The following is a 56,442-nucleotide window of genomic DNA, read 5'->3' on the forward strand; positions in this document are numbered from 1 at the left end:
CGGCGTCACGGCGCCCGAAGAAGACCCAGGGCACGCCCTCGGTGGTGACCACGGCGGTGGGCCGGAAGACGTCGGCGCCCGTGCCGTCCGGGTCGGCGGGGGTATTCGTGCCGCTGCCGGACCCGTCGATGGCCAGCGTGCTCGCTCCGGGCACGCGGGTCGACCTCGTGGCCACGGCCGACGGCAGCCGGCTGGCCGCCGGCGCCCGCGTACTGGCCGTGCTGCGTGACCCCGACCTGGGCGGCGTGCCGGGTGTGCTGGTGGGCGCCTCCCCCGCGGAGGCTGCCGCGGTCGCGGCCAGCGGGACCGACCCGGTCGGCGGTGCCGGGACGACGCTGGTGCTCATCGGCCCCGACGACGGCTGACGACGGCACGCCGGCTCCCGCCGCCGCTACGATCGCGCTGCCCGGTTCCCCGCTCGGAAGGACAGCGCTCATGCTCCAGGGGTTCAAGGACTTCATCATGCGCGGCAACGTGATCGACCTCGCCGTCGCGGTGGTCATCGGCTCGGCGTTCGCTGCGGTGGTCGACGTGGTGGTCACCAGCCTCCTCACCCCGATCCTCAACGCCGCCGGCGGTGCCCAGATCGGCCGTCTCGGGGTCGAGATCATCGCGGGGCAGGAGAACACCTTCGTCGACCTGGCGGCGATCATCAACGCGGTCACCGTCTTCGTCATCACCGCCGCGGTGGTCTACTTCCTCATCGTGCTGCCGATGAACAAGCTCAACGAGCGCCGCGCCCGCGGGCAGGAGGCGGAGCCGGAGCCGGTCGGTGAGGACATTGCCCTGCTCACCGAGATCCGCGACCTGCTGGCTCGCCGGGAGGGCACGGGCGCCTCCTGACCCTGACGGGCCGGTCGAGCCGGCCGCTACTCCCAGTGCGGCGGCCGCTGTCGTCGCAGCCAGTCCTCGTGCCCGTCCCGGGCCGGCTCGCTCGCCTCGCCCCAGCCGTGGTCGGTGTCGTCCCGCGTCTGCTCGGGGACGTCGGGGCCCGCCCGGCCGGCGGCCGCGTCCTCGACGTGGGGACCTCGGCGACCGGAGCCCTGCGCGCCCGGCGGCCCGGCAGCACGGCTCGAGCGCCGCGGTCGGCGCCGGGTGTGCCCGGGCCCCCGGCTCTCGGCCGGGCTCACCTCCGGCCCCGGGCCTGCGCCGCCTCGCGCACGTGCTGCACCACCCGGGCCACCTCGCGGGCCGGGTCGGAGAACAGGTCGGTGCACCAGAGTCGGACCGGGGTCCAGCCGCGGGACCGCAGCTGCTCGGGGTGCAGCCGGATTCCGTCCCGGCTGAGATCGGCCGGAGCGGCGTCGGAGAGCACCGCGACGACCGGCCGCCCGGGGGTGTCCGGGTCCTCGACGGCCAGCTCCACGCGTCGCGGGCCCTCACCCCACCCCTCGTGGACGGTTAGTCCCTCCAGCCGCAACCGGGTCGCCAGGTCCGACAGCAGCGGGCAGGAGGAGCCGGTGACGACCGGCTCCTGTTGCCCGAGCGCGCGGGCCAGCAGGTCGAGACCGGCGTCGGCGGGCCACTGCTCGACCTCCCGGTCGCTGACGATGCTCAGCTGCCGGCGGGCGGTCTCCACCGCGGCCGCGATCTCCCGAGGGTCCACCGGCTCGACCGGGGCGAGCGCGAGCAGCACCCGGTCGCGGGCCTCCCCGGCCAGGTGGGCAGTGCTGGACACCAGCAGTGCCTCGGCGGCGTCCTCGCGGAAGGAGCGTCCCAGACTTAGCATCTCGATCCGCGCGCGCAGCGCCCGGCTGAGGTCCTCGACCATCGCGGGGTCCGGCGAGAGCACCGCCAGCGACTGCCACGGCATGCCCCGGGCGTGCTCGATGACGGCGTCGACGGTGCCGCTGACCACCTCTTCCACCCCGGCCGCTACCCGGTGGACCACCCGCGGCGTGCGGAGCACGCTGGGCACGGAGCTGACCGGGTAGCGGCGCACCGCCTCCTCCCAGGGCCGCACCAGGCGCTGGTCGAGCACCCGGTAGCGGGTCCCGAGCCGGTGCACCGGCAGCTGCCGGCCCAGCGCCTCGAGGGGCGTCGCGCCCGGGGCGGTGCCTTCCCCGTGCTCGGCGCGCTCGTCGACGACGGTGCTGAAGGTGTGGGCCGGCACGGCCTGGGAGTCGCCGACCACCAGCAGCTGCCGGGCGCGGGCCAGCACCGGCGCGACGTGAGCGGCGGGCGTGCTGCCTGCCGCCTCGAGCACCACCAGGTCGACGAGCTCCCCCTCGGGCAGCACGCTCGGCACGGCGAGGGGACTGCTGAGCCAGACCGGCCGAATGCCACGGGCCAGTCCGGCGCCGGCGTGGACGATCTCCCGGGTGGTGGGCGGGGCCACGGCGCGGTCGAGCTCGTGCCAGCGGCGACGCTGGGCGGCAGCGGTGGGGCCGGCGAGTGCCTCGGCGCGGGTGCGGGCCACCCGGGCGCGCAGCTCCTCCCCCGCCAGCTCCCGCAGCTGCCGGTCCCGGGCCCGGTAGGTCACCTCGGCCCCGCGCAGCGCCGCCCCGTCGTGCTCCCGGCCGTCCTCGGCGCGGAACCGGTCCAGCAGTGAGGCCCAGTAGACGAAGTCCACCTCGGCCGGCACCTGCTCGGCCGGGATGCCGCGACGGGCGAGGTCGTCCACGAGCGCCCCGAGGCCGGTGTCGCGCAGCGGGTGCAACAGTGCTCCCGCGCCGGCGGCCGCGGGCAGCCGGTCGACGCGAGCGTCCAGCCGCAGCAGCCGCTCCAGCAGCAGGTCCAGGTGCGTGGTCTGCAGCTCCCGCCCGCTGGGAGTGCCGGCCAGCACGTCGGCCAGCCAGGCCAGGTCCCGGGCCACGGGCTGGTGCAGCTCCTCGGCCCGCTCCCACTCCTCGGGGACGGCCGGGCGGGCGGCGCGGCCGGCCAACCCTTCCCAGTCCTCCCGTTCGGCCCGGGCCGCCCGGACCCGCTCGACGAGGTCGGTGGGTGGGGAGCCGGGCCGGAGCAGCTGCCGCAGCTGCCGGCGAGCGCGCGCCCGAGCCATCGCCGAGGGCCGCTCCAGCTGCTGGGCCCTGGCCTCCTCCCTGGACAGCGCCGCCACGAGCTCGTCGAGCGGAGCCTCGTAGATCTCCGGCCGGAAGGTGTCCACGGTCTCGGCGACCCGGCCGAGCAGCTCCAGGCGTTGCTGCCACTGGGCCAGGCTGACCGGCGCTGGCAGGCCCACGGCCCGGCAGGCAGCGTCAACCGCCTCCCGCGCCTCGGTGAGCTCCCCGGCCACCATCCGCCCGACCACCTGGCCGGCCCGCTCGGCCTCCTCGGGGGTGGTCAACCTCGCCCCGTACCAGGGGTCCTCGCTGCGGCCACGCTCCCAGGCTCCGGTGGCGGCCGCCTCGACGAGGGCCTCGGTCACCTGCCCGCGACCGCTGCCGGCCAGTTGCTCCAGCGCGGCACCGGTCAGCCGGACGTGGGAGACCGGGGGCGGCCGGCGCCGCGCCAGCCGGGTGAGCTCGGCCTCCGCGGTCGCCAGGCTCGCTGCGAACGGGGCCCGGTTCCGGTGCATCGCCGCGTCGTGCTCGGCGAGCCGGGCCAGGCAGTCGGTCCGCTCGGCCTCGGCCTCGGCGCGTGCAATCCGGTCCGGTCGGGGGGGCTCGGCCACATCCTCCTGCTCGGCCGCTGCCAGCAGCTCGCGCAGCACCGACCGGCTCGCCGCGGGCGTCTCGCCCAGCGCCAGGACGGCGTCGGCCAGCCCCAGCGTGTCCAGCCTGGCCCGCAGGTCGCTCAGCGCGGGCCGGTGCTCAGCGGCCACGAGCACGCTGCGGCCGTCGGCGAGGGCATCGGCGACGGCCGCGGCGACGGTCTGGGTGCGGCCTGTCCCCGGCGGCGCGTCGAGCACCACCGAGCGGCCGTGACGCAGGGCGGTGACGACCTGCTGCTGGTGGCGGTCCAGGTCCAGCGGCAGGTCCAGCTCACGGGCGGGAGCCGCGCCGGCCGCGGGCTCCTCGGTGTCGGCGGCAGCCTGGTGCGGGGCGGAGTCGCCGTCCAGCTGACTCTGCTCCCCCTCGGCCAGGGCGACCAGCAGCGGGTTGTCACCCCAGCCGGCGACCTCCCCCGCCAGCTCACCGACGAACGGCAGCTTGAACCAGGGGAAGGTGCTCACCATCATCTGCGGCCCGATGCGGAACTCCGGCAGCCGGTCCCCGCACAGCTCCTCGACGGCGCGGTAGGTGGGCCGCGGGTCGAAGCCCTCTCCGGCACGGCTGAGCGCGGCGAGCGCGGCATCGTCGACCTCCAGCTCGGCCTCGCCGCGCAGGTAGTGCGCGAGCACGGGGTTGAGCACGACGTCGTCGTGCAGCTGCAGCGTGAGGTCCCGGTGCGAGCCGTCGGTGGGCCGCACGGTGCACTCGCGCAAGAGGACCGGCGCGCGCGGCGGCACCGGGGCCCGTCGGAGCTGCCAGGAGGCGATCCCGACGGCGATGAAGCAGGTGGTGACGCCGTGCTCGCGCTCGAGCTCGACGGTCTTGGTGCGGATGGCAGCGACGCGGCGCTTGGCCTCCGCGAGGGCCACCCGTTCGCGCACCAGCTCCGAGAGCAGCGTGACCCGCCCGGCGAGCAGCTTGGCGACGCCACCGGGGTGGGCGGTGGTCAGGTCGAAGGTGCCGCTCGGCAGCTCCCGGAACCAGAGGAGGGAGTTGCGGCCGCCCACGTCGGCGGCCTGCTCCCGCCAGCGGGGCACGGCGTTGGCGACGGTCTGCCGACGGCGGGCGTCCGGTGCTGGCGGTGTCACCTGCTCAGGCTAACCAGCGCGGGACGGCCGAGCGCGTAGGCACCGAGCGCGAGTGCGGCGACCGCGGACAGCAGGCACAGCAGGGCGTACCCGAGGGTGGCGAGGACCACGCCGGCGAGCGCTCCCGCCGCCGCTGCGCTCAGCCCCATGACCAGATCAGCAGCTCCCTGGCCCGCGGCCCGCGACGACAGCGGGAGGGCCGCCGAGACCAGGCTGGACCCGGCGACCATGGTCGCCGACCACCCGAGGCCCAGCAGCATGAGCCCGGCCGCGAGCCCGACCGACCACCCCGCGGGGGAGAGCCCGGCGAGCAGGCACGCGAGCAGCTGCAGCCCGACACCGAGCAGCACCACGGCGCGGGCGCCCCACCGGTCGGTGAGGTACCCGGAGACCGGGGCGAGCCCGAACATCCCGAGGATGTGCAGCGAGATGACGAAGCCGATCACCTCGACCTCCGCGTGGCCGTGGCGCATGTGCACCGGGGTCATCACCATCACGGCCACCATCACGACGTGGCCGCCGGTCATGGCGACCGCGCCGAGCAGCGCGGCCGGCGAGGAGCGGAGCGCCCGCAGCCCGGACCGCACCGACCCCCGCGACGGCGCCGGGGTAGCGGCTGGCCCGGCGAGGGGGTCGGCCGCCCCGGCCAGGTCGCCCGCGGGCCGGGCCGCCAGCTCTCTGGCGGTCAGCAGCGGGTCGGGCCGCATCCGCAACGACAGCCACGCCAGCGCCAGCAGGAACCCCGCTCCCGCGAACACCCAGGAACCGGCGAGCGGGGGCAGCCCGAGCCACCCCGCGACGACCTTCCCTGGGCCGATGAGGTTGGGGCCGACGACGGAGCCGACTGTGGTCGCCCACACCACCAGGCTGAGGTCACGACCCTTGCGGTGGCTGGCCGCCAGGTCGGCGGCGGCGTAGCGGGCCTGGTTGTTGGCGGTGGTCGCGGCGCCGAACAGGGCCGTCCCCAGCAGCAGCAGCGCGAACGAGCTGACGCCCATGGCCAGGATCGCGAGGACCGCGCCGAGGGCGCCCAGCGCATAGGCCAGCACCAGCCCGGCCCGACGGCCCCGCGCGGCCATGAGGGCGGCGACCGGGATGGTGATCAGCGCGGCGCCGAGGACCTGGGTGGTGTTGGCCAGACCCGAGAGGCCGTCGCGGCCGCTCACCTCGGCGGCGACGATGGCCGCTACCGCGATGCCGGAGGCGACCCCGATGCCGCCGAGCACCTGGCTGGCCATGAGGGTGCGCACGGTGCGGGCCTGCAGCCGGTCGACAGCGACCGGCGCCGACGGTGCTGCGGCGGCCGCTGTCACCGGTTCGTGCGGATCCACCTGCTCACTATGGCACCCCCGGACCGGGCTGAACCGGCCGGCGCCGAGAGGGCGAGCAGCGGCGCGGCACGGCCGGTGAGGCCCTCGCTGAGCGTGCGCGTCCGGCGCCCTCTGGTTCGCAGCCGCCGCCGGACCGCTGGCCATGGTGGCTCTCAAGGCCGACTGGGTCGCCACGGAGGTCGGCCGGCAGCCGTGGGTCGTCGCCCCCGGGACGACGAAGCCGACCACCATCAAGGTGGCGGCACACACATGTCGAGGAACTGCAGCCAGATGAGGTCGTTGCATATCGCGGCCCACGGGCCGCATCACGTTCGCGACCTACGCCGGGGCCTGCGCCGCGCACATCCTCATCACTGCCTCAGCCGGCGGTCCCGGCACGCCCGACGACCATCCGCCAACAGTTGCCGTCGGCGGTCGGCTCGTGAACCAGCTCGTCGGCCAGGGCCTCGGCCAGCGGCAGGCCGCGTCCGCTCTCGGCCCACACCTCGGGCATCTCCCCGGCTGCTGAGGGGGCCGCCATCCGGGAGTCGTCGGTCAGCACCGCCTCGACGGCTGAGTCGGTCACCGTTACCGCTAGTGCGTACCGCACCTCCAACGGTGGCTGGCCGTGCTCGACCACGTTGCCGAGCAGCTCGGTCAGCGCGGTCTCGACCCGCGTAAGCGTCTGGCTGCCCACGGATGGGTGCTCGCGCCTGAGGCCGACGACGAAGTGGTGCAGGTCCTCCAACGCCTCGGGCCGGGCCAGCCCGGACAGGGTCCGCTCACCAGTCACGGGTGGCGTCCTCGACCGTGGGGTAGGGCCTCAACACGCGGTCCAGGTTGGTCAGGCTGAGCACGGTGCGCACCTGCTCGACCGGCGCGGCGATCCGCAGGTCTCCCCCGCACTGCCGGGCACGTTTGAGCCCGGACACCAGGGCACCAAGGCCCGAGGAGTCCACGAACTCGGTCTCTGCCAGGTCTGCCACCAGCCGGTGCCGGCCGTCCTGGACCGCCTGGTCGACCGCCTCCCGCAACCGCGAGGCCGAGGTCATCGTCAACCGGCCCTGGCAGCGCAGCACTGTGGCGCTGCCGTGGGCGGTGCGTTCGATCTCCATCAGGTCCGCATCTCCTCGGTCACGTCCTTGTCGGCGGGCCGGTAGGCGGCCGCCTGGTAGATGACACTCAACACCACGAGGTCGTAGCACACCCAGGCCAGGTTGACCCAGGTCCCGACCACGCTGTCCGCGGTTCCCAGCCACAGCCGTACCGCCGCTACGACCGCCGCGACCACCAGCAGCACCGTGGCCACCAGTTGCGGCAGGACCAGCCGCCACGGGAATGAGCCTCCCGGCTGGCGGGTCTTGGGCGTCACCACGAACCCCAGCGGCCGACCGAAGGCCACGTTGGCGAACGCGGTGGCACACGCCCGGATCCACAGCGGGAACAGGGCCAAGCTGTACTGGTGGCCCCGCCACGTCTTCACCCCGTAGCCGACGGCTAGGAACAGCAGCTGGTTGAGGACGACGTAGGGCAGGAACCGTGCGACGAACTCGGCGCCATAGGCGTTGACCGGCAGCACGCCGAACAGCAGGTACACCACCGGTGCGGCGATGAAGACCACCGCGGCGAACCCGGACAGGTAGCTCCACATCGTGGCGAAGTACATGAGCCGTTGCCCCATCGACAGTCCGGCCTGCACCAGCGGGTTCTCCCGCAGGAAGACCTGCATCGTCCCCTGGGCCCACCGCAACCGCTGCTGCAGCATGGTTCGCAGGTCTTCTGGCGCCAGCCCGGTGGCCAAGGTCTCGTGGTGGTACACCGAGGACCAACCCAGGGCGTGCAGCCGCATGCACGTGGCCATGTCCTCGGTCACCGAGATCGTGGCCAGCGGCAGCACCGGCTGGGCCTCCTCGGCGCGGTCCACGTCCACCGCCCGCACCAGGGCGCTCACCGACTGCAACGCACCCAGCGGGGACCAGTCCTGGTCGGACAACCGCTCCAGGGCGGCCTCGTCGACCACCGGCAGCCCCAGCTCCTCATCGACCGCCAACGGCTGGGCCCCCTCGTGCGCCACAGCGCCGATCTCCACCAGGTCGGCCCGGATCCGCTCCAGGTCCTCACCCACCACCCGTCGTCCCGCCTCCGTGACTGCACGCTGGAAGCGGTAGGTGACCGTAGCGACTTCCTCCCCGGCCGCCAGTGACCGCTGCGCCTGTCGGACCACCTCGGCGACCTCGGCCAACGCGGTGACGGCCGAGGGCCCGTGGCGGTCGGCGTCCCGCCGGGCCCGGGCCACCACCTTCTCAGCCGCCCGCAGCGCTTCCCGCACGGCCGTGCGCACCTGCCTGACGTAGCCGACCACGCCCAGCTGCATCAGCGCCTCCCGGCGCAGCACGGCGTTGGAGCCGCAGAAGAACGCGGCGTTCCACCCGTCCTTGCCCTCCTGGATCGGGCCGTAGAACAGCGGCGCCTGACTGCCCAACGGGTCGCTGTCGGTGACGTTGCTGAACCACTGCGGGGTTTGCACCAGCGCGACCGCTGAGTCGGTGAAGTAGCCCAGCGTGCGATCCAGGATGGCGGGGTCGGGAATCTGGTCGGCGTCCAACACCAGCAGGAACTCCCCGTCGGTGGCGAACAGGGCGTTGTTGAGGTTGCCGGCCTTGGCGTGCCGCGGCCGGCCGGTCCACTCCTCACCACGGGTGAGGTAGCCCGCGCCGAGCTGGTCGGCGAGCTGGCGCAGCTGCGGGCGGTCCCCGTCGTCCAGGATCCAGGTCGTGTGCGGGTGCCGGATGGCCAACGCCGCCCGTGCCGTCGCCGCGACGATCTCGACCGGCTCGTTGTAGGTCGTGATGAGCACGTCGACACTCTGGTCGGCCTCGGCCGGGGGCGGGTCCGGTCTGCGTCGGGACCGCCACATGGTGGTGCCGAACAGGAAGGCGTCGACCAAGGCGTAGGTCTCGGCCAGCACCAGCGGGACCGCGATCCACCAGTTCGGCCAGTTCACCGAGTACAGCCAGCGCCACCCCAGATACCACAGTCCGCTGCCCAGCGTGAGGAGGACCAGCAGCCGCACCAGCAGCAGCCGGCGCTGACTCACCGGTCGCGCCTGAGGGCCAGCACGCTGACGTCGTCCAGCGGGCTGCGCTGTGCCGCGAAGTCGGCGATCGTGGCCACGAGCTCCGCCACGGTCTCGGACTGAGCGGCCGCTTCCGCGGCCGCAGCGACGGCCTCCCGGGGGTTGTCGAAGAAGTCCAGCAGCCCGTCACTGACCGCCAACATCGTCTCCCCCGGCTCCAGGACCGTGCTTGCCACCTCCCAGCGGTGGTCACGGACCACGCCCAGTGGCGGGTCCCACCCCGAGAGTCGCCGATAGGAACCGTCACCTTGCAGCACCACCGCTAGTCCGTGTCCGGCGTCGACGTATTGAGCCTCCCCGGTCTCGCAGTCCACCCGCAGCCCGAAGACAGTGACGAACGTCCCGGTCCCCTCCAGGTCCTCCCCGAGTGCGCGGGCGGCGCGGGTGACCGCCTCCCCCAGCTCGTTATACCGGGACGCGCCGCGCAGCATGGCCCGCACGCCCGCCGCGATGATCGCCGCTCCAAGCCCCTTGCCCATCACGTCGGCCAGCACCACCTGCAGCCGGCCCTGTGCCAGATACCAGTCATAGAAGTCGCCACCGACACCACGCGACTGCACGCAGTGCCCCGCCAGGGAGAAACCCGACACCTCCGGCGGCCGCGACGGCAACAGCCGACGCTGCACCTCTCCGGCCCGGGCCAGCTCCGTCCCTCTCGTCAACTCCTCCTCGACCCATCCCGCAAGCTCGACCAGCGCCTGCCGCTGCCGCTCGTCCAGGTCACCGGGCTCCTGGCCCACCACGCACAACGTGCCCACCCGCTGGCCGTCCACCGTCAACGGCGCCCCCGCGTAGAACCGCAAGTGCGGATCACCAACCACCGAGGCCAAGCCGCAGAACCTGTCATCGGCACGAGCATCAGGAACCACCAGCAGGCCAGGGCTACGCAGCACGTACGGGCAGAAGGTCTGCCCGCGGGGCATCTGGCGTCCCTCCATCGGACCCGCCACACTCACCGTGCGATCTGCATCCAAGATGTTCACCGACACCAGCGGCAAGCCCAACAACTGCTGGGCCAGCCGCGCCACCCGCTCGACGCGCGGGCTCGGCGGCCCATCCAGCAACTCCAGGTTGCTCACGACGGCGAGCCGTTCTGCCTCCTCCACGGTCATCGTGTCCGAGTGCGCCGTTGCCGTTCCGCTGGCTCCCATAGTCCCCTGCAATCTCAAGTCTGGCGTGAACTACGGGCAGGCTACCGGGAACCGACAAGAAGTGACCTCGGGCGACAAGGCTGGCGACCTGGGCAGCTGTCTCATCCCGCTGGGGTCATGAAGCCCGAGGCCAAACACCCCCTACCCGGGCGCATCCCCCGCCCTCGACAAGACCGCCACGACCATCCCGTCGAGATGTCCGAAGCACCCGTTCGAGCCCTACGGGGCCGCTCGGTGTCCACGCCACGGCCCACAGGAGCGAGGCAGAGCCGCGGCTCCGGTGAGGGACGGGCACCTCGGATGAGCGCTCCGCGCGAGTGTCCTGCCGAACATGTACTGGTGAGTTAGGCTCCCCACGACGCATCACGATCAGCGCTTGCTGGCCCCCAGGTTCCATCGAGGGTCTCGGCAAGGGCTGCCTCCATGTGCCGCCCCCGTAGCTCAGGGGATAGAGCACCGCTCTCCTAAAGCGGGTGTCGCTGGTTCGAATCCAGCCGGGGGCACGTTTTCGCAGCTCACAGGCCTGCAATGGCCAGGCTGTCGGGGTCGGAGACCCGCTTTGGCTGGAAGGGCAAGCGCAACCGATACTGCCTTGAAGATGCCTTTTGCAGGTCACATGCCCTACGAGACCGGAACCATTACACCCGCTTTTCAAACGGGCCGGATAGCGGGTGTCACGAGTTGGAGCACCTCGGCACGTGGATCGCCAACCTGCTGGTCATCGGGCATCTGAGGCATCCATGCGGCAACCGCAGGCATGATCCAGTGGCCTCGCTGGTGTCTGTGAGGTGCCCGGCTCGGGCACCCAGCCCATCCCGCGACCACCGCGCACAGCCTCGGCGCCACCCTCCGGCGTACTCCGACTGGCCTGCGTGCCGCCTCCCCCGCCGCATACAGCAGGTGAGGCGACCACACAGCCGAAGCAACGGTGCAACCTGAGAGACTGCGACGAGAGTTGGCCTCGTCGTCCTTTTAGCTGCGCTGTGCCTGTGGAGGCCGCCAGCGCGAACCCACGCGGCGTTACTCACTCCCTGATTTGCCAAACCGAGGAGACCACTGTGGCCGAGTACGACCTGATCGCCGCCTGCTGGACCACAGCCGGCGCGTGCGACCCGATGGGCAGCGACGACCGCAGCCCGCTGCCGATCGAGGACCGGGTCCGCGCCGCCGCCCGGGCCGGCTTCACCGGGTTCGGCATCCGCCACGGCGACATACTCCACGTCGAGGATTCTCTGGGCTTCCCCGGGTTCCGGAGCCTGCTCGATGACCACGGGATCCGCCACCTGGAGTTGGAGTTCCTGGAGGGCTGGTACGCCGACGGCGCCGAGCGGGCGGCGAGCGATGCCCAACGGGCCGACCTGCTCCGTGCGGCTGAGGCCCTGGGTGCGCGACACATCAAGATCGGAGGCCACTTCGCTGGCGGCCCGTTGCACGTCGAGCGCGTAGCGGCCGAGCTGCACCGGCTCGCCGCCGAAGCCAGCGACGCCGGGACCAGGGTCGGCATCGAGCCGATGCCGTTCGCCGACGTCAGGACGCCAGAGCTCGGCCTGGAGATCGTGCGCAAGGCCGACCACCCGGCGGCCGGCCTGTTCGTCGACATCTGGCACGTCGCGCGGGCGGGTGTGGACTTCGAGTCCCTCGCCTCGCTGCCCGGCCAGTACCTGTTCGGTGTCGAGCTCGACGACGCCCGAGCACAGGTGTCCGGCACGTTGATCGAGGACACCTTCAATGGCCGGGAGTTCCCCGGCGAAGGAGTCCTGGACGTGCCCGCGTTCGTCGAGGCCGTTCAGCGCACCGGCTACCAGGGCCCCTACGGCGTGGAAATGCTCTCCACCGAGTTCCGCCGCCTGCCCATGGAGGAGGCCGTCCAGCGCGCCTACGACACGACCATCCGGTTCCTGACCAAGCACCGCCCTCTGCACTCATCCTGATGGACACGGGACCACAACCGCAGAAGGACAACTTGAGAGCCCACGGTCCGCGCCCTACAGACATCCGCAAGAGCGCACCGGCCTCAAGCACGATCACATGCACGTTCACATCAGCCGCCTGTTTGGGCGTGGCCTTCTAAAGCGGGTGTCGCTGGTTCGAATCCAGCCGGGGGCACACTTCGTTTCCGCTGGTCAGTGCGCTTTCCCGGCCGGGCCTTGGCCGGGTCACGTGAGTCCTTGCGGCCTCGGACGCGACCGTCAACGCATGATCGTCGCTGAACGCCCCGGTGGTCCGGCATGGGCAGGGCGACACCGAGGGGTTACATGGGGCAGAAGCCACGCCACGGCGACGGCCAGGAAGATCCAAGCCGACGTCGACAAGGGCACCCTTCCGGCCGAGACCGACGCCCGCCAGCTTGCTATGTACGTCGTGGCAGTCTGGCAAGGACTGTCACTGTTCGCCCGAGACGGCGCCAGAACCTTCATGCGGCAGCGGCGATGGTCATAGCAGTCTGGCCACCAGCCAGCCAGGCCCGGGCCCAGCTCAGCGTCGGAGCCGACACGCGCTCGGTCTCACCGGAGACGACACTGGGCCATCCACATCGGACGCCGCGGCAGCAACCTCAAGTCCAGCAGAAGCGAGGTGCAGCGACGAGTTTGCCTGATGTCCATCGCTCCGATGGTGCGTCGCGGTGCGAGAGTCGAGGCCGTCGCCTGCGACGTCGGCCGCGGTGACCTGGGCCAGTGCGGTCTGGTCCTGTCCGGCGCGCTCATCCGGTGAAGGGCTCGAGCGCGAAACGCCCCCAGGCGACGAAGCCGGCGAGAGCGAGGTAGACCAGGTCCGCCACCATGACCTTGAACTCCTGACGTCGCAGCCGCGTGGTCACGGCACCGACCATGATCATCGCCAGGCCCAGAGCTGCCAGCGGTACCAGGACTGGGGCGATGTCGAGCACGGCAGGCACAATGAGGCCCATAGCACCCAGAACTTCCAGGACACCGATGGCCTTGACAGTGCCGGCACTGAAGTCGTCGACCCACTTGGCACTGCTCGAGATGGCGGACAGCTTCTCCTTCGTCAGGGTCAGCTTGCTGAGACCGGCGAACAGGTACGCGGCGGCAAGCACACCGGCGATAATCCAGAGGGCCAGGTTCATGATGCTCGTCTCCTTGCAGAATGGGCGATCCCGCTTCTCGGACCGGGCTGCCGATCGGGTCCGTGCGGGACGGGCGCGTCGACTATCAGACGTCAGCGGCCCGGGCCCTGTGACACCGCATGGACGTGGCGTAGGTCACAGGCTCGACGGTGCGGCGCAGCGGACGGGACGGGCGGCGGCTCCGACGCTAAAGACGTGAGGGTCCTTCATCTTCGAGCTCGCGCGTCAGTCTTGCTGGTGGTGATCTCGACGAACGGCAGGGGACAGCAGTCGCTGCTCGCGCACCGGTGTAGGTCGTCGCAGCCGGCGTCGAGCGCGGCGCGAAGGTTGTCTCGGATGACCGCCAGATCCGCTATGCGGGCTTCGACCTCGAGGAGCTTCTCCTGAGCGCGCGCCTGGAGCCCGGAGTCCCGGCCTCGCCGGCGGCCGACCTCGATCAGCTCGGCCACCTCCTCGAGCGTGAACCCGAGCCGTTGTGCGGCCTTGATGATCTTCAGGGTTCGCACGGCTCGCTCGTCGTAAAGTCGGTGGCCACCGGGACTGCGGTCCGGCTTCTCGATCAGCCCGCGGCGCTCGTAGTACCGCAGGGTCTCCCGGTTGACGCCAGCAGCCTGTGCGACGTCATTGATCCGCAGGCTCACGCCGACAGCTCCTGCGCTCGCTCGGCCAACGCGTCCAAAACCTCCTGACGGGCGGGCGGGACCGAAATGTCAAGAGTGACGTCGTGGTCTGTGCCGTCGACGGTGAAGGCGAAGAACGAGCAACACGAGGTCTCCCGGGCGGTCAGGTCGCGGACCCGCGCGAGGAGGCCCCCCGTGCCGAAGAGGTGCATCCGTACGTCGGCGCCGCGGCGCTCAACACTGCCGACGGCCGTGGTGAACAAGGCATCGAACTCCGCCAGTCGCAACGGGCGCTCAGCGGTCGGCATGGTGCAGGCGTCTGTATTTAGCAACGTCTCCATGCCGAGCACGGTAAATCCGGACCTAGGTACAGGTTGCAAGCCAACACTCACCAGCGCGGTTCGGCATGAGGGGAAGCGGGCCGCACATCCGCCAGGCTTAGGCCCCCGGTCCGGCCGGCCACGCCCGTCCACCGCTCCTCGCTCGTGGCGTGCACGTTCGCTCCAGCCGCACAGGTGGGCACGGCCTCCTCAAGCGGGTGCCGCCGGTTCGCATCCAGCCGGGGCACGCATCACCACCAGGCGTCAGCCGCCGGGGACCGTCACCGAGCTCGGCTCCCGAACCGTCTGGGCGCGGGCCGTCGCGTTGGGTCTCATTCGCGCTCGTTGCCAGGAAGCTGGTAGAACCGCCGCGCCGTGCCGGCCCAGATGGCGGCGGACTCCTGCGTCGACAGGCCTGCTAGCAGCTCCTTACTGATTCCCGTCCACGTCGCGTAGTCGACGCCTGCAAGCAGGCTGACTGGCCAGTCAGAGCCCCACATGGTGCGGGCGGGCCCGAACAACTCGAGCAGGGTATTCACAGCTGGCCGCAGATCATCGACCGACCATTGATCCCAGTCGGCCTCGGTCACCAGGCCGGAGAGCTTGACTGCCACGTTGTCGCGGCGGGCGAGCTCGGCGAGGTCGGCACGCCAGTCCTCCAGCTGTCCTCCCCGGAGGTCGGGCTTGCCGGCGTGGTCGAGTATGAAGGTTGTGTCAGGGGTCGCGTCGACCGCCGTCACCACGCGGGACAGTTGCGCAGGCGAGACGACCACGTCGTAGGCCAATCTGCGGTCGCCGAGGACGGCGAGGGCCTGGCGTACCGTCGGTCGGGCGAGCCAGCGCGGGTCTGCCTCGACCTGTAACTGGTGGCGCACCCCCACCAGCCGGTCGCCACCCGGGCGGTCCCGGGCCGCGTCCAGGTCATCGGCGACTCCGGTGGACGTCAGGTCGAACCACCCCACCACGCCAAGCACCCGGGGCTGCACGGCGGCGAGCGCGAGGAGCTCGCAGGTCTCTTCTCGATCAGCGACGGTCTGCACGACCACGGTCCCAGCGACCCCGGCGTGGTCGAGCTGTGGCTCCAGCTCGGCAAACGAGAAGGACCGTTGCAACGGGGCGAGCCCGTCCGTCCAGGGCAGGGGTCGCCGCGTCAGGTCCCAGACGTGGTGGTGGGCGTCCACGCGCCAGGCTGCCGTCACCGCTCGTCGCGGCCGTCACCGGCGGAGGCGGCCGTGTCCTGGGTTGGCGTGCCGTTGCCTGACCCGCCGTCCCGGCGGGCGAAGTTGTGCCGCTCCGGGGCGATCAGCCTGCGCCCGGCCCGCGAGGGTCGGACGTGCGGCCCACGCTCGAGGCCCCAGTCGCCCTTCGCCCCGAGGGTGGCGATGGAGTCCTCGTCGACGGTGATGCCGAGACCCGGGGCCTCACCAAGGATCACCTGGCCGTCCTCGAACTGTTGGTCAGCTGTGATGCCCACCGGGGAGCCAAGGTCCTGGACCTCGATAGCGAGGTGGTTGGGCACGACGGCGGCGGCGTGGGCTAGCGGGTTGGCGTTGTAGGCGACGGGGCTGACCGGGAGATCGAAGGCGTGGGCGAGGGCGGCGACCCGTAGGAAATGGGTGATGCCCCAGACGCTGCCGGACTGGACGACGTCGACGGCGCCGTGCTGCAGGAGTGGACGGAACTGCTCCAGTCCGGTGAGGTTCTCTCCGGTGGCGACGGCGGCGTCGACAGAGCGGACGATGTGGGCGTGCCCCTCGACGTCCCAGCGGCGCACCGGCTCCTCGATCCATGCCAGGGGAACGCGTTCCTCCACGCGCCGAATGTGGCGGATCGCCTCCTTGCGCGACCAGGACTCGTTGGCGTCCAGCATGAGCGCTGGTGCGCGGCCTCCGGCGGCGTCTGCGTACAGGTCCCGCACCGCTGCTAGCCGACGGATGTCGCCGAGGACGTCCAGACCACCCTTGAGCTTCACGGCGCGGAACCCGCGGTCGGAGAACTGTTGCTGCACCTCAAGCAGCCGCTCGTCGTCCAGCGGGCCGTCGAGACCTGAGGCGTAGCCGGGGACCACCCGGTCGCGCGCGCCGAGCAGCCGCCACAGCGGCAGGTCGGCCGCCTTGGCCTTGATGTCCCACAGGGCCATGTCCAGGGCGCCGATGGCCCCGAAGGTCGCACCGGAGTGGCCGGTCTTGAACACCGCGGACAGCATGCGGTCGTACAGCGCGGTGGCGGCGCGGGGGTCCTCGCCCTCGAGGGCGGGGAAGATCGCGTCGAAGCCGCGGTCGGTGCCCAATCCCACTCCGGTGAGCCCCGCGTCGGTCTCGACCAGCACCACCGGCACGACCGTAACTCCGGACTCGACGAAGCCGTTGACGTCCCCGATCGGCCGGTTCCACCGGTGGACGGTGGACAGCGTGCGGTATCCCGTGATGCGCATGTGCTCAACCCTTCGTCGCCCCGGCGGTCACGCCGTCGGTGATCTGCTTCTGGAAGAACAGGTAGAGCAGCAGTACCGGCAGGGCGGCGATCACGACGCCGCTGGCGAACAGCGGGATGTTGTCTGAGTACTGTCCCCGCAGCGCCGTGACCCCCACCATGAGCGTTCGGTTGTCCTGCGACTGCATCGTCAGCAGCGCGATGAGCACGTCGTTCCAGCAGAAGAGTGCGTTGAGGATGCCAACCGACAGCAGCGCCGGTCGGCCGAGTGGCAGCATCAGCCGCAGGTAGATGCCCAGGGTGCTGGAACCGTCCACCCGCGCTGCCTCCACGATCTCCCCCGGGATGCGGCTGTAGTAGCTGGTCATCAGGAAGATCGTGAACGGCAAGAACTGCGATGTGTAGGCGAGGATCAGCCCCAGATGGGTGTCCAGCAGCCCAATCCCTCCGAGAATGCGGAAGAAGGGCACCATGATCACTTGGAAGGGGATCAGGAGGGCGCTCAGGATCAAAAGCAGGAGCACCCGGCTGCCGCGGAATCGAAGCTGGCTGAACGCGAAGCCGGCCATGGATCCGAGCACGAGCAGCGCCACCACCGCGCCGACGGTGACGATCGTCGAGTTGAGCACGTAGGTGTTCAAGCCGGAGGTCTGCCAGGCGGCGACAAAGTTGTCGAGGCTCAGCCTGTCGGTCAGGCCGAGACGGTCCAGCACGTACTCACGGCGGGTCTTCTGCGAGACGTTGAGCGTGAAGAGCAGCGGGTAGAGCGTCGCGAGGGCGAGCAGCGCCATCGGGATCGCGATGGCCCAGCGGCCTGGTCCGCGAGAGAGCATCGGTCAGACCTCCTTCGTGGCGCGCTTGATGATGCGCAGCTGGGCGAAGCCCACGACGAGCATGAACACGAAGAGCACCATCGAGGCGGCCGAGGCGAGCGCGGGACGGTTCATCTGCCCTTGCTGGACCCAGATGTAGAGCTCTGGCAGGTACGTCGCGCCACCCGGTCCGCCGGCGGTCATGATGTAGAGCAGACCGAACATACCGGTGAGCATGCCGATCATCGTGGTGACGAAGACGAACTGGATGGTCTGGCTCAGTTCGGGGATGATCACGTGCCAGACCGTCTGCGGCAGGTTGGCCCCGTCCACCCGGGCGGCGTCCAGCAGTGACTGGTCAACGGTGGCGAAGCCGGCCATGAAGATGACCAGCGCCATGCCGAACGTGGCCCAGATGTGGACAGCGATCACGGTAAGCATGGCGATCGAGCCGTCGCCGAGCCAGTCCACTGGTTGCATCCCGAGCCGCACCAGCAGCTGGTTGGCGGGACCGTCGAAGGAGAGCACGACGTTGAAGATCGCGCCAATGATGACCGGCGACAGCACGACCGGGAAGAAATAGACGCTGCGGTAGAGCCGGTGGCCCGGGACCCGCAGGAAGAGGAACGTTGCCAAGATCCCGGGCACTGACACCGCGACGGGGAGTGCCACCAGCAGCAGACCCACGTTCCTGAGGGCGGTACGGAATACCGGGTCGTCGAGCAGTGTCCGGTAGTTGGCGAGACCGACGAACGCACCATTGTCGGCGCCGTCGCCGGTGAGGGAGTAGTTGGCTCCCATCACCAGGGGGACGATGCGCAAGGCCACGACCACGAGCACGGCCGGGGCGACCAGCAGGACGGGCATGAACTTGTCCTCGGTCCACCGGGACCGCCGGCGGCCACCGGATGCACGGGCGTCGGTTGGCCTCTGCCGCGCCCGGCGGGGGTCCCCGCCCGACTCACCGGTCGCGGGGGTGAGGCCCCGCCCTCTCGGGGAGTCGAGCGGAGACGTCCTCGATGTGGTCACTGGTCGGTCGCCGCCAGCTGCTGTAGCGCGTCGTCGACGGTGACGCCGCCGTCGATGAGCTGCTGGGACAGGCGGTGCATCAGCTCCAGCGTCTCGGCGGAAAGGGCACTGTGCAGCAGGGGCTTGGACTCCGGCAGCCACGAGACGATGTCACCGACGGTAGCGATGCCCGCACCCGAGGTGTCGATCGTGGTGTCGGAGGCGATCGCACCTGCCTCCACGTAGAAGTCGGTGAGGGCCGCGGTGCTCGACAAGCTCTCGACCGCGTCGTAGGCGAGTTCGGGGTCGGCCGTCCACTCGGTCACGGCATAACCGATGCCGCCTTCGGCGGGCAGGAACGAGGAACCCTGGTCCGTCACCACCGGGGGCTTGAAGACGCCGAGGTCCTCACCAAGGAACTCATCAAAGCTCTTCCAGTGCGCCACGTCAGAGATGAGACCGATCACATGAGCCGAGTCACCGCCCTGGAACTTGGTGTACTCGTCCATGAACTTGGCGGTCGAGTTGACGCCGTCGTTGTACCAGCCCGCCTCGTGCTGGTCGACCCAGAGCTGGAAGAGCTGCTTTACCTCCGGCGAGGTCCAGTCCCGATCACCGGCGAGCCAGGCGTCGTACTGCTCTGCGCTGAAGACTCCAGCACCGTAGGTCGAGAGGTGAAACTCAATGCCGATGCCCTCCTTGTTGCCGAGGCTGAAGCAGTCCTGGCCGGTCTCGGCGATCGCTGTGCACACCGCCTCTAGCTCCTCGTAGGTGGCAGGTGGCGCTTCCGGGTCGAGTCCGGCCTGCTCATAGACAGCCTTGTTGTAGTAGAACGGCAGCCCTTGCAGGGTGATCGGGACGGCATAGGTCGTGCCCTCGGCCTGGAAGGCCTCCCAGCCGGTGAGCCGCTCCTTGGTGTCTCCGAGCATGTCGTCCAGCGGGGCCAACGCTGAGATGCGCTCACGCATCTGGGCCCCGCCGTTGAAGAGCACCACGTCGGGGCCGGAGCCGGACTCGATGGCAGTGCCGAGCAGCTGGTAGTAGTTGTCGAACGGCTGGGCGACGAACTCAAGCTCCACGCCCGGGTGCTTCTCCGCGAAGTCGGCGCGGGCGGTCTCGAAGTAGGCCTGGGCCGCGGCGTCGCCGGACTTCCAGTCCCAGACGACCAGCTTGCCGTTCTCGCCGCCCTCGGCGGCCGAACCCGCATCGCCGTTGTCCGAGGCAGCCCCGCATGCGGCTACGGTCATCAACAGGGGGAAGCTGGCCAGAGCCACCAGCCGGGGGGACAGCGGGCGACGAGCCTTCCCGCTCGGGTGTGCTGCGGACATGAGCCCTCCTGGGGTGTCGGTGGATCCGGAGGGCGCCTGCACCTGGTCTGCGGCGACCTCGTCCCGGTATCATCGGACGTATGATGTCGTATGTCAACGTTTTTCGCCGCGGCCACAGCAGGGCCGCCCGCAACCGGCTTACACTGCCGCAATGTCGAGCGATGGACATCGGGTGACGGTGTCGCCGTTCGCCCAGAAGCGTGACCCCGCCCCCATGCTGGGCGTTGCTGTCGTGGAAGCGCTGGTCGACGCGATCGTCTCCGGGGAGCTGCAGCCCGGTGAGCACCTGCCGCCCGAGGGCTTGCTCAGCGCGCAGTTCGGGGTCAGCCGAACCGTCATCCGGGAGTCGGTGAAGAGGATCCAGGAGAAGGGCTTGGTCACCATCGTGCGCGGCCGGGGCACCTCGGTGGCGCCGGTTCGGTCCTGGAACGTCCTCGACCAGGTGGTGCTGACGTCCCTCATCAAGCATGACGACACCTTCGGCGTGCTGGATGAGCTGAGCGTGGTGCGCGCGCAGCTGGAGTCGGTGATGGCCGCCGGCACCGCCGAACGCCGTTCCGAGGCTCAGCTACGGCAGCTGCGAGGCCATCTGCAGCGGATGCGGGACTCGCTGGAGGATGAGGCGACCTTCCGTGCCGCCGACGTCGACTTCCACGAGGTGGTGATGTCCGCCTCGGGCAACCGGTTGGCCGAAAGCATCGCCCGGACCCTGTTCGACCGGGCGCTGGAGAGCAGCCGCTACCGCGGTATCGACCCGGCGGACAACTTCCGGGTGACCTTGGCAGAGCACGAAGCTGTCTTCACCGCGATCGCAACCCAGGACGCCGCAATGGCCCAGCAGACGATGCAGCGACACATCATCGACGCCTGGCAGCGTCGTCGGCTCCCCACGCACCTGCCACAGCAGTACTGAGCCGGGGCCGCGGAGGGTCGCTGACGACCCTGCCTCGTTCGGGTTCAGGCTGCGGTCCACCCGGCGTCGACGGCAAGGACGGCGCCAGTCACGAACGAGGCGTCGCTGCTGGCCAGGAAGGCGATCGCGGACGCGACCTCCTCGGGCTGGCCGATACGCGGGATCGCGTGGTGCGCCTCGACCATGCGCTGCATCGCGCCCGGATCGGCGTCCCCGCCGACCTTCCCGCCGCGGATCAGCGGCGTATCGATGAGCCCAGGGGCCACGCAGTTGGCCCGGACGCCGGCCGCGCCGTGGTCCAGCGCCATCGCACGGGTGAGGTTCTCCACCCCGGACTTGGCCGCGCAGTAGGCCGAGCGGTTCCGCTCGCCGACCGTGCCGATCGCCGAGGAGATCGTCACGATGGCCCCTGCGCCCTGGCGCTCGAAGAACGGGATCGCCGCCCGGCAGATGTAGAAGACGCCGTCCAGGTCGACCTCCATGATCGTGCGCCACTCCTGCAGAGAGGTATTCGGGACGGTGTCGCAGCGATCGACGCCGGCCGCGGTGACCACCACATCGATCCGACCGTGCGCCTGGACGACCTCGTGGACAGCTGCCTCGATGCCTGCCGCGTCCGCGACGTCGACGGCCCGCCCCTGGACGCTGCGGCCGAGCTCATCCACGGCCGACTCCAGGGCCGCCTCGTCCCGGTCAAGCAGCACCACCCGGGCGCCCTCCTGGCTCAGCCGCGCCGCGGTCGCCCTGCCGATCCCGGACCCGCCTCCCGTGATCACTGCTACCTGCCCTGCGAACCGATCCATCTCCTGCTCCTCCTCTGTGACGAGTGGTGCGACGCGCTGAGGCTATGCGCGGGGGCGCACGTCAGCAAGACTTTCATCAGACTATTTCCGCTTTTTGTCTGATGAATCTTGTCAGGGGGCTTGGCTGATGTCTAGGCTGCTCGTGACCGACCGAGGAGGAAGCGCATGGAACCCCGCGACCGCGCGGCGCCGTACCACAGCGAGGGCCTCCACGGCCGGCTGGTGCACCAACTCGGTCGCGAGATCGTGACGGGACGGCTTCCTGCTGGGGGGTCCCTTCCCACCGAGGAGCAGCTGGTCCGCAGTTTCGGTTCCAGCCGCTCGGCCGTTCGAGAGGCAACGAAGGTGCTGGTGGCCAAGGGGCTGGTGCTCTCTCGGCGCAAGGTGGGCACAATCGTCCAGCCCGAGTCTGCATGGAACCTGCTCGACCCGGACGTGCTGGCCTGGCGCTACGAGGACGAGCCGAGCAGCCTGCACCTGGATCACCTGGCCCAGATGAGAGTGGTCATCGAACCAGAGGCAGCGCGCATGGCGGCTCGGGCCAGGAAGCGTTCCGCCGCGCGCGCCATCCGCGAGAGCTACCACCGGATGGAAGAGACCGTGCACGACTCGGACGAGTTCATCCTGCACGACCTGGCCTTCCACCGGGCGGTGATCGAAGCCGGCGGCAATCAGCTGCTCGTGCATCTCCATGCGGTGCTCGAGGTGGCCCTGGCTGCCGCGCGCCAAGTGCACACCCGCAACGTGCGCCGCAACCGCCGATCGCTGCCCGCCCACAAGGCTGTGCTGGAGGCGATCCTCGCCCGGGACGGTGACGCGGCTGCTGACCTGATGCGCCAAGTCGTGACCAACGCCCACCACGACATCCGCCGCGAGCGCCGCGCGGCCACCAAGTGACACCGCACCGACCGACCAGGAGCCGCCATGACCGTCCTCGCCGACTACCGCGTCCTCGACCTCTCGATCGCCATGGCCGGACCGCTGGCCACGATGCGACTCGGCGACCTCGGGGCGGACGTCATCAAGATCGAACCCGTCAGTGGCGAGTGGCAGCGCCACGTCAGCGCCGGTGGCGCGACCGGTAACGAGGTCAACGCCTCCTTTCTCTCCCTTAACCGCAACAAGCGCAGCCTCGCGGTGAACCTCAAGAGCGAGGAAGGAAAGAAGCTGCTCGCACAGCTCGTCGCCACCTCGGACGTGGTGGTGCAGAACTACCGCCCCGGCGTGGCCGAGCGCCTCGGCGTCGACTATGCCAGCGTCAGGGCGATTCGGCCCGACATCGTCTATGTCTCGATGTCCGGATACGGCGAGTCCGGCCCCTACGTCTCCCGACCCGGCCAAGACCTCCTCCTGCAGGCAATGGGTGGGGCGCTCTACAGCACCGGGTCGCCAGATGCACCGCCGCAGGCCGCGCCCTACTTCCTGGCGGACGCCATAGCCGCCTACTCCGCCTTCGAGGGCGCGCTAGCCGCGCTGTTGCATCGCGAGCGCACCGGGGAGGGACAGCTGGTCGAAGTCAACATGCTTGACGCCCTTATCGCCATGCAGATGCAGGAGCTCGCCGTGCGCACGGTCGGCGGAGTCCCCCAGAGTCGCAGCACCCAGGTGCACGCCCACAGCTACATTCGCGCGCCTTACGGGATCTACAACACCGCGGACGACTATCTCGCCCTGGCGTTCGCCGACCTCGACGTGCTCGCCGAAGCCCTGGACGAGCCCGAGCTGAAGGCTTGGGACGCCGAGCGGGACGGGTTCACCCACCGCGACGAGATCTCGGCATGCGTCGCGCGCGGTCTGCGCAGGCGCACCACCGCCGAGTGGTTGCAGGATCTTGGCTCACGCGGCGTCTGGGTGGGGCCCGTGTACTCCTATGACCAGCTGGTCGAGGATCCGCAGGTTCGGCACAACGGGTCCTTCATCACCTACGAGCACCCCACTGAGGGCACTGTCACTACCCCTGGCTTCGCCTTCCGGATGCACGGCACACCCGCGTCGGTCAGCCGTCCGGCACCGCTCGCTGGCGAGCACACCACCGAGGTGCTCGCCGGTCTCGGCCTCTCGACCGCTGAGGTGGAGGCTCTCTGCGGCGGCGGGGTTGTCCGGACATGAACCCGCCGCTACGCGGTCTGACCTGGGACCACCCGCGTGCATACCTGCCGCTGGAGACCTTCGAGCGGCTCAGCACCGCCCCGGCGGTGACGTGGGACCGACAACCTCTCGCCGACTTCGAGGCTCGACCGCTCGAGACCCTCGCTCCCGACTACGACCTCCTGGTCGTGGACCACCCAGGGCTTGGACACGCAGTGGCCACCGGATCGCTGCTGCCGTGGAACGTCGTCATGACAGCAGCCGAGCTGGATGCCTGGGCCGACGCCAGCGTGGGACGGACTTGGGACAGCTACCACCTGCAGGGTGCCCAGTGGGCGCTGCCGATCGACGCGGCGACCCAGGTCTCGGTCGCTGCAGCGGACATCCGGATCTCGGTGCCCGGCACATGGCGCGACGTCCCGGCCCTGACCAGCGTGGTCCCCACCGCCTTGTGTCTCGGCGGCCCGCACGCGCTACTCACCCTCCTCGCGATGGCCGCCGACCGGCGACCCGGTTCCCAGTGTCTACTGGACCCGCTGCGGGCCGAGGCCGCCCTGGATCTCCTCCGACGGCTTTGGAAGCGATGCGACCGAGAGGTTTCCGTTGGAGACCCGATCTCGGTGCACGAGGCAATCTCGGCCGGCCGCGTGGACTACTGCCCCCTGACCTACGGCTACGCCTCCTACGCCCGCCCAGCCCCGGACAGCCGGCCGTTGGTTTGGGCCGACGCGCCCGCATTCACAGGCCGCCATCCCGGCAGCGTTCTCGGCGGCACCGGCCTGGCTCTCTCAGCCCAGCGGGACACCGACCTGGCGGCGGTGCGGGAGTGGGCCAGGACGTTCCTGACTGCGGACGTCCAGTCAGGCCTCGTGCCGGACGCATCCGGTCAACCTGCCCACCGCGCGGCCTGGGACAGCCAACGCGTCGATCAGCAGTGGGGCGGCTACTACTCCGCGACCCGCCAGTCGGTCGAGACCGCCTGGATCCGCCCTCGGCAGGACGGCTGGGTCCGGCTGCAAGACGTGGGCTCGTCGTGGGTCCGGGAGTTCCTGGACGGTGATCGGCGAGCAACCGCCGTCGCAGAGCAGTTCAACAAGCGCTATGCCGCGCTCGTGAGCGAGCAGCCGGTGAGCGCCCCGACGACCGTAGGAGAAACGTGAGCGAACACATCGGGTTGGACGTCACCGACGGAGTCGGGGTCATCACCCTGCAGCGGCCGGAGAAGCTCAACGCCGTCACGACGGCGATGAGCACCCAACTGTTGCAACTGGTGGCCGCGTTGGACGATCGCGACGACGTGCGCGTCCTGGTCCTTACCGGGCAAGGGGAACGGTCCTTCTGCGTCGGTAGCGACATCGGAGAGGTGGACGGCTATGCGGATCCGTGGCACTTCCGCAACCGGCGCGACTACTGTGATGCCATCCGCGCGCTTCGGCTGCCGGTCATCGCGGCGGTGAACGGCTACGCCTACGGCGGCGGCCTCGAACTGGCCCTCTCGTGCGACATCCGCCTGGCCAGCACCACGGCCTCTTTCGCCGCGGCCGAGATCAAGCTGGGCTGGATCGGCGGAGGCGGAGTCTCAGCGTTGCTGTCAGCCAATGTGTCGGCGACCAACGCCGCGCTCCTGCTACTCACCGGCGAGCCAGTTGGCGCGACCGATGCCCTGCAGATGGGACTGGTCAGCCGGCTGCACGAGCCGAGCGAGCTCTCCGAGGCTGCGCTGACCCTGGCCCACTCGATTGCCGCCCGTCCCCCGATCGCGGCACAGTCCGCCAAGGCCAACCTCACTGCTGCGCGCAGCATGGGGCTCGAGGCCGCGATCCAGTACGAGCGCGAGATGCAGGCAATCTGCATGGGGACGCAGGACGCCGCCGAAGGGCGTCGGGCGTTCGCGGAAAAGCGCACCCCTACCTTCATCGGCCGCTGACCAGACAGGAGGACGCCGTGCTGACCACGTCCACCATCGGCCGCAGTTCGGAGAGCCGATCATGACAGCCGGTGACGAACGGCTCCTCGGCGACTGGATCCGCATAGAGACGGAGTACCTTGAGTCGTGCGGACTCCCACTGTGGCTGCATGCCCTCCCCCATGACGGTGGGCTCGTGCTCCTGGACAGCGGCACCAGCATCACGCCCGAGACCTCGGTGCGCGGCCGGCTGGCCGAGGCCCGCCGTCGCCTCGAGGACATCGACCTCGTCGTGAATAGTCACGCCCACCCAGACCACATGGGAGGCAACGCCGCACTGGCTGCGGTCACCAACGCTGCCTTCGCCGCTCCCGCCGCCGAGGCCGAGTGGCTGGAGGACAACGAGACCGTGATCTCAGAGCTGTGGGAGGCCAACCCCGACGCCTACCGGCTCACGCCAGGGGAACGATCAGAGCTGGTCGGCCTCTTCGGAGACAGGGTGCGCATCGATCGGCTGCTCCGGGACGGCGACCACCTCGAGCTCTCGAGCGGCATGCTGCGCGTGATCACGACCAGCGGTCACTCTCCCGGTCACATCGCAGTACACGACCAGGACCGCAAGCTGCTGTTCACCTTCGACGACGTCCAGGCCGCCGGCGTCCCCATCGCCGGCACTCCACACAAACTCGCCCCCCTCTACCATGACGTCCGGCGATACCGGAGCGGCCTCCGCCGACTGCACGACGTCGAGTTCGAGCTCCTCGTCCCCTCCCACGGGGACCCCCTTGACGCCGAGGGCGGTCAGGAACGGATCCGAGAGAGTCTGGCCTTCGTTGACCTGGCCGAGGAGTTTGTCCACGACTACATGCAGCGTCACCGCGAGATCACCCTCCGCGACCTGGCAGAAGCGCTGGGCACCCAGCTCGGTCCCTACGACGGTGTGAACCTGCAAACGGTGTCGATCGCCCGGGCGCACCTTGACGACCTCACTCGCCGCGGAGTCGTCACGACCCGCTGGCGCCTCGCCGATTCTTGATGTTGAGCAGCCGGGGCTGTGGTTGTAGGCAACCGCTTCGCGACGGGGCTCCGGAGTTTGCCCAAGCGATGGCAGCAACGGCGTAGCGATCATGACGTGTCGGATCAGCCCCACCCTGCCGCCGGTTCACTCGACGCGGTGGCCCTGGTCGGCGGCATAGGCCTCCAGTACTGCGCGGGTGTCCTGTCCGCTGCGCAGGTACTGGTCGTCGATGAGGCGCGCGAAGTCATCGAGCGCGTGGGCGAGCACCTCGGCGACCACCGGGAGGTCTGTCCCGGACGACCGCCGTGCGTTCTCCATCAGTTCGTAGGCGAAGCTGAGATTCGCGGCCAGGGCGGTGTCCTGGTCTGTCTCCTGGAAGTAGTAGGTCTCGGCGTACTGGGTCAGGTCCACCCGCACGGCTGCCAGAGCACTGGCGACGTCCTCCACGGTCCGCGCTGCCGTAGGGTCGCTGATCTCGTGCAGGACCTTGCCGATACCGGCACGCCGCAGGGCAGCCAGCCGGACAGCGGCCACGCGACGGTCCGTCACCGCGGAGTACACCTGCAGGATCCAGGACACCGAGGCTGTCAACATGGTCAGGCCCATCAGCGCCTGCACCGGGGCCAGCATGCGCAGCCACATTGCGGTGGGCACGATGTCGCCATAGCCCAGCGTGGCGACGGTGACCAGGGACAGGTACAGCGAGTCGGCGAGGTTGTTGCGCACCGCGGGCTCCAGGCCCGGGTCGTAGGAGAAGTCGGCGGGCATGTGCGGCCAGTACACGAGGGTCCACCCGGCGACAGCCAGCGTCGTCCAGACGGCGATGGCGCCCACCATGGTCACCGGTCCGGCCAGCTGCCGCGCGCGGCGGCCGAGGCGAGGAGTCACTCGGCGGACGATGGCCAGCACCAGGCGGTTGGTCCGTCCCCGCGCACTGGGATGCCAGAGGTTCTGGAAGATGTCCCAGAGCACCCCCAGGACGATGAGGAATCCCAGCACGGATACCAGTGGACTCATGCTTTGCCCCTTTCTGCTCTGACCACGAGCGCGGCCATTCCCTGTCGCAGAGTTGACGCGTTGGGAACACGGGTCTCTCCGCGTTCTACCGCGGTCGTTCCGCCGCCAGTCTGGGCCTCCTTTCGTCCGTCAGCCGGGACGGGCCTGGCCCGCTCATCGAGCGAGCTCACACCTGCGGGTACGGCGCGGAGCGCAGTACCCGGGCCAGGTGCGCGGCATTGGCCGCCACGGTGGCCGTCGTGGCGGCGGTCACCTCCGGCGTCTCGGCAAGATCCTGGTAGTCGGTGCCGTGCATCGCCTCGCCGTTCCAGTAGGTGACGCCCTGGGCAGGGATGGTGAAGCCCATGTCGTTCAGGCCCTGGAAGGCCGAGGCGGTGATGGCGTGCGCGCCGTCCTCGTTACCGACGACGCAGACGGCCGCGACCTTGCCGAAGGTCAGCGGCTGGTTCTTGTCGTTGCTGAACGACAACTCGGCGTCAAGCCGCTCGAGCACCCGCTGCGCGACGCTGGACATGTTGCCCAGCCACGTGGGCGTGGCGAACACGAGGATGTCGGCGGCGAGCATCCGCTCCCGGATCCCCGGCCAGGCGTCGCCGTCTCCCATGTCGGCCTCGACCCCCGGCCGGACGTCGTGGTCGACCACGCGAATCAGCTCGCCCGAGACGCCGTGGTCGCCGAGCTTGTCGAGCAGCTGCTGAGCCAGCAAGTCGGTGCTCGAGTCGGCCGGTGAAGGCTTGAGCGAGCAGGTGAGGGCCAAGGCGGTCAACGGAGCGTTCGTGCTCTCAGTACTCATGCCCTCTCGCTACCACAGCTGCCGGCGAGGCGCCCGGGGGCAACGGACGTGCAGCCCTCGAACAAAGGATTCGTTCCGGACCAATCCGCCGGTGCGTGGGCGTCGAAACCCTGCTGTCAGTTCCAGCGCGCGGGCGGCGTCCCGTCGCCCGCCGCCGACGATCAAAGGAGATGTCATGCGTTCCACTCGCACCCGGCTTGCCCCGCTCGCCGCTGCCGCTCTGGTGGGCCTGCCTGTCGCAGCCGCCGCACCCGCGATGGCCGACCACGAGGGCACCGAGATGATGGCCGAGCTGTCCCAGCTCAACGACTCCGGGGCCTCGGGCACCGCCTGGGGCGTGTTCGAGGACGACGGCATGCTGACCATCCAGCTGCAGACCCAGGGCCTGCTCGATGGGGCCCCGCACGCCCAGCACATCCACATCGGCGGGGCGAACCAGTGCCCCGACCCCGGGATGGAGGGGTCCGGCCCCAACGGGGAGATCCGTACCACCGACGCAGCCGATGACTACGGCGCTGTCCAGGTCTCGTTGACCACCGAGCCGGGGATGACCGGCGGTGACCACGCGCTCGACGTGGCGAACTTCCCAGCACAGGGCAGCTACAGCTACGAGCGCACCTTCGAGGTGCCTGACGACGTGGCCAGTGACATCGCGGCGGGGAAGGGCGTCATCGTCGTTCACGGCGCGGACCACAACGGATCCGGTGAGTACGACGGCGACCAGGAGTCCGACCTGGACCCCAGCCTGCCCTCGGAGGCCACCGACCCGGCGCTGTGCGGCGAGTTCCAGGTCGCGCAGACCTCGATGCCGGACGGAGGTGTCGCGACCGGCGGCGCCGGGACGTCGGGTGCCGAGCACACTGGCCTGATCGCCATGGGCGCGGCCACGCTGGCCGCCGGCGCCCTCGGCCTGGCCGCGGTGCGTCGCCGGCAGATCACCGGCGACCAGAGCTGACACTGTCCGATGCCCACCACGACCCCCGGAGGCCGTAGGCGCCGCGTCGCGCCTGCGGCCTTCGGGCTGCTCGCGGCCACCGGGCTGGCCCTCCTCGGCTGGGCCTTCACCAACCAGGCCGACGACCCGCCGGCCCCCTCGCGGGACGCCGCCCGCGAGCTCAGCCAGCCCTCACCCACGGGGACTCAGCCGCCGCCGGCGGCCCCAGCGTCGGGCGGGACGTCCGAATCACCGTCGTCCACCACACCAGCGGGGACCGCTGCCCCCTCCCGTGGCCCTGCCGCGACACCCGCTGCCGGACAGCCAGCGTCCGGGATCTCGGCGCCGCGGCCGCTACCGGCCTCCACCCCGGTGCGGGTGCGCATCCCGGCCATCGAGGTGTCCTCGCCACTACATGCCCTCGGCCTTGCGGAGGACGGCACCCTGCAGGTCCCCGGTGGCGACCGCTACGACGAGGCGGCGTGGTACGACGGCTCCCCCACCCCCGGCGAGGTCGGCGGTGCGGTCATCGAGGGGCACGTCACCAGCCAGGGCTCGGTGCCCAGCGTCTTCTTCGACCTGGGGGCCCTGGGTCGTGGAGACCGGGTCCACGTCGACCGGGAGGACGGGACCACGGCCACCTTCCAGGTGTACGGAGTGGAGTCCTTCCCCAAGGAAGCCTTCCCGAAGGTGGCCGTGTACGGGAACACCGAGGGCCCGGAGCTCAGGATCATCACCTGCGGCGGCGTCTACGACCCCGAGCAGCGCCGGCACCTGGACAACATCGTGGTGTTCGCGCGGATGGTCACGTCCAGCTGACCAGCTGTCCGGCCCTGCCTTCAGCCCTCCAGCGGGACGGCGACGATCGGCTCGCTGGTGGGCTGCTGTGATCCGCCCTCCGGCTCCAGCGTGACACCGACCGCGACAGCACCGGCGGGGTCTCCCTGCAGCACCACCTCAGTGCGGTCGTCGCCGTCCTTGGGCATCAGCCCCGCCGAGACCGCCGTGCCGTCGTCGTGGACGAACCACAGCTGGTAGTCCTGCCCCTGCGGCGGCTCCGGCATCTCCTCGGCGACCAGCACGGTCCGTTGCAGCGCCATGGAGCGGACCACGTGCACGGTCGAGCCGTTCACGGTCTCGGTGGACCGCTGGGCGTCCTCTGCCTCCAGCACCTCCTGCACCGCCACCGTGGAGCCGGGCTCATCCCGCCCCCACTGGGTCGCGACCACGCTCCCGACTGCGACGACGGCCGCTGCGGCGGCCGCCAGCCACCACCGGCCATGCCGTGCCGCCCGGCGCTGCCCGAGATGGGTGAGCTCGCCGCCTGGTGCCTGCGCGCCCGCGGACGTCTGGTCGTCCGGCGCGGTTCGCTGCGGCGCAGTACGTGGGGCCTCTTCAGCCACCGCCGTCAGCACGCGCTGCCGCATCCCCGGGGGAGGCTGCTCCTCCAAGCCCTCGCTCAACCCGACCACGGCCTCGGAGAGCTCGGCGACGGTGCGCCGACATGCTGCGCAGTCGGCGAGATGGGCCTCGAACTGAGTCCGCTCGACGTCGTCGACGGCGTCCAGGGCATAGGCGGCCGCAAGGTCGTGCACCGTGCCGTCCTCCCCGCCGCGGTCGTCCCGCTGCTCGTGCGTGCCGCTCATGGTGCACCTCCTTCTAGCTCTCGTCGCAACCTGATCAACCCGTCCCGGATCCGCGTCTTGACCGTGCCCAGCGGCACGTCCAGCCGCTCAGCCACCTCCCGGTACGTGAGCCCCTGGTAGTAGGCCAGCTCGATCGCGGCCCGCTGCACCGGGGACAGCTCGTGAACTGCCATCTGTAGCAGGCCGGCCTCCAGCCGGCCCTGCACGATCTCACTCGTGGAGTCGAAGGCGGGCTGTGTCTGCCGGGATTCGTAGGCGGCCTCCCGGTCGGATTGGGCCTGCGCCGAGCGGACCCGGTCCACCGCTCGACGATGCGCCAGGGTCAGCAGCCACGCCAATGCGCTGCCTCGGTCAGCGTCATAGCTGTCCGCGAGGCGCCAGACCTGCAGATAGACCTCCTGCGTGACCTCCTCGGCCTGCGCCCGGTCGCGCAGCACCCGCACCACCAACCCGAACACACGCGGCGTGGTGAGGTCGTAGAAGCGGGCGAACGCGTCCTGGTCTCCCTCGGCCACGGCACGCACCAGGACCGCAAGCTCAGCAGTCCCCTGGTGGGAGGTCACCGGGCCATCATGCCCGAGAGTCCAGCCTCGGCAATTCCACAACTCCGTCCCGACCGGCCCTGGCCAGGATGAGCGGGCCGAGTCCGAGCCAGGGCTGCCTGTCGGCGCCAGGCGGAGCACGGTAGCGTCCCCGGCACAGCTCCATCACCAGTCGGAGCAGGAGCCACGGGAGGGCGGATGGACAGGCCGCGCGTGAGCGTCGCCTCGTTGGGCGGGACGATCACGATGACTTCCGCCGCCCGCGGAGGGCCCGTGGAGCCGAGACTGAGCGCTGACGAGCTCCTCGAAGCCGTTCCCGGACTGGTTGACGTCGCCGAGGTGGCGGCCAGCACGTTGGCCGCTGTTCCCAGTGCTTCGCTCGGCTTCTCGGACGCACTGGCAGCGCTGGAATGGGCAGAGCACGCCGTGCGAGGTGGCGCTCGGGGCGCCGTCCTGGTGCAGGGGACAGACACGCTGGAAGAGATGGCCTACTTGCTGGATCTGTACTGGGACCGGCCCGAACCGCTGGTGCTCACGGGCGCTATGCGGACTCCGCAGCAGGAAGGTGCCGAGGGGCCGGCCAACCTGCTGGCTGCTGTCCGTGTCGCGGCGTCAGCGGCTGCGCGCGGGCACGGAGTGACTGTGGTGATGAACGATGAGATTCATGCCGCCCGTTGGGTGGGCAAGAGCCACGCCACCAACGTGGCGGCCTTCACCTCGCCAGGGTGGGGGCCGCTGGGGCACGTCGTCGAGCAACAGGTCATCGCAGCGCCGGCCGCGAGCAGGTGGCCTCCGCTCCCCCGGCCGGCGGTGCCGGGCGACCGGCTTCGCCAGCACGGCCGGCCGCGGGTGGCGCTGCTCGAACTGGCACTCGGGGAAGGTCCCGAGATGTTGCTGTCCGCAGTCCATGCCGGCTATGACGGGGTCGTCCTGGCCGGGTTCGGCGCTGGCCACGTGTCCGCAGCCGTGTCCGAGGCCGTCAGCGATGTGGCCAGCCGGATGCCGGTCGTGGTCGCGAGTCGCACTGGAGCAGGTTCCACGCTCCGCCACACCTACGGCTACCCGGGCTCGGAATGCGACTTGGTCGACCGGGGCGCGCTCATGGCCGGATGGCTCGCTCCGCGAAAGGCACGGCTGCTGCTCTGGGCGTTGTTGGCGGCTGAGGCCTCGGCTGACCGCCTGGGAGCGGAGCTCACCCGACGGGGCAGCACCCCAGTGCCGCAGGCCAAGGCCTAGACGCCTTCCGGCTCAACCGAGCCTTCGTTGCCTTCAGGGCGCTCATCAGCCCCTCAGGTCGATCTCACTCCACTGAGGGCAGGACCTCGGTCAGGGCGTCATCCAGGATGGCCAATGCTCGGGTGGCTTCCTCGGCGGTGAGTGTTGTGGGGGGCATGAGCCGCAGCGTGGTCTTGTCGGGGCCACACGCGAGCAGGAGCAGCCCCCGCTCCAGAGCCGCGCGGCGCAGGGCGGAGACCATGTCCCCGGCCGTTCCACCATCCTGCCTGCGAAGCTCGACTCCGATCATTGCCCCGGCTCCACGGACCTGGGCGCGCATTGGCAGCCGATCCACGATCGAACGAAGGCCGGTCATCAGTTCCTCGCCGCGCAGCCTGGCGTTGTCCATGGCGCCGCTCTGTAGCACCTGGATGACTGCCAGCGCTGCGGCGCAGGCCACCGGGTTGCCGCCGAAGGTGCCGCCGTGGGCGCCAGCGGGCCAGCGATCCATCAGGTCTGCCGAGGCGACGATGGCCGAGAGTGGGAAGCCGTTGGCGATGCCTTTGGCCAGGACCAGCACGTCGGGCGCCACGCCCAGCTGCTCGTAGAAGAACATGCTGCCGGTACGTCCGAACCCGGACTGGATCTCGTCGTAGACGAGGACAATCCCATGGCGGTCGGCACGCTCGCGCAGGCCCCGCAGGAACTCGGCGGGTGCGGGCTGATACCCGCCTTCGCCCTGAAACGGCTCGACCACGATGGCAGCCACCTCGTCGGCCGCCAGGGTGAGCGCGAAGACCTCATCCAGCTGAGCCAGGCACCGCTTGACCTCTTCCTCGACTGTCGCGCCTCGTGCGAACGGTGACGGGTAGTCGACGTGCTGGACGGCGGGAAGCGCAGCGGAGTAGCCGGTCCGCTGCGCCGCCGCCGACGCCGACAGCGCCGTCGCGGCAATGGTGCGCCCATGGAAGGAGTGCTTGAAGGCGACGAGTCCAGGACGGCCGGTGGCTCGTAGGGCGAGCTTGACCGCCGCCTCCACTGCCTCCGCACCGCTGTTGCCGTAGAAGACCTTCTGGCCATCGCCGACGAGCTCGACCAGGCGCTCTGCGAGGGTGACGTAGGAGGGGTACAGGCCGACGTTGTGACCGGCATGGACCAACTGGTCCATCTGATCGCGGGCGGCCTGGACCACGGCGGGGTGGTTGTGCCCAACGTTGGTGACCGCGACGCCGCTGGCGAAGTCCACGATCTCCCGCCCGTTCTCCGTCCACAGTCTCGCACCCTCGGCCCGCACAACCGACAGGTCGGTGTGCCGGCTGGATACCGGGCCGAACAGCCCTGCGGCTCGCTCCTGCAGGGTGGCCGCGCTACTCACATGACCCATGACCACTTCCCCTTGTCGACGCATTGACGTATGGTCTGACCATAACGCGGACTGTACAGTGGTGCAATCATCTGATCTGTTCGAAGCCCCCGTCCATGGAGGTCGCCATGACCGCTTTGTCAGGTATCCGGGTCATCGACGCGAGTCACGTCCTCGCCGGGCCCTATTGCGCCATGCTCTTGGCGGACATGGGCGCCGACGTGGTGAAGCTGGAGTCGCCGCAGGGCGGCGACCACAGCCGACACATGGCCCCGAAGCTGCCCGAAGGCTTCAGCGGTGCCTTCGTCGCCGTGAACCGGAACAAGCGAGGCGTGGCTATCGACTTGAAGACGGAGTCCGGCCGGAACACGATGCACCGTCTCGTGGGCAGCGCTGACGTCCTCATCGAGAACTACCGGCCCGGGGTTGCGGCGCGGCTGGGCATGGACTACTCCACCCTGCGCACGATCAACCCGAGGCTGGTTCACTGCTCCATCTCGGGCTTCGGCCAGACCGGGCCTTATGCCTCCCGGGGCGGGTTCGACCTGATCGCCCAGGGCATGTCCGGGCTGATGTCGGTCACCGGCGAGCCCGACGGGGGCCCGGTGAAGTGCGGTCCGCCCATCACTGACCTGGGCGCCGGGCTGTTCGCCACCTACGGCATTCTGTCCGCTCTGACCGCCCGCGAGCGGACCGGGGAGGGCCAGCAGGTCGACACCTCCCTCTTCGAGGCCGGTTTGGCGCTGGAGGTATGGGAGGCGGTCGAGCACTTTCACACCGGCCGCACGCCCGCCCCGACCGGCTCCGGCCACCGGTTGGGTGCTCCGTATCAGGCCTTCCGGTGCGCGGACGGCTACTTCACAGTGGGCGCCGACAGCCCTCGCCACTGGCCAGCGTTCTGCGAGCTGATCGGGGCCGCTGAGCTCGCTGAAGACCCGCGGTTCGCCACCAACGATGACCGCCTGGAGAACCTGGCAGACCTCGTCCGCCAGATCGAAGAGAAGACCGCACGCCAGCCCAGGGAGTACTGGCTCACCCGGTTGGAGGAGGTTGGCATCCCCGCGGGCCCGATCAACACGGTGCCGGAGGCCCTGGAGGATCCCCAGACGCGCGCGCGGGACATGGTGCAGGAGGTCACCTCGCCGACGTTGGGCTCGCTGCGTGCTCTGGGCCCGCCGGTCAAACTGTCCGCGACACCGGCGAGCATCCGTACCGCAGCCCCCCGGCTAGGGGAGCACACGGCGGAGGTGCTGAGCGAGATCGGTGTCACTGAGCAGGAGTTCGCAACGCTGAAGGAGCAAGGAGCCCTCGGATGAGCGATGTGCACATGGAGCGGGACGGTCATGTCGCTGTGCTGAGCCTGGACAACCCTCCCCTGAACATCATGACCGCGCAGATGCGTGCCCCGTTTCTGGCCGCTCTGGACGAGGTCCGGCGCGATTCCCAGGTGCGCGCGGTGGTGCTGACCGGGCGGGGCGACCGTGCCTTCTGCGCTGGCGCCGACCTCAACGAGGAGGCCGACCTCACGCCGGAAACCGTACGAGCGTTCCTGGACGAGGACTGCGCGATCTACGACGGGGTGGCCGAGCTGCCCGTCCCCGTCGTCGCCGCGATCAACGGGCACTGCATGGGCGGGGGCCTGGAACTGGCCCTGTCCTGCGACCTCCGTGTCGTCGCCGAGGACGCCAAGCTCTGTGGCGCGGGAGTGAAGGTAGGACTGGTCGTCAGCACAACGAGGATGACCAGACTGGTCGGCCCCGCAGTCGCGAAGGACCTGTTGCTGACCGGGCGCACCTTCCTCGGGGACGAGGCGGTACGGTTGGGGCTGGCCACCTCCTCCACCCCGCGCTCGCAGGTGCTGAGTTCGGCCGTCAAGCTCGGACAGCTGATCGCGCGCCGTGCCCCGCTGGCGGTTCGACGCACCAAGCAGGCGATCGACGAGGCGGCCGAGCTGCCGTTCGCTGAGGCGATGTCCCGAGAGCTGGACCATTTCGCCGAGCTGTCCGAGACCAACGATCACAAGCACGCCATCGCCGCGTTCTTCGACCGTCAACCGCCGAGCTTCACTGGCGAGTAGCCCGTGACAGGCGGTCTCCGTCCCGCCGACCGACGGGTCCCCGCCAGCCGCGCAGCTCACGCCATGACGTCCCCGCTGTTCGGGCCGAGCGTCTGGCCGACGTAGAGGTTCCCGCCCGGATCGCTGGCCAGCAGGAGCGCGGAGGGCGCTACCTCCGCGGGGGTACCGAACCGTCCCAACGGAAGCTCGGCGGCACGGCGCCGTCGATCCTCCGCGCTCATACCGGCGATCAGCGGCGTCGAGATGGGTCCCGGGGCGATGGCGTTGACCAGCACGTTGTGGCGCCCGACCTCCCGCGCGACCGCCTTGGTGAACCCCAGCACACCGGCCTTGGCCGCGGAGTAGTGAGCGCGCCGCTCGCCCCCCTTCTGTCCCATCTGGGAGGCGATGTTGATCACCCGGCCCCAGCGGGCCTCCACCATGGCCGGCACCACGGCGCGGGAGACCAGGAAGACGCTGCGTAGGTTCCCCTCGATGGTCCGGTCCCACGTCTCGACGTCCATCTCCAGGAACGGCAGCGGCTCGAGGATGCCGGCGGCGTTGACGAGGATGTCGATCCGGCCGTGGTCGGCGGTAGCCGCCCGGACCATCCGCTCGACTTCAGCGGCGTGCGTGAGGTCCGCTCCGTAGCCCGTTGTGCCGGATGCGAACGCTGGTTGCTCCAGCAGTGGCTCCAGCATGGACTGGTCCCGGTCGGTCAGGGCGAGCGTGGCACCGGCTCGCCGGAACTCGCCGGCGATGGCGGCGCCGATCCCGCCGGCAGCTCCGGTGATCAGGGCCGTTCGTCCCTGCAGCACGTTCACGACTGAGGCCCTTCCTGGTCTGTGGGGAGCGCGAACAGCCGCCCCCAGTCATCGGCCAGTTCGGGCGCTGGGCGGCCGACCAGGCGCAGGCATTCCCACAGCGTCACCAGAACGCTGTCCAGGACCGGGATCCCCAGGCGCGCCTCGAGGGAGGGTACGCACGGGGCGCCCCAGACGTTGGTGCACACGATCGCGACTGCCTGGGCGCCCTCCCCCACGGCTTGCTCAACGAGCCGGTCGACCTGGGGTGGGCGAACACGGCCGATAGCCACGTTCGACTCGAGCCCGAGATGCGCCTCGGACACGCAGGTCACCCCGTTGTCGGCGTAGGTGAGCTCGATGCGTTCGGTCAGCTGGGCGATGTACGGCACCGCCAGTGCGCACCGGGTCACCTGGAGCCGGCGAAACGCCTCGAACAGCGCCAGCGTTGTCGTGGTCGCCTTGACGCCGGTCGCCGATTGGATGGCCGCACAGATCTGGCGGTCGTGCTCGAGGCCGAGCCAGGAACCGGAGGTGCCGTTCCAGGCAATGACGTCGACCTCGGCGTCGGCGAGTAGGTGAGCCGCCCTCACCATGGGCTCTACCTGGAACTGGGTGACGGACTCCTCGCCCAGGTTGAGCTTCACGACCGGCACCCTCGTGAAGTGCACGGATACCTCGGGCAGGTCGGCGGCGGTCTGCTGCGTGACCGGCTCGAGACAGGTGTTGGACGACGGGGTCAGCATGCCGATGCGCAGGTGGCGGGTCACGTCAGTCGCGCTCCTGTTCCCGGGGACACCGTCGGGCGAAATCCCGGGCGATATCCCGGAACGGCGACCAGCGGACTCCTTCATGGTCGCTGATGTACTCGATCAGCCGCTCCAGCATCAGCAGCACCTGTGGGCGGCCGGAGACGTCGGGGTGGATGGTGAACGTGACCACGGCGTAGTCCATCTCCCGGTAGACCCAGTCGAACTGGTCCCGCCACATCTCCTCCAGCGACCGCGGGTTCACGAAGCCGTGGCTGTTGGCGCTCTGCTTGATGAACATCATCGGGGGCAGGTCGTCCAGGTACCAGTTCGCCGGCAGCTCGACCAGGTCACTCTCCACACCCCGGTCCATAGGTTTCATCCATGCCTCGGCCGGTGCCGAGTAGTCGATATTCGTCCACGACTCCCCCAGACGGACCCAGTAGGGGGTGAAGTCGTTATGCATCAGTGAGTGGTCGTACTCGACGCCTCGCTCGACCAGCAGTGCATGGGTGTGGTGGGAGAACTCCCACCAGGGGGCCACGTACCCGACGGGGCGCTGGCCGGCGCGGTCCTCGACCAGTTCCAGCGAGCGGTCGAGCACAGCGGCCTCCTGGTCGCGGCTCATCTCGATGGGGTTCTCGTGGCTGTAGCCGTGCAACCCGATTTCGTGACCGCTGTCCACGATGCGTTTGAAGCTTTCCGGGAAGGTCTCGACCGAGTGCCCGGGGACGAACCACGTGGTCGGCAGGTCGTACCGCGAGAACAGCGTGAGCAGGCGCGGCACGCCCACCTCCCCGGCGAAGACCCCCCGCGAGATGTCACCTGGGGAGTCCTGCCCACCGTAGGATCCGAGCCAGCCCGCGACAGCGTCGAAGTCGACACCGAACGCACAAAAGATCTCCTTGGCCATCATCCACTTCCTTCGTCGGTCTGCATCTTCCAGCACGCTCACCCGTGTCCCCGCGCGGTGACCCACTGCCGAGTCAGCTCTGCCCCCACGGACAGCGGGACGCTCGGCGAGAAATCGAGGTCCCGCCGCGCGGCGGACACCTCCAGGGGGCCAAGCGGGAAGACGTTGTACACCGGGGCATCGGCCGTTACCTGCAGCTGGACGCCGGGCACCGCCTCGCGCACGGCGTCCACCAGCTGCGGCAAGGTCTGCGCCTCCCCAGGTCCGATGTTGTAGGCGGCTGCCAGGGGCCTCGAGGGCTCAAGCGCCACGCATACCGCGTCCACGACGTCTTCCACGAAGACGTGCTGGCGGGTGACCCCGGCCGGGTCCGCCACCTGCGTCGTCCGCCCGTTCAGGCCGTCCTCGACCAGCGTCCGGATCAGGCACGACGTGGTCCGACCAGGCCCGTAACAGGAGGCAACACGCAGCGCCACCGCGTCCAGCCCGTGCTCCGCCCGGTATCCACGGATCAGTGCCTCACCGGCGGCCTTCCCGGCCCCGTAGACGGTGTCCGGCAGCAGGGGGCGCGCCTCAGGAACCGCGGTCAGGTCGTCTTGTGCGCCGTAGGCGAGGATGGAGGAGAACCACACCACGCGACGGACGTTGTGGATACGGGCGGCCTCCAGGAGGGAGTACAGCCCCAGCACGTTGATGTCGAGGGCCCGTGCCGGAGCGTCCGGCATCACCATGGGGCCGGACACCCCTCCCGCGTGGACGATCGCGCTCACGTGGTGGCCGACGATGGCCTCGTGCCACCGCTGCGGGTCCGGAAGGTCGTGCGAGAGGAATGGGTAGGAACAGCCCGGGGGAGGCACGCGGTCCATTCCCACGACCCTGCGGCCCTCACCGCACAGGCGACGCGCCACCGCTGCGCCGATGAGGCCGTTGACCCCGGTCACCAGCGTTGTGCCCATCGTGTCCCTCACCCTCGGTCCCTACCGCCCTTCCACCGCCGTGTCCGCCGGGCGGCACCGACTCGCGTCTACCTTCGACACATCACTGCTCCGCCACGAGCCGTCCCTCCTCCATGACCACGTCTCCGTCGATCGTGATGGTCGGGTGCCAGAACACCAGATCGATGTGCAAGCCTGCCTGCACCCGCTCTACGCCGGGATCGGCCGGAGTCGTCCCGACTGCGATGTGCGCGGTGCCCAGGACGGCTTCGGCGCTCATCATGTCGTCGATCATCTGCGCCTCTGGATTCATGCCCACACCCACCTCGGACACCTGGTAAGCGTGCGGAGTGTGCGCCGACTCGAGCAGGTCACTGAGCCGCTGCCCTTCATGACCCTCAGCGATGTGCACCATGCGGCCGTTCTCGATCCTCGCGTGAATGGGTTCGCTGAGAAGGCCTAAGCCGACCCCGTAGGCATCGGCGATGAGCTGACCGGTCGTACCGGCCAGGCTTGGCACCAGGCCCCACTCCAGGCAGGGCGGTGTCCCAAACTGACCGGCGCGGTCGGCCATGCCGGTCAGCGCGCGCCCGGAACGCCCACCGAGATCAATCGCCAGGTCGGTGCCCCGGGTCGTCGTGATCTGCATGATGGAGCCCGCCGTGACCCGGTCCGCGAGGTGCTCAATGCGCTGGCGATGAGCGGGAAAGTCGGCGTACATCGCGCCCGTCCCGTCGAACAGGTGGGGTGGCGGAGAGCCGACGTAGAGGTACCTGGTACCTGCTTGCTGGAGATCCTGCCGCGCCTGACTGTGCCGAACCGACACTGCCGTGATCTCGACGACGGCATCCAGGCCTTCCAGCTGCGCGGCGGCCGTCGCCGGCACCTCGGCATCCGTGCCCTCTGAGGCAGGCAGCTCGACAACGCGGGTTCGGGCGCCCTCCGCCCGCAGCACCCGCTCCGTCTCCACTCGGAGCAGGTCGTCGGTGCCGGGGTCGATGAGAATCCCAACGGACTCGTTGTGCACCCCTCCCAGGCAGGAGAGCAGGTTGGCGACCCCGCGCTGGAAGTCGCTGTTGCTGTGTTGGCTCATTTGCTCATTGCTCCATTCTTGGGGTCTACGTGATGCACAGAAGCGCTCCCTGTGCTGCCGGTCTACAAGCCCACGGCTCTGGGCAGCCAGGTGGTCAGGGCCGGCAACGCGGCCGTCAGGACCAACGTCACCAGGATCGGCGCGTAGAAGGGAGCCGTGCCCTGGATGACTCTCTCCAGTCCCAGCCCCGAGATCTGGCTTCCCACATACAGGCAGAGCCCCACCGGTGGTGTGATCAGTCCGAGCCCAAGGCCGAGCACCATCACCACGCCAACCTGCAGCGGGTCGGCCCCCAGCTCGACCATGGCCGGGGCGATGATGGGCGTGAGGACGATGAGTGCCGCGGCCACCTCCATGAACGTGCCGACAATCAGCAGGAAGACGAGGACGAGCAACCAGACGACGATCAGGTTCGTGGAGACGCTGAACAACGCCTCGCTGATTCGTTGCGGTACTCGTTCGCGCGCCAGGGCGTGCCCCAGAGGCGTCGCGAACGCGATGATCAACATCAGCGCGGAGGTCAAGATGGTGGTACGCATCGCGATGGCCACCAGGTCGCGCCAGCGGAGCACACGGAATACCAGCAACCCGAGCACCAGGGCATAGACAACGGCGATGACGGCCGCCTCGGTCGGTGTAGCGACCCCCAGCAGGATGGCCCCGAGGATGATCGCCGGTGTCAGCATCGGAAGAACCGCCCTGACGGCCGCTTCTCCGAACTCCCGGAGGGTGCTCCGGTGCCGCTGTCCGAGCTCGCGACGTGCGGCGATGATCGCCACCAGGGCCATCAGCGACAGGCCCATCACGACGCCAGGAATGATGGCGCCGACGAACAGGCCCCCGATCGAGGTCCCCGTGATGGAGGCGAAGATGATGATGTTGATGCTTGGTGGGAGGATGGGCCCGATCGTGGACGAGGACACCGTCACGCCCACGCTGAAGTCGTCGGGGTAGCCGTTGTCCCGCATCGCCTTCAGCTCGACCCGGCCCAGGCCCGCGGTGTCGGCGACGGCAGAGCCGGACATCCCGGAGAACACCATACTGGCCACCACGTTGGCGTGCCCGAGGCTGCCGGGAAGCCGGCCCACCAACGCACGGGCGAAGGCAAAGATGCGGTCAGTGATGCCACCGACGTTCATCAGCTCGCCTGCGAGGATGAAGAACGGGATAGCCATCAGGGGAATGGAAGTCATTTGCCCGACCATGCGCTGAGGCAGCAGCGAAAGGTCTGCGCCACCCATGAGCAGGTACAGTCCTGCAGCAGCGGCGATGCAAAAGGCCACCGGAACGCGCAGCAGCATTAGCAGGACCAGCGTGATGAACACCGCGGTGATCATCATGGCGATGCCTCCTCGACTTTGTCCTGCTCGGCGTTCGTCGACCCTGTGATGAAATGGAAGCGGTAGTCGACAAGCATCATCTGCACCATCCGGATCGTGGCTAGCACGGCGAAAGCAGGGACCGCCGCATAGACGTATGTCCACGAGATCGGCAGCGCAAGTGCAGACCTGCCGGTGTCTCGAGCTAGCTCATATCCCTTGACGAGGAGAACCACCAAGATTGCCTCGATGACCAGGAACCCGAACCAGCGGACCACGATCTGCAGGGTTGCGGGCATTCGATCCACGACGAAGCCCACGGAGATGTGCTCAGCCCGCTTCAGTGCACCGATGGAGCCAAGGAAGATGAGCCAGACCATGAGCAGCCCGCTGAGCTCGTTGGACCAGTGCAGCGGGGATCCCAGCAGATAGCGGAACGCCACCGACGTGGCGGTGATGACCAGCAGCGCCACCAAGATGCCGGTCGCGACGATCTCTTCCAGGTTGTCGACGAGGACCCGGAGCGGGCCAGGTGACGCCGGTGGCCCACGGCGGCCATCGCTCGCGTCCATGGCTCTACTCGGCGGCCTGGATAGCCTGGTAGAGGTCGAGCATCACACCGTCCTGGAAAGACTCCGGAAAGCCCTCCAGTCGAGCCCGGAAGGCCTCGACATCCGGCTCAACCAGTTCCATACCACCTTCGCTGGTGAGTTCTCCGCGGAGATCCTCCTCCGCCTGCAGCACCGTCTCGTCGATGAAGTCGCCGGCCTCCTGCGTTGCGCCGTCCAGGGCAGCGCGCTGCTCCTCGCACAGAGAGTCATGTAGTTCCGGATTGATCGCCACCATGAGGTTCGCGACCGTGTGGCCGGTCAGCATGAGGTAGTCCTGCACCTCGTTGAGGTTCGACGTGGCGATCGTTGGCAGCGGGTTCTCCTGGGCGTCCACGACACCGCTCTGCAGCGCAGTATAAAGTTCGGAGAAGTCGACGGGCGACGGCGTCGCGCCCATCTGGGCCCACGACTGCTCGACGACGGGGACAGGGGTAATCCGGAGCTTGACGCCTTGTAGTTCATCCGGCGTCTGAATCGGCTGGTTGGCCGTGAGGTGCCTGGTGCCGTAGTACCAGGAGGGGTCGAGGATGCGCACCTGTGCCTGCTCCTCAACGGTCTCGACTATCTGCTGTCCCGGCTCACCGTCCATCGCCGCCTTCAAGTGCTCGTAGTCGCGGAAGGCGTAGGGCAGAGCCAGCACGTTGGTCTCCGGCGCCACGGTGCCGTAGGCGTTACCGACGATGGCCGCCATCTCCAGCGATCCGCTGGCCAGCCCTTCCAGGTACTCCTGCTCATTCCCGAGCTGCCCGGCGGGGAAAACCTGAACCTCCAACGTGCCGCCACTCTTCTCGGCGGCTAGTTCGGCTAGACGCTCGGTGGCCTGGTCCACTGGTGACCCCGGGGCCACTGCGTGGGCGACGCGCAAGACGACATCCTCACAGTCCTCGCCGACGCTGACCTGCGCTGTCCCATCGGGGCCTCCCTCATCCTCCGGTGAGGGGTCCTCCGCTTGCTGTCCACACGAAGCGATCAGCGATGCCGCGCACACCAGGGTGATCGCGGGAATCGCCCGGGATGGTGTAGTCAATGAGCGCTTGCGCATTGGTTGCTCCAGTCTCTCTGCGGTCGGTCGGTAGGCAAGGTCGCGGGGCCACGCACCGCGACTTCTGGTGGGCGGATCAGTCGTGTTCCTGGAGGGCCACCGCCCTGACCGGTGAGCCGTCCGCTCCTTCGAAGGGGATGGGCAGGGCAAAGAACTTGACCCGCTTGCTGGTGAGGCTGTGGAGGTTGGTGAGATACTCGATGACGGCGATGCCTTCGGGGAAGAAGTGAGCGTGAGTGGTGAACTCTTCCTGCGTACACAGCGCGTACCGCTCAGGATCAGTCACCTGGTAGCGAAGAACGTAATCCGGCGGGTAGTCGTAGCCCACGAGCTTCACCCCTCGCTCGATGAGCCAGCGGCAGGCCGTCGCATCGGTGTACGGAGCCTCCGCCCAGAATCTCATCGATTCCCAGTCGCATTTCTGCGGCCAGTCGGTCCTGAGGAGAACGATGTCGCCTTCGCCGATGTCGGCGGCATGGCGCTCCAGTTCCTCTGCGGTGATGGCTCCGTTGGGTCCCAGGTGGCTCAGGTCGACGACAACAGCGTCCCCGTAATAGCGCTCCAAGGGCACACTAGCGATATCCATACCGTCAGCCAGAAAGTGGTTGGGGCCGTCAGCGTGGGTGAAGCCGTGCATGTTGATCGTCATGTATGTGTGGCGAAAGGGGTCCCCGTCAGCCAGGTCGTCCTTGAGCATGGTGCGGGCAAACCAACGCCAGTGCTTGCGCGTGGGCAGCGTCAAGTCGATCAGCTGTCCCATGTCAGGACCGACCTTCCCGCACCACTCGCTGCCAGCACGTGCCGCCTGGGCCCGGGAAGGGCAGGCGTGGCCGGACCACGCGTGATGGCCACGGAGGAAGGTCCGCACGGCAGTTCGCGGTCATCACACGCATGGGAACCCTCTCGTATGGGCTGAACACAGGATGGTCTGTCCATTCCCCACCATGCTAGGCACGGCCCCCTGCCTTGGCAAGAGATCGCTTCGGGGGCGCGGCTGGCTGGCACATCGGGGCATGCCCGTACCGGCCGCTGGGCGTCAAGCTTCCTGACCGGTGGGGCCGGCCCGGTCGCGGTGTGGTGCCCCTGGCCGGTCATGTCCGGCACAGTGTCCGTGCGGCTCGTTTCATTCTTGTTTCGCTTCGGTGACAGCGACCGCACGTTCGCTGGGCGTGGACTCGGCACGGCAGGTGCAGCGGCTACCTCCGGCCACTGGCAGAGCCGCACCGGCCCGACTCAGGCCCCCACGGGCCAGTCCCCCGAGGGGCCGGCATTGCTGGCGGTGCCGTCCCGGTTCGCGCCCGACCGCCGCGGCGAACCCCGTGAGCCGGCACCACGTCGGCGCACTCGTGGCGCGCGCCTGGCTGCCTTGCTGCCCCTGCTCAGCTACGTGCTGCCCGGCCGAGACAGACCGTCCGAGACGTCGCTGGGCTGTCGCGAACGAACCGTCGCCAGGAGCTGCACGCGGGGGACCTCCCCCTCGCTGCCATCACTCGCCGTCGCGGAGAACCGAATAGAACCCTTCGATGTGGTGTCGCATCAGTTCAGCGGCCCCGTCGGCGTCACCGCGAGAAACGGCGTCGAGTATCTGCTGGTGCTCGCGCAGCAGACCCTGGGAGTGCTCGGCCCAGTCCGGGTCGCCCTCGAACGCAGAGTCCATCGGCCGCCGGACCGCCTCTTTGAGGGCGGCCATGAGATCGGCGAGGAGGACGTTCTTGGAGCCCCGGGCCAACTCGACGTGGAACTCAGTGTCGAACTCATGGAAGGTCTTGCGATCGATGTCCGGGCGGGCCATCTCCTCCAGCGCTTCCCGCACCGGACTGAGGTCTACTTCCTGCACCCTCGTGGCGAGGCGACGCACCGATTCCATCTCCAACACCATGCGCACAGTCAGCACGTCCACCACCGAGTAGCTGGACAGCGCCACGTGCAGTCCCAGGAGGTCAGTGAGAGCCCTGTTGGGTTCGGCGGACACGATGAGTCCAGAAGAGGGGCCGGCACCCGGGCGGGTGCGCACGATCTCCATGGCCTGAAGCGTGCGCAGGGCCTCGCGTACCGACGGACGACTGACCTGTAGCAGCTCGCTCAGCTGCCGCTCCCCGGGGAGGCGATCACCGGGGCGGAGCCGCCCAGCGAAGATCTCGTCCTTGAGCCGGCGGACGACGAGCTCGTAGGTCTTAGCCCGGTCGAGGGGCTCAAGCTGCAGCGCCATGGTCATACCATAGGCCATTCTACCCGTGCCGTAGCCAGGCCCGACCGTCTACCAGCAAGGACGGCATCGTGGAGCTGAGACGTTCCTCGGTTGACGCGGTGCCTGGCTCCTCACGGCTCGAAGACTCCGTCCCCGTAGTCCTCCGCCCAGTCCGGCTCGCCGCTCATCATGGCCGCGGCCAGCCGGCCCAGCTCGTCACCCGACTTGGCGCCAGCACCGTTGCCCCCGGTCAGCACGCCGATCCCGGTGTCACCGCGGGTGATGTACGGATGTCCGCCTGGGGGCACGGTGATGATGCAGGTCTGCGGACGCACGTCGACCGCGACCAGGTCTGGGATTACCTCTTGCGCCTTGGCCAGCAGCATCTCGGCGACTGCGGGGTCGCCCTCCCCGGCGCACCACTGCTGCAGAGCAGTCTTCGATGCCAGGACCTCGGTGCGAGGCCCCCCGCCGATCTTGAGATACCACCGCCCGTCGGGGTACTGCATTGGCGGCACCATGTAGTAGCCGTGGCTGGCACCGTGAAGGCGTACTGATGGCATGCCCCGGAGGCTGCGCCGTAGCCCGTCCTCCACCTCAACGTGGATGATGGTGCGCCCGAAGACGGTCAGGTCATGGGCCACCGGGGACCAGGACTCGAACCGACTGTAGGCGCCGACCGCGAGGAGGACATGCTGACCGTGGATCGACCCGCCATCGGCCAGCGTGATGAGGTGGCCCCCACCGTTCGCAGTCCCGAGGTCTTCCATCGGCGCCTCAATGTGCGTGAGTCCGCGCCGCTGTCCGCGCCGGATCTGCGCCGTCACGAAGGCCCGGGGGTCAAAGTATCCCGCCGCTGTCGGCTCCAGCACCCCCACCGAACCGTCGCCAACGTTCAAGTAGCTAAACCGATGCCGTAACTGCGCGCAGCTCAGATGCTCGAATGAGTCGCTGTCCGGGCCGGCCAGCACCTGCTCGAGACTCCTGTGCTGAGCCGCAGCATCCTCGGCCACCACCAGCAGGCTGCCGACGTCAGTAAAGAACGACACACCTGTCGACGACTCGATGTCACGGAACCGGGAGAGCGAACGGCGCCCGAGCTGGGCCCAGACAGGGTCGTTGGACCATTTCCGCGCGACCCGCGAGACGTCCCCGTGGCTGCTGTACCTCCCGTGGGCACCGCCTTCCCCTGCCGCGACGAGGGCCACGTCCTTGCCGCGCTCGGCAAGGTAAGCGGCTGCGGAGGCACCCATGGGGCCTCCCCCGATCACCACATGCTCATAGGACCCGCCCATGGGTTCTGTTGCCGCTGGTTCAGACCTGTCCTTACTTGGAGTCAACGCGGGCCTCCTTCTGCGGTGCTGGCTGGCTCTTGGCGGTGGGATAGATGCGCCGTATCAGTGGGGGCGCCATGACCAGGGCAGCTGCCAGCAGGAGCAGCGCCAGGGAGCCGGGCCGCGTCAGGAAGATCGTCGGGTCACCGTGCGAGATGGACAGACTGCGAGCAAGCCCGGTCTCCATGATCGGCCCGAGGATGAGGCCGAGAATGACCGGGATGACGGGGTATCCGTATCGCTGCATGAGGAAGCCGATCACCCCGAAGATCAGCGTCACCCACACGCTCCACATCCGGTTCGTGAGGGAGTAGGCGCCTGCCAGGCAGAGGAACAGGATGAAGGGGTACATCAAGCCATACGGCACGCGCAGAACGTAGGCGAAGGCAGGCGCAAGGGGCAGGTTCAGGACTAGCAGAATGAGGTTCCCGATCCAGAAGGAGATGATCAGACCCCAGACGATCGTGGGTTGTTGCTCGAGGAGGAGGGGCCCGGGTTGCAGGCCGAACACCAGGAACGCCCCGAGCAGAACTGCCGTGGTCCCCGAGCCCGGGATACCCAAGGTCAACGTCGGCGCGAATGACCCGTTGGTGGCGGCGTTGTTTGCCGACTCCGGCCCGGCGACGCCTTCCACCATCCCCGTGCCGAAGAGGTGCCTGCGGGGCCCGGCAAGGCGCTTCTCGACGTCATAGCTGAAGAAGGAAGCCAACGTTGCGCCGACGCCGGGCAAGATGCCCAGCACGAAGCCGATGGCTGAGCCCCGGAACGCGGGCCGCCAGGTACGCCGCAGCTCGTCCCTGGTGATCATCATGTCCCGCCATCCCGTGGTCATCGGGTTCTCCGCGCCACGGCCCATCTGTCGGAACACTTCCGCGACGGCGATGATGCCGATGATCACCTCGATGTAGCCCAGGCCCCCGAAGAGCTCAACCCTGCCGAAGGTGTACCGGGCCTGACCGGACTGGGCGTCCAGGCCAATCGTGGCGATCAGCACGCCGAAGGCGGCCGCCGCGATTCCCTTCACCAGGGACCCGCCGCCCGTGAAGCCCGCGATGCTCAATAGTCCCAGCACGGCGAGCGCCACTGTCTCCGGCGGGCCGAACTGCAAGGCGACGGCACTCAACATCGGCAAGGCGGCCATCAGCACAATCAGGCTGGTGGTGCCGCCCACGAAGGAAGCGATCGCCGCGGACGCCAACGCCCCGCCGGCCCGTCCTTGCTGCGCCATCGGGTACCCGTCGAACAGCACCACCGCCGAGGAGGAGTCACCTGGCGTCGCAACCAGGACCGTGCTGATCGTCGCCCCGTACTGCGACCCGTAGTAGATGCCCGCCAGCATGATGAGGGCACTGAGCGGATCCAGGGTCAGCGTCAAGGGCAGGAGGAGCGCCACTCCCGTGGCTGAGCCGAGCCCCGGCAGCATCCCGATGATGGTCCCGAGGGTGACTCCCACGAAGCAGTAGAGGATGTTGACCGGGGAGACTGCGGCCTGCAGGCCCGCAAGGATCTCGGTGAGGGTTTCCATGTCACTCCGTCAGGGGAAGAGATGCCGGCGCGCAGCGCTAGGGCAACGGGACCTGCAACAGGGTCTCGAAGATCAGGTAACCGAAGCCGAAGATGGCGCCCGCACACCCCACGGCAAGGAGCAAGCCTCGGCCTTCGAGCACCTTCACGACGAAGAACGTGAGCAACGCGAAGCTCACGGTGAAACCCAGCAGGGGCGCCGTGAGCAGGCACACCAGGAGGCCACACAGGAGGAGGACTCTTCGTAGCCGAGCGTCCATCGGCGGCCGAGGACTCTCGCCGGACTCCTCCTTCCCGGCCGGCTCCTCACGGGTCGCACCACGGCCGGACGTGCGCGCACGGAGCAGAGCCGACAGGCAGACAGCGACTCCGCAGAGCGCCAGCACCGCACCGGCTAGCGCAGGGAGCGTGCCGGCGGCCAGCCGGCCTTCCTCACCGAGATAGCCGTAGCCGCCGGCCTCCCAGGACCAGAGCGCGCCGATGGCAACGAGAACCATGCCACCGACCAGATCAGCACGGTCACTCCTCGAAACCTGCAGCACCCGCAACGCTCACCCGCCGGTGGTCTCGTAGACCTCTTGGTAGCCCTTCTCGACGTCATCGAGATAGGTCAACCATTCGTCTCCCCAGATCTGGTTGGGGGCGACCACGTTGGACTCCACGTACTCCTGGTACGCCTCTGTTTCCGTCCATTCCTTGAGCGCCTCGGTCCAGTACTGCTGTGCACAGTCTGGGATGTCCGGCGGGGCGAGGACTCCACGGAACTGGCTGAAGGCGCCACGAGGCTCATACCCCAGGTCGGCGAGCGAGGGGATTCCCTGGTAGGGCTCGATCTCCAGCGAGTTCTTGGTGTTGGCGACAACGGGGGCGAAGTCGCCGGCCTCCACTTGGCCCTCCACCTCACTCGGGTTGGCCAGGATCCCGTCGATGTCACCGGCAAGGAGCGCCGGGATGGAGCCAGCCGTGCCGTCGAAGGTCACGAACTCCACCGTGATGCCCTCCTTCTCGAGGACGGTCTGCAACGGCATCGCCTCCACGGACTCCGCAGTCGGTTGGGCGATGGCCAGCGGATCACCGGCAGAGTCCGCCTCGCGAGCGGCAGCGAGGAATCCTTCGAAGTCCTGCCAGCCGGCGTCCGCACTGCCGATGAGGAAGATGGTGTCCTCGACCACCATCCCCAGCGGGGTCCAGGAGGTCGCGTCATACGGCAGTTCCTCGTGCTGCAGCGGCAGCGACACCATGGCGTTCTCGGCGCCCAGCAGGAAGTGCGGGTCCCCGGACTGCTCATAGAAGTAGGTGTAGCCGATGGTCCCCGATCCGCCGGGTCGGTTCTCGGTGCTGATGTTCAGGTCTGGGCGGACTTCCTCCAGACCGGCGGCCACGGCGCGTCCGAACAGATCGCTGCCGCCGCCCGGATCGAACGGGACCACCATGGTCACCCCTCGCTCCGGCGACCAGCTGCAGTCGCCCGCCCCCGCGCCCTCAGTGCCCCCTGCACCCCCGGAGGACTCACTAGATCCGCCAGAGCCACACGCAGCAAGCGTCACAGCTCCCACTCCCAGCACTGCTGTGAGACGGGTACGCCGTATGGACGAGGTGGACGCCATCGTTCCTCCTTGGTCTGACCAAACAATTGGAGGCCAACCTACGGCTCAGACCGCGCCGTGGCAACCCCGCAACAGGCCCCGCGCGGCACAGACCCGTGGGAGGGACGCCCGCCCCTCCTTGCGGTTGGATGACCTCCTCCGTACCCTCCTGTCCAAAGAAAGGTCTGACCAAGAAGGACGGGGAATGCACGCCGCCGAGGAGATTCAGAGCCGCAGCCCGCAAGACCCCTCGGATGTGGTCGCTACGGCGGCAGCAGCCGAACCGAGGGCCGTTCACGCGGCAGCGGAGCGAGCACGCCAGGCCCAGCGCGAGTGGTGGCACGCGGGGGCAGCTCAACGCGCCTCCGCGTTGAACCTCCTGGCGGAGAAGCTCCACCAGCGCCGGGACGAAGCCACCAGACTGATGGTGCGGGAGGTGGGGAAGCCGGTCGCCGAGGCAGCGGCCGAGGCAGAGCGCGCGATCAGCATCACCCGCTTCTACGCCCAGGCCGCCTTCGCGCCGGTGGGGGAGCTCATGCCGCCGAGTACCGCGGGCAAGCTGTGGACGGAGCGGCGACCGATTGGAGTTGCGGGTCTGGTCACTCCATGGAACTTTCCGCTGGCCATTCCGCTGTGGAAGGCAGCTCCGGCTCTCGCGATGGGCAATGCGGTCCTGCTCAAGCCCTCCCCCGAGGCCTTCGCCACAGCCCTGTGGTTAGGGCGACTGGCAGCTGAGGTGTTCCCCGACGGCCTGTTCCAGGTGCTGGCCGGAGGTTCCTCGACGGGCGCGGCTGTCGTGGAGGCGGCCGACGTCGTCTCGTTCACCGGTTCGGAGTCGGTAGGGCGTCAGGTGGTGTTGGCTGCCGCCCGCGGGGGGACTCCGGTGCAAGCAGAGATGGGCGGCCAGAACGCTGCGATCGTCCTTCCTGACGCCGACGCGGAGCGCGTGGGTCCGCTGCTAGCGGGCGCGGCCATGGGGTACGCGGGTCAGAAGTGCACCGCTACCCGACGTGTCGTGGTCGTGGGCGGACCGAGACGTGTCGCGCAGGTGAGCGCTGCGCTCGTCTCGGCCGTGGAAGGGCTCGGTGTGGGCGATCCTGCCCTGGACGGCACCTCCGTGGGACCCGTCATCACGCCCCAGTCGCAAGGACGGCTGGCTGAGGGCGCCCGTGCCGTGCGCACCAGCGGTGGCCGTCTCCTCACCGGCGAGGGCCCGACCCCGTCCACAGGCTGGTACGTCGCCCCAGTCGTGGCTGACGGCCTGGAGGCCAGTCACCACCTGGTCCAGGAAGAGCTCTTTGGTCCGTTCACTGCCGTGCTACCTGCCCGCGGCGTGGCCGAGGCAGTTCGCGTGGCCGACAGCGTGCGGTTCGGCCTGGTCACCAGCGTGCACGGCCGCGACGCCGGCCCACTGCTCGAGGTCGTCTCGCAGGTTGGCACCGGCATGGTGAAGGTCAACGCTCCCACCACTGGAGTTGACTTCTACGCTCCGTTCGGCGGGGAGGGTCGCTCTAGCTACGGCCCCCGCGAACAGGGCAGGGCGGCACTTGACTTCTATTCCTCCGTCCGCACCGTCACGTTTGCCCCGCACCCATGAGCACGGCGGCTGACAATGCGTGGGTGCGCTCGCTGCAGGCCACCGTGCGGGGTGAGGTGAGAGATGACGATGGCACCCGAGCGCTGTACGCCACCGACGCCTCGAACCATCGAGTCGTGCCCCGGTGTGTGGTCTTCCCCCGGGACGCAGCGGATGTGCTGGCGGTGGTCGGGACCTGCGCCGAGGATGGCGTTCCCATCACTACTCGGGGAGCGGGCACCAACTGTGCCGGCAACGCCGTAGGCCCTGGCGTCGTCCTCGACCTGAGCAGACACATGACAGGTCCGCCCGCGGTTGACGCCGCCTCCCGCACAGCGACCGTGCAACCGGGTCTGGTGCTCGACCGGCTCCAGGATGCGGCCGCTCCCCATGGCCTGATGTTCGGCGCCGACCCCTCGACCCACAGCCGGTGCACCCTGGGCGGCATGATCGGCACCAACGCGTGCGGCTCCCACTCGGTGGCCTGGGGCACCACCGCCGACAACGTCGAGTCACTCGACGTGGTGACGAGCGACGGGCAGACCGTCACGTTGGGTGGCCCGCATGCCGTTGACACCCCGCTCGCAAAGCGCCTCCTGGAGCTGCGCGAACGCCACCTAGGCACCATCCGGACGGATCTGGGCCAGTTCGGGCGACAGCTCTCGGGTTACGGACTGCACCACCTGACCCCTGAGCACGGCACTCACCTGGCTCGCAGCTTCGTCGGCAGTGAGGGGACGTGCGGGATTGTCACGCGCGCCACGGTGCGCCTCCAGGACCGGCCGCAGCGCCGCGCGCTCGTCGTAGCAGGCTTCGCCGATGAGGTGCATGCCGCGACAGCGGCCCCACGGTTCGTGCCGTTGGGCGTGCTCACCGTCGAGGCGATCGACCGAGAACTGGTGCTGACCGCGGCATCCCGACGTGCGGAGAACCGAGCGGTCCCGCTCCCAGCCGGTGACGCCTGGCTGCTCCTCGAGGTGGGCGCTGACGACGAGGACGGCATCCGCGAAGCCACGACCGCCGCGATGCGCGTGGCCCGGGAGGTCGGTGCCCGGGGCACGCGGGTGCTGTTGGATTCCGCACAGCAGCGGGCCGTCTGGGCCGTTCGCGAGCAAGGCGCCGGGCTCGCCAGCCGCTCACTGGACGGCACGGAGTTCTGGCCAGGCTGGGAAGACGCCGCCGTCCCCCCGGAGCGACTCGGGGAGTACCTGGAACAGTTCCGGCAGCTGATGGCGAGCCATGATCGCCGAGGGATGATCTACGGGCACTTCGGCGAAGGATGCGTCCACGTCCGGATCGATCACGACCTGCTGACACCTGGTGGGCGGGCGTCTTTCCGTCGCTTCCAAGAGGAGGCGGCCGAACTCGTTGCCGCGCACGGCGGCTCGCTCTCCGGCGAGCACGGCGACGGCCGCGCGCGCTCGGAGCTCCTCTCAACACTGTACGGCGCCAAGGTTCTCGAGGCGTTCCGACAGTACAAGGGCGTCTTTGATGCTGAGAACCTGTTCAACCCCGGGGTGCTCGTCGATCCCGACCCGCTCGATTCCCACCTGCGCGCCGCCCACCTGCCGTCGGTCACCAGCAACCTCGGGTTCCTGTACCCCGCTGACGACGGTGACTTCGGCAAGGCCTTGCGTCGCTGCACGGGAGTAGGCGCCTGCCGGAAGACCGCGGGCGGCGGCATGTGCCCGTCCTATCGTGCGACATCGGAGGAGCAGCACAGCACGCGTGGCCGGGCCCGACTGTTGGCTGAGATGGCCGATGGTGAGGTGATCACCGACGGATGGCGCTCCGCCGCGGTCGCCGAGGCGCTGGACCTTTGTCTCTCGTGCAAGGCATGCTCCTCGGAGTGCCCGGTGGGGGTGGACATGGCCACCTACAAGGCAGAGTTTCTGCACCAGCGCTTCCGGGGCCGGGTACGTCCTCGCACGCACTACAGCATGGGATGGCTACCCCTGCTCCTCGCCGCCGCCCGCCTTACGCCACGGATCGGAAACCGAGTCCTCCGCGCGCCAGTCGTGCAGCGCGTCGCCAAACGCCTGGGCGGGATCGATGAGCGCCGCGAGTTGCCGGTCCTGGCCGAACAATCCTTCCGTCGCTGGTTCAGGCGACACAACCGGCAGCAGGACGGCGACCCGGTCATCCTGTGGATCGACTGCTTCACGTCCAGCTTCTCCCCTTCCGCCGCCAGGGCCGCCACGCTGCTTCTTGAGCGTGCCGGCTACCGAGTGCTGCTCGCACCCAGAGGCACGTGCTGCGGCATCACCTGGATATCCACGGGGCAGTTGGACGTCGCGCGCCGCGTCCTGTCCCGGTCAGTGCGCCTACTCGGCACCCTGCCGGAGGTCCCCATCGTGTCCCTTGAGCCGAGCTGCGCGACAGCGGTGCGGCATGACAGCCGCCAGCTCCTGGACGAGCCCGAGGCAGATCGGGTGGCTGGCCGTGTCCGGACTCTGGCCGAGGCACTCGTCGGCCGCGGCCTGCCGTTCTCTCGCGAACCGGTTCGAGCGGTGAACCAGATCCACTGTCACCAACGCGCCACGGTCGGCGCCGCTGCCGACCGGCGACTCGCTGTCGAAGCTCGGATAGAAATGGCGGAAGTCGCTGAAGGCTGCTGTGGGCTCGCCGGTAACTTCGGCTTCGAGCAAGGCCACTACGACGTCTCGGTCGCATGCGCCGAGGAAGCGCTCCTGCCTGCAGCCCGCCAACTGCGACCTGACGACGTGTTCGTCGCCGACGGCTTCTCGTGCCGGCTGCAGAGCGAACAACTTGCCGGCCGGCGTCCCCTCCACCTGGCGGAGGCAATCCTCGACCGGATAGCGCCGACAGAGTTCCGCGAGCAGAGTCGCGGTTCGAATGCCAACCCGCCCTCACCGCCAGACCCGGCTCAGCCTGGTGCCCGAGCAGAACAGTGAGCGCGACGCGTGCCACCGAAGGAAGGCGAGACCCGACGTGAACGCAAACCTGACCGGCAGGCACCGGTCACTCTGGCTGCGCGAGGCGGTCACTGGCCAGCCCCAACCGCCGCTCAGCGGACATCACGGCACAGACGTTGCCATCATCGGTGGCGGATTTGTCGGACTGTGGACAGCGCTGCGCATCAAGCACCTGGACCCGTCCGTGCGCGTCACCATACTGGAGGCCGACATTTGCGGCGGTGGAGCGTCGGGTCGCAACGGCGGACTCGTGCTCTCCTGGTGGCCAAAAATCTGGTCGCTGATGCGACTCTTCGGCGAGCAAGAAGCCGTACGACTTGTCCAATCCACCGAACAGGCCATTACGGAGCTCGAGTCCTTCTGCGATAACCATGCGCCTGAAGCCGAGTTTCGCCGGGCAGGATGGCTCTGGACCGCAACGAGCCCTGCGCATCTCGACTCATGGGAACGAGTTGCTCAGGTCAGTGACAGGCTGGGCACGGGGACGTTCACGCCGATGACCCCCGGCCAGGTCGCAACGAGATCCGGAAGCCCGGTACACCTGGGCGGAGTGCTGGACAGGTCCGCCGCCTCCGTCCATCCCGGCCACCTTGTTCGGGCCATGCGACGAGCAGCACTCGCGATGGGCGTAGAGATCTTCGAGGGTACGCGCGTTCGCCACCTGGCCCGCCGGGGGGCGCCAACCGTCAGGACGCAGGGAGGGGGCAGCGTACGTGCGCAGCGCGTCGTCATCGCGACGAACGCCTGGGCAGCGGGGATGCGCGAGCTTCACACCAGACTCTTCGTGATCTCCAGTGACATGATCGTGACTGAGCCCGTACCTGACCGGCTCGAAGAGATCGGATGGCGCGAGGGCCCCACCGTCACGGACTCACAGACATTGCTCTGCTACTACCGCACCACGAACTCCGGGCGCATCGCCTTCGGCAAAGGCGGATGGACGATAGGACTGGGCGGACGGATCTCGCCTTCCATGGATCGCAACCCCCGCAGGGCGCGCGCTGTCATACGGGACTTCCGCCGATACTATCCCATGCTTCGCGACGTGCCCATTGTGAACGACTGGGCAGGACCGATCGATAGGACACACAACAGCCTCCCCCTGATTAACTGGCTGAATCCCGGTCATACCATCGCTTACGGCGTCGGATGGTCTGGGAACGGAGTTGGGCCCAGCATAATCGGCGGTAAAGTGCTCGCGTCCATGGTACTCGGGCGCGGGGACGAATGGGGAAGATCAGTACTGATCAATGCCCCTACCCGCCACTTCCCCCCGGACCCGATCCGGTTCGTCGGCGCGCACGTGGTGCGTGAGGCACTCATCCGCAAGGAACGTTCAGAGGCACTGGGGATCGAGCCGAGCTGGGTGTCGAAGACCCTGAGCAAGTTGGCACCTGCTGGGCTCGAGGACAAGAACGAGGCGCCACCGCCCGGCGCCCAGCACAGATCGTGACGTGCCCGAACCGCCCGCCGCGACAGGGCAACCACGCCCCTACCGCACCGCCGCTTCATCGTCGCTGGCCAGCTCAGCCATGGCGTCGGTTCACCTAGTACTCGACGGTGGTGGATCACCGACGGTCGACATCGATTGC

The 56,442-nt window shown here is 69.2% G+C and carries 52 protein-coding genes, 1 tRNA gene and 1 pseudogene; 19 read left to right on the forward strand and 35 right to left on the reverse strand.

The genetic code is table 11. From position 1 onward, the window contains the following. The first annotated feature begins 167 nt into the window (after window positions 1-167). Both GFJ45_RS04040 and mscL read left to right on the forward strand, forming a co-directional pair. On the forward strand, window positions 168-365 hold the full coding sequence (locus GFJ45_RS04040; protein WP_194288508.1) for a hypothetical protein: 198 nt from the start codon (window positions 168-170) through the stop codon (window positions 363-365). Between the two features lie 70 nt (window positions 366-435). Beyond that, window positions 436-843: a large conductance mechanosensitive channel protein MscL gene (gene mscL, locus GFJ45_RS04045; protein ID WP_153394420.1), complete on the forward strand. Its 408-nt coding sequence runs from the start codon at window positions 436-438 to the stop codon at window positions 841-843. A gap of 26 nt (window positions 844-869) precedes the next feature. Here mscL and GFJ45_RS04050 read toward each other — a convergent pair whose 3' ends face one another. From GFJ45_RS04050 to GFJ45_RS04060, 3 genes are read right to left on the reverse strand one after another with little or no spacing between them, the layout of a single operon-like run. Beyond that, complete coding sequence (locus GFJ45_RS04050) at window positions 870-1,130, reverse strand: hypothetical protein (RefSeq protein ID WP_153394422.1); 261 nt, start codon at window positions 1,128-1,130, stop codon at window positions 870-872. Beyond that, the gene (locus tag GFJ45_RS04055) at window positions 1,127-4,741 is read right to left on the reverse strand and encodes a DUF4011 domain-containing protein (protein ID WP_153394424.1); all 3,615 of its coding nucleotides are present in this window, start codon (window positions 4,739-4,741) and stop codon (window positions 1,127-1,129) included. Before GFJ45_RS04055 ends, GFJ45_RS04050 begins: the two co-directional genes overlap by 4 nt. Then, the gene (locus GFJ45_RS04060; protein WP_228386458.1) at window positions 4,738-6,072 is read right to left on the reverse strand and encodes an MFS transporter; all 1,335 of its coding nucleotides are present in this window, start codon (window positions 6,070-6,072) and stop codon (window positions 4,738-4,740) included. The genes GFJ45_RS04055 and GFJ45_RS04060 overlap by 4 nt, the downstream gene beginning before the upstream one ends. A 118-nt stretch (window positions 6,073-6,190) precedes the next feature. Between GFJ45_RS04060 and GFJ45_RS04065 the strand changes: the two are divergent. Then, a pseudogene (locus GFJ45_RS04065) lies at window positions 6,191-6,346 on the forward strand (cytochrome ubiquinol oxidase subunit I); the annotation flags it as partial. Between the two features lie 84 nt (window positions 6,347-6,430). On the opposite strand, the gene GFJ45_RS04070 reads toward GFJ45_RS04065, so the two are convergent. The 4 genes from GFJ45_RS04070 to GFJ45_RS04085 are packed head-to-tail and all read right to left on the reverse strand — an operon-like array spanning window position 6,431 to window position 10,299. Beyond that, window positions 6,431-6,844: an ATP-binding protein gene (locus tag GFJ45_RS04070; RefSeq protein WP_153394426.1), complete on the reverse strand. Its 414-nt coding sequence runs from the start codon at window positions 6,842-6,844 to the stop codon at window positions 6,431-6,433. After that, complete coding sequence (locus GFJ45_RS04075) at window positions 6,834-7,166, reverse strand: STAS domain-containing protein (protein WP_153394428.1); 333 nt, start codon at window positions 7,164-7,166, stop codon at window positions 6,834-6,836. Before GFJ45_RS04075 ends, GFJ45_RS04070 begins: the two co-directional genes overlap by 11 nt. Then, window positions 7,166-9,148, reverse strand: a complete 1,983-nt coding sequence (locus GFJ45_RS04080; protein WP_153394431.1) for a glycosyltransferase — start codon at window positions 9,146-9,148, stop codon at window positions 7,166-7,168. Before GFJ45_RS04080 ends, GFJ45_RS04075 begins: the two co-directional genes overlap by 1 nt. After that, the gene (locus GFJ45_RS04085; protein ID WP_194288509.1) at window positions 9,145-10,299 is read right to left on the reverse strand and encodes a PP2C family protein-serine/threonine phosphatase; all 1,155 of its coding nucleotides are present in this window, start codon (window positions 10,297-10,299) and stop codon (window positions 9,145-9,147) included. Before GFJ45_RS04085 ends, GFJ45_RS04080 begins: the two co-directional genes overlap by 4 nt. A 469-nt stretch (window positions 10,300-10,768) precedes the next feature. Between GFJ45_RS04085 and GFJ45_RS04090 the strand changes: the two genes are divergently transcribed. Next, a tRNA-Arg gene (locus GFJ45_RS04090) sits at window positions 10,769-10,841 on the forward strand. 555 nt (window positions 10,842-11,396) lie between these two features. Beyond that, a complete protein-coding gene (locus GFJ45_RS04095) occupies window positions 11,397-12,269 on the forward strand; it encodes a sugar phosphate isomerase/epimerase family protein (RefSeq protein WP_153394435.1) in 873 nt (290 codons plus the stop codon). 770 nt (window positions 12,270-13,039) lie between these two features. Here the strand turns inward: GFJ45_RS04095 and GFJ45_RS04100 are convergent. The 8 genes from GFJ45_RS04100 to GFJ45_RS04135 all read right to left on the reverse strand — a co-directional run bounded on the left by GFJ45_RS04100 (window position 13,040) and on the right by GFJ45_RS04135 (window position 19,947). Continuing rightward, window positions 13,040-13,426, reverse strand: coding sequence for a DoxX family protein (locus GFJ45_RS04100; protein WP_153394437.1), 387 nt, complete (start codon window positions 13,424-13,426; stop codon window positions 13,040-13,042). 206 nt (window positions 13,427-13,632) lie between these two features. Then, window positions 13,633-14,067, reverse strand: a complete 435-nt coding sequence (locus GFJ45_RS04105) for a MerR family transcriptional regulator (protein WP_153394439.1) — start codon at window positions 14,065-14,067, stop codon at window positions 13,633-13,635. Further along, a complete protein-coding gene (locus GFJ45_RS04110) occupies window positions 14,064-14,396 on the reverse strand; it encodes a hypothetical protein (protein ID WP_228386460.1) in 333 nt (110 codons plus the stop codon). The genes GFJ45_RS04105 and GFJ45_RS04110 overlap by 4 nt, the downstream gene beginning before the upstream one ends. A 302-nt stretch (window positions 14,397-14,698) precedes the next feature. Further along, window positions 14,699-15,547: an amidohydrolase family protein gene (locus GFJ45_RS04115; protein WP_228386462.1), complete on the reverse strand. Its 849-nt coding sequence runs from the start codon at window positions 15,545-15,547 to the stop codon at window positions 14,699-14,701. 14 nt (window positions 15,548-15,561) lie between these two features. Continuing rightward, window positions 15,562-16,800: a mandelate racemase/muconate lactonizing enzyme family protein gene (locus tag GFJ45_RS04120; RefSeq protein WP_153394443.1), complete on the reverse strand. Its 1,239-nt coding sequence runs from the start codon at window positions 16,798-16,800 to the stop codon at window positions 15,562-15,564. 4 nt (window positions 16,801-16,804) lie between these two features. Beyond that, window positions 16,805-17,632, reverse strand: a complete 828-nt coding sequence (locus tag GFJ45_RS04125) for a carbohydrate ABC transporter permease (RefSeq protein ID WP_153394445.1) — start codon at window positions 17,630-17,632, stop codon at window positions 16,805-16,807. A gap of 3 nt (window positions 17,633-17,635) precedes the next feature. Further along, window positions 17,636-18,478: a carbohydrate ABC transporter permease gene (locus GFJ45_RS04130; protein ID WP_153394447.1), complete on the reverse strand. Its 843-nt coding sequence runs from the start codon at window positions 18,476-18,478 to the stop codon at window positions 17,636-17,638. A 158-nt stretch (window positions 18,479-18,636) separates the two neighbouring features. Then, window positions 18,637-19,947 carry an ABC transporter substrate-binding protein gene (locus tag GFJ45_RS04135; RefSeq protein WP_228386464.1) on the reverse strand — a complete coding sequence of 437 codons (1,311 nt, stop codon included), beginning with the start codon at window positions 19,945-19,947 and terminating at the stop codon, window positions 18,637-18,639. Between the two features lie 151 nt (window positions 19,948-20,098). Here GFJ45_RS04135 and GFJ45_RS04140 point away from each other — a divergent pair, with 151 nt between their 5' ends. Further along, entirely contained in the window at window positions 20,099-20,860 is a 762-nt protein-coding gene (locus tag GFJ45_RS04140) for a FadR/GntR family transcriptional regulator (RefSeq protein WP_153394449.1), read from the forward strand. Window positions 20,861-20,904: 44 nt separating this feature from the next. Here the strand turns inward: GFJ45_RS04140 and GFJ45_RS04145 are convergent, their stop codons facing one another. Beyond that, on the reverse strand, window positions 20,905-21,663 hold the full coding sequence (locus tag GFJ45_RS04145) for an SDR family NAD(P)-dependent oxidoreductase (RefSeq protein ID WP_153394451.1): 759 nt from the start codon (window positions 21,661-21,663) through the stop codon (window positions 20,905-20,907). Window positions 21,664-21,828: 165 nt separating this feature from the next. Between GFJ45_RS04145 and GFJ45_RS04150 the strand changes: the two genes are divergently transcribed. The 5 genes from GFJ45_RS04150 to GFJ45_RS04170 all read left to right on the forward strand — a co-directional run bounded on the left by GFJ45_RS04150 (window position 21,829) and on the right by GFJ45_RS04170 (window position 26,693). Next, window positions 21,829-22,560, forward strand: a complete 732-nt coding sequence (locus GFJ45_RS04150; RefSeq protein ID WP_153394453.1) for a FadR/GntR family transcriptional regulator — start codon at window positions 21,829-21,831, stop codon at window positions 22,558-22,560. Between the two features lie 27 nt (window positions 22,561-22,587). Then, entirely contained in the window at window positions 22,588-23,772 is a 1,185-nt protein-coding gene (locus GFJ45_RS04155; RefSeq protein ID WP_153394455.1) for a CaiB/BaiF CoA transferase family protein, read from the forward strand. Then, complete coding sequence (locus tag GFJ45_RS04160) at window positions 23,769-24,911, forward strand: carbohydrate ABC transporter substrate-binding protein (protein WP_153394457.1); 1,143 nt, start codon at window positions 23,769-23,771, stop codon at window positions 24,909-24,911. Before GFJ45_RS04155 ends, GFJ45_RS04160 begins: the two co-directional genes overlap by 4 nt. Continuing rightward, entirely contained in the window at window positions 24,908-25,678 is a 771-nt protein-coding gene (locus GFJ45_RS04165; protein WP_153394459.1) for an enoyl-CoA hydratase/isomerase family protein, read from the forward strand. Before GFJ45_RS04160 ends, GFJ45_RS04165 begins: the two co-directional genes overlap by 4 nt. Before the next feature lie 61 nt (window positions 25,679-25,739). Beyond that, complete coding sequence (locus tag GFJ45_RS04170; RefSeq protein WP_153394461.1) at window positions 25,740-26,693, forward strand: MBL fold metallo-hydrolase; 954 nt, start codon at window positions 25,740-25,742, stop codon at window positions 26,691-26,693. Between the two features lie 126 nt (window positions 26,694-26,819). Here GFJ45_RS04170 and GFJ45_RS04175 read toward each other — a convergent pair whose 3' ends face one another. Then, complete coding sequence (locus GFJ45_RS04175; protein ID WP_153394463.1) at window positions 26,820-27,692, reverse strand: potassium channel family protein; 873 nt, start codon at window positions 27,690-27,692, stop codon at window positions 26,820-26,822. 166 nt (window positions 27,693-27,858) lie between these two features. Beyond that, on the reverse strand, window positions 27,859-28,485 hold the full coding sequence (locus GFJ45_RS04180) for a flavodoxin family protein (protein WP_153394465.1): 627 nt from the start codon (window positions 28,483-28,485) through the stop codon (window positions 27,859-27,861). 175 nt (window positions 28,486-28,660) lie between these two features. On the opposite strand from GFJ45_RS04180, the gene GFJ45_RS04185 reads away from it, so the two are divergent. After that, window positions 28,661-29,440: a CHRD domain-containing protein gene (locus GFJ45_RS04185; RefSeq protein ID WP_153394467.1), complete on the forward strand. Its 780-nt coding sequence runs from the start codon at window positions 28,661-28,663 to the stop codon at window positions 29,438-29,440. A gap of 9 nt (window positions 29,441-29,449) precedes the next feature. Then, window positions 29,450-30,238 (forward strand): class F sortase, encoded by a 789-nt coding sequence (locus GFJ45_RS16665; RefSeq protein ID WP_153394470.1) that lies wholly within the window; start codon window positions 29,450-29,452, stop codon window positions 30,236-30,238. A 20-nt stretch (window positions 30,239-30,258) separates the two neighbouring features. On the opposite strand, the gene GFJ45_RS04195 is transcribed toward GFJ45_RS16665, so the two are convergent. Beyond that, a complete protein-coding gene (locus GFJ45_RS04195) occupies window positions 30,259-31,065 on the reverse strand; it encodes an anti-sigma factor (protein ID WP_153394472.1) in 807 nt (268 codons plus the stop codon). Beyond that, window positions 31,062-31,628, reverse strand: a complete 567-nt coding sequence (gene sigK / locus GFJ45_RS04200; RefSeq protein ID WP_153394474.1) for an ECF RNA polymerase sigma factor SigK — start codon at window positions 31,626-31,628, stop codon at window positions 31,062-31,064. Before sigK ends, GFJ45_RS04195 begins: the two co-directional genes overlap by 4 nt. A gap of 177 nt (window positions 31,629-31,805) precedes the next feature. Between sigK and GFJ45_RS04205 the strand changes: the two genes are divergently transcribed. Beyond that, window positions 31,806-32,843 (forward strand): asparaginase, encoded by a 1,038-nt coding sequence (locus GFJ45_RS04205; RefSeq protein ID WP_153394476.1) that lies wholly within the window; start codon window positions 31,806-31,808, stop codon window positions 32,841-32,843. 64 nt (window positions 32,844-32,907) lie between these two features. Here the strand turns inward: GFJ45_RS04205 and GFJ45_RS04210 are convergent, their stop codons facing one another. Next, entirely contained in the window at window positions 32,908-34,197 is a 1,290-nt protein-coding gene (locus tag GFJ45_RS04210) for an aspartate aminotransferase family protein (RefSeq protein WP_228386471.1), read from the reverse strand. 116 nt (window positions 34,198-34,313) lie between these two features. Between GFJ45_RS04210 and GFJ45_RS04215 the strand changes: the two genes are divergently transcribed. Next, the gene (locus GFJ45_RS04215; protein WP_153394529.1) at window positions 34,314-35,501 is read left to right on the forward strand and encodes a CaiB/BaiF CoA transferase family protein; all 1,188 of its coding nucleotides are present in this window, start codon (window positions 34,314-34,316) and stop codon (window positions 35,499-35,501) included. Further along, window positions 35,498-36,262 carry an enoyl-CoA hydratase/isomerase family protein gene (locus GFJ45_RS04220; RefSeq protein WP_153394480.1) on the forward strand — a complete coding sequence of 255 codons (765 nt, stop codon included), beginning with the start codon at window positions 35,498-35,500 and terminating at the stop codon, window positions 36,260-36,262. Before GFJ45_RS04215 ends, GFJ45_RS04220 begins: the two co-directional genes overlap by 4 nt. A gap of 56 nt (window positions 36,263-36,318) precedes the next feature. Here GFJ45_RS04220 and GFJ45_RS04225 read toward each other — a convergent pair whose 3' ends face one another. From GFJ45_RS04225 to GFJ45_RS04290, 14 genes are all read right to left on the reverse strand, one after another. Further along, window positions 36,319-37,065 (reverse strand): SDR family NAD(P)-dependent oxidoreductase, encoded by a 747-nt coding sequence (locus tag GFJ45_RS04225; protein WP_153394482.1) that lies wholly within the window; start codon window positions 37,063-37,065, stop codon window positions 36,319-36,321. Next, entirely contained in the window at window positions 37,062-37,814 is a 753-nt protein-coding gene (locus GFJ45_RS04230) for a maleate cis-trans isomerase family protein (RefSeq protein WP_153394484.1), read from the reverse strand. Before GFJ45_RS04230 ends, GFJ45_RS04225 begins: the two co-directional genes overlap by 4 nt. Before the next feature lies 1 nt (window position 37,815). Continuing rightward, entirely contained in the window at window positions 37,816-38,706 is an 891-nt protein-coding gene (locus tag GFJ45_RS04235; RefSeq protein WP_153394486.1) for a polysaccharide deacetylase family protein, read from the reverse strand. Between the two features lie 38 nt (window positions 38,707-38,744). Then, the gene (locus tag GFJ45_RS04240) at window positions 38,745-39,662 is read right to left on the reverse strand and encodes an NAD-dependent epimerase/dehydratase family protein (RefSeq protein ID WP_153394488.1); all 918 of its coding nucleotides are present in this window, start codon (window positions 39,660-39,662) and stop codon (window positions 38,745-38,747) included. A gap of 82 nt (window positions 39,663-39,744) precedes the next feature. Next, window positions 39,745-40,734 carry a M29 family metallopeptidase gene (locus GFJ45_RS04245; RefSeq protein ID WP_153394490.1) on the reverse strand — a complete coding sequence of 330 codons (990 nt, stop codon included), beginning with the start codon at window positions 40,732-40,734 and terminating at the stop codon, window positions 39,745-39,747. Window positions 40,735-40,796: 62 nt separating this feature from the next. After that, on the reverse strand, window positions 40,797-42,074 hold the full coding sequence (locus GFJ45_RS04250; protein ID WP_153394493.1) for a TRAP transporter large permease: 1,278 nt from the start codon (window positions 42,072-42,074) through the stop codon (window positions 40,797-40,799). Continuing rightward, a complete protein-coding gene (locus GFJ45_RS04255) occupies window positions 42,071-42,625 on the reverse strand; it encodes a TRAP transporter small permease (RefSeq protein ID WP_153394495.1) in 555 nt (184 codons plus the stop codon). Before GFJ45_RS04255 ends, GFJ45_RS04250 begins: the two co-directional genes overlap by 4 nt. Window positions 42,626-42,629: 4 nt before the next feature. Beyond that, window positions 42,630-43,706, reverse strand: a complete 1,077-nt coding sequence (locus GFJ45_RS04260) for a TRAP transporter substrate-binding protein (RefSeq protein ID WP_153394497.1) — start codon at window positions 43,704-43,706, stop codon at window positions 42,630-42,632. Between the two features lie 76 nt (window positions 43,707-43,782). Further along, window positions 43,783-44,466, reverse strand: coding sequence for a cyclase family protein (locus tag GFJ45_RS04265; protein WP_153394499.1), 684 nt, complete (start codon window positions 44,464-44,466; stop codon window positions 43,783-43,785). 726 nt (window positions 44,467-45,192) lie between these two features. Then, window positions 45,193-45,921: a FadR/GntR family transcriptional regulator gene (locus tag GFJ45_RS04270; protein ID WP_228386472.1), complete on the reverse strand. Its 729-nt coding sequence runs from the start codon at window positions 45,919-45,921 to the stop codon at window positions 45,193-45,195. 104 nt (window positions 45,922-46,025) lie between these two features. After that, on the reverse strand, window positions 46,026-47,189 hold the full coding sequence (locus GFJ45_RS04275; RefSeq protein ID WP_153394504.1) for an NAD(P)/FAD-dependent oxidoreductase: 1,164 nt from the start codon (window positions 47,187-47,189) through the stop codon (window positions 46,026-46,028). 31 nt (window positions 47,190-47,220) lie between these two features. Further along, window positions 47,221-48,753, reverse strand: coding sequence for a tripartite tricarboxylate transporter permease (locus GFJ45_RS04280; RefSeq protein WP_153394506.1), 1,533 nt, complete (start codon window positions 48,751-48,753; stop codon window positions 47,221-47,223). A 37-nt stretch (window positions 48,754-48,790) separates the two neighbouring features. Next, window positions 48,791-49,294: a tripartite tricarboxylate transporter TctB family protein gene (locus GFJ45_RS04285; protein WP_153394508.1), complete on the reverse strand. Its 504-nt coding sequence runs from the start codon at window positions 49,292-49,294 to the stop codon at window positions 48,791-48,793. Window positions 49,295-49,303: 9 nt separating this feature from the next. Next, the gene (locus tag GFJ45_RS04290; RefSeq protein WP_194288514.1) at window positions 49,304-50,185 is read right to left on the reverse strand and encodes a tripartite tricarboxylate transporter substrate-binding protein; all 882 of its coding nucleotides are present in this window, start codon (window positions 50,183-50,185) and stop codon (window positions 49,304-49,306) included. A 358-nt stretch (window positions 50,186-50,543) separates the two neighbouring features. On the opposite strand from GFJ45_RS04290, the gene GFJ45_RS04295 reads away from it, so the two are divergent. Genes GFJ45_RS04295 through GFJ45_RS04305 form a run of 3 tightly spaced genes read left to right on the forward strand, consistent with a single transcriptional unit; the run spans window position 50,544 to window position 56,303 of the window. Continuing rightward, window positions 50,544-51,935: an aldehyde dehydrogenase family protein gene (locus tag GFJ45_RS04295; RefSeq protein WP_153394512.1), complete on the forward strand. Its 1,392-nt coding sequence runs from the start codon at window positions 50,544-50,546 to the stop codon at window positions 51,933-51,935. A 23-nt stretch (window positions 51,936-51,958) separates the two neighbouring features. Beyond that, window positions 51,959-54,829, forward strand: a complete 2,871-nt coding sequence (locus tag GFJ45_RS04300) for an FAD-binding and (Fe-S)-binding domain-containing protein (RefSeq protein ID WP_228386473.1) — start codon at window positions 51,959-51,961, stop codon at window positions 54,827-54,829. Between the two features lie 37 nt (window positions 54,830-54,866). After that, entirely contained in the window at window positions 54,867-56,303 is a 1,437-nt protein-coding gene (locus tag GFJ45_RS04305) for an NAD(P)/FAD-dependent oxidoreductase (RefSeq protein ID WP_228386474.1), read from the forward strand. Window positions 56,304-56,442 lie beyond the last annotated feature (139 nt).

Source organism: Ornithinicoccus halotolerans (genome assembly GCF_009602535.1).
Lineage (GTDB): Bacteria > Actinomycetota > Actinomycetes > Actinomycetales > Dermatophilaceae > Ornithinicoccus > Ornithinicoccus halotolerans.

Bases quoted from the DNA above. Each gene is read 5' to 3' on its own strand.
- mscL (WP_153394420.1), top strand. From the start codon at position 436: ATGCTCCAGGGGTTCAAGGACTTCATCATGCGCGGCAACGTGATCGAC.
- GFJ45_RS04075 (WP_153394428.1), bottom strand. From the start codon at position 7,166: ATGGAGATCGAACGCACCGCCCACGGCAGCGCCACAGTGCTGCGCTGC.
- GFJ45_RS04085 (WP_194288509.1), bottom strand. From the start codon at position 10,299: ATGACCGTGGAGGAGGCAGAACGGCTCGCCGTCGTGAGCAACCTGGAG.
- GFJ45_RS04100 (WP_153394437.1), bottom strand. From the start codon at position 13,426: ATGAACCTGGCCCTCTGGATTATCGCCGGTGTGCTTGCCGCCGCGTAC.
- GFJ45_RS04120 (WP_153394443.1), bottom strand. From the start codon at position 16,800: ATGCGCATCACGGGATACCGCACGCTGTCCACCGTCCACCGGTGGAAC.
- GFJ45_RS04125 (WP_153394445.1), bottom strand. From the start codon at position 17,632: ATGCTCTCTCGCGGACCAGGCCGCTGGGCCATCGCGATCCCGATGGCG.
- GFJ45_RS04130 (WP_153394447.1), bottom strand. From the start codon at position 18,478: ATGCCCGTCCTGCTGGTCGCCCCGGCCGTGCTCGTGGTCGTGGCCTTG.
- GFJ45_RS04135 (WP_228386464.1), bottom strand. From the start codon at position 19,947: ATGTCCGCAGCACACCCGAGCGGGAAGGCTCGTCGCCCGCTGTCCCCC.
- GFJ45_RS04140 (WP_153394449.1), top strand. From the start codon at position 20,099: ATGTCGAGCGATGGACATCGGGTGACGGTGTCGCCGTTCGCCCAGAAG.
- GFJ45_RS04145 (WP_153394451.1), bottom strand. From the start codon at position 21,663: ATGGATCGGTTCGCAGGGCAGGTAGCAGTGATCACGGGAGGCGGGTCC.
- GFJ45_RS04150 (WP_153394453.1), top strand. From the start codon at position 21,829: ATGGAACCCCGCGACCGCGCGGCGCCGTACCACAGCGAGGGCCTCCAC.
- GFJ45_RS04155 (WP_153394455.1), top strand. From the start codon at position 22,588: ATGACCGTCCTCGCCGACTACCGCGTCCTCGACCTCTCGATCGCCATG.
- GFJ45_RS04160 (WP_153394457.1), top strand. From the start codon at position 23,769: ATGAACCCGCCGCTACGCGGTCTGACCTGGGACCACCCGCGTGCATAC.
- GFJ45_RS04170 (WP_153394461.1), top strand. From the start codon at position 25,740: ATGACAGCCGGTGACGAACGGCTCCTCGGCGACTGGATCCGCATAGAG.
- GFJ45_RS04175 (WP_153394463.1), bottom strand. From the start codon at position 27,692: ATGAGTCCACTGGTATCCGTGCTGGGATTCCTCATCGTCCTGGGGGTG.
- GFJ45_RS04180 (WP_153394465.1), bottom strand. From the start codon at position 28,485: ATGAGTACTGAGAGCACGAACGCTCCGTTGACCGCCTTGGCCCTCACC.
- GFJ45_RS04185 (WP_153394467.1), top strand. From the start codon at position 28,661: ATGCGTTCCACTCGCACCCGGCTTGCCCCGCTCGCCGCTGCCGCTCTG.
- GFJ45_RS16665 (WP_153394470.1), top strand. From the start codon at position 29,450: ATGCCCACCACGACCCCCGGAGGCCGTAGGCGCCGCGTCGCGCCTGCG.
- GFJ45_RS04195 (WP_153394472.1), bottom strand. From the start codon at position 31,065: ATGAGCGGCACGCACGAGCAGCGGGACGACCGCGGCGGGGAGGACGGC.
- GFJ45_RS04205 (WP_153394476.1), top strand. From the start codon at position 31,806: ATGGACAGGCCGCGCGTGAGCGTCGCCTCGTTGGGCGGGACGATCACG.
- GFJ45_RS04215 (WP_153394529.1), top strand. From the start codon at position 34,314: ATGACCGCTTTGTCAGGTATCCGGGTCATCGACGCGAGTCACGTCCTC.
- GFJ45_RS04220 (WP_153394480.1), top strand. From the start codon at position 35,498: ATGAGCGATGTGCACATGGAGCGGGACGGTCATGTCGCTGTGCTGAGC.
- GFJ45_RS04235 (WP_153394486.1), bottom strand. From the start codon at position 38,706: ATGGCCAAGGAGATCTTTTGTGCGTTCGGTGTCGACTTCGACGCTGTC.
- GFJ45_RS04240 (WP_153394488.1), bottom strand. From the start codon at position 39,662: ATGGGCACAACGCTGGTGACCGGGGTCAACGGCCTCATCGGCGCAGCG.
- GFJ45_RS04245 (WP_153394490.1), bottom strand. From the start codon at position 40,734: ATGAGCCAACACAGCAACAGCGACTTCCAGCGCGGGGTCGCCAACCTG.
- GFJ45_RS04250 (WP_153394493.1), bottom strand. From the start codon at position 42,074: ATGATGATCACCGCGGTGTTCATCACGCTGGTCCTGCTAATGCTGCTG.
- GFJ45_RS04255 (WP_153394495.1), bottom strand. From the start codon at position 42,625: ATGGACGCGAGCGATGGCCGCCGTGGGCCACCGGCGTCACCTGGCCCG.
- GFJ45_RS04260 (WP_153394497.1), bottom strand. From the start codon at position 43,706: ATGCGCAAGCGCTCATTGACTACACCATCCCGGGCGATTCCCGCGATC.
- GFJ45_RS04265 (WP_153394499.1), bottom strand. From the start codon at position 44,466: ATGGGACAGCTGATCGACTTGACGCTGCCCACGCGCAAGCACTGGCGT.
- GFJ45_RS04270 (WP_228386472.1), bottom strand. From the start codon at position 45,921: ATGACCATGGCGCTGCAGCTTGAGCCCCTCGACCGGGCTAAGACCTAC.
- GFJ45_RS04275 (WP_153394504.1), bottom strand. From the start codon at position 47,189: ATGGGCGGGTCCTATGAGCATGTGGTGATCGGGGGAGGCCCCATGGGT.
- GFJ45_RS04280 (WP_153394506.1), bottom strand. From the start codon at position 48,753: ATGGAAACCCTCACCGAGATCCTTGCGGGCCTGCAGGCCGCAGTCTCC.
- GFJ45_RS04290 (WP_194288514.1), bottom strand. From the start codon at position 50,185: ATGGTGGTCCCGTTCGATCCGGGCGGCGGCAGCGATCTGTTCGGACGC.
- GFJ45_RS04295 (WP_153394512.1), top strand. From the start codon at position 50,544: ATGCACGCCGCCGAGGAGATTCAGAGCCGCAGCCCGCAAGACCCCTCG.